The 57,671-nt window shown below is 43.2% G+C and carries 56 protein-coding genes (2 of these 56 running past the window's edge); 34 read left to right on the forward strand and 22 right to left on the reverse strand.

Going from position 1 to position 57,671, the window contains the following annotated elements:
• The 4 genes from G469_RS0103245 to G469_RS0103260 all read right to left on the reverse strand — a co-directional run.
• A protein-coding gene (locus G469_RS0103245; RefSeq protein ID WP_028263823.1) for an ABC transporter ATP-binding protein crosses the window boundary here: on the reverse strand, nt 1-408 show its start. Its footprint begins 1,146 nt before the window's first position; only the first 408 of its 1,554 coding nucleotides appear in the window; its start codon is at nt 406-408; its stop codon lies beyond the left edge, outside the window.
• Nucleotides 405-2,123 carry an ABC transporter ATP-binding protein gene (locus G469_RS0103250; RefSeq protein ID WP_028263824.1) on the reverse strand — a complete coding sequence of 573 codons (1,719 nt, stop codon included), beginning with the start codon at nt 2,121-2,123 and terminating at the stop codon, nt 405-407. The genes G469_RS0103245 and G469_RS0103250 overlap by 4 nt, the downstream gene beginning before the upstream one ends.
• Nucleotides 2,117-3,847, reverse strand: a complete 1,731-nt coding sequence (locus G469_RS0103255; RefSeq protein ID WP_035425471.1) for an ABC transporter ATP-binding protein — start codon at nt 3,845-3,847, stop codon at nt 2,117-2,119. The genes G469_RS0103250 and G469_RS0103255 overlap by 7 nt, the downstream gene beginning before the upstream one ends.
• A 206-nt stretch (nt 3,848-4,053) precedes the next feature.
• On the reverse strand, nt 4,054-4,623 hold the full coding sequence (locus G469_RS0103260; protein ID WP_028263826.1) for a TetR/AcrR family transcriptional regulator: 570 nt from the start codon (nt 4,621-4,623) through the stop codon (nt 4,054-4,056).
• A gap of 208 nt (nt 4,624-4,831) precedes the next feature.
• Between G469_RS0103260 and G469_RS0103265 the strand changes: the two genes are divergently transcribed.
• The 3 genes from G469_RS0103265 to G469_RS0103275 all read left to right on the forward strand — a co-directional run bounded on the left by G469_RS0103265 (nt 4,832) and on the right by G469_RS0103275 (nt 7,672).
• Nucleotides 4,832-5,434, forward strand: coding sequence for a class I SAM-dependent methyltransferase (locus G469_RS0103265; RefSeq protein ID WP_028263827.1), 603 nt, complete (start codon nt 4,832-4,834; stop codon nt 5,432-5,434).
• A gap of 170 nt (nt 5,435-5,604) precedes the next feature.
• Nucleotides 5,605-6,456, forward strand: a complete 852-nt coding sequence (locus tag G469_RS0103270; RefSeq protein WP_028263828.1) for an aldo/keto reductase — start codon at nt 5,605-5,607, stop codon at nt 6,454-6,456.
• A 40-nt stretch (nt 6,457-6,496) separates the two neighbouring features.
• The gene (locus G469_RS0103275) at nt 6,497-7,672 is read left to right on the forward strand and encodes an iron-containing alcohol dehydrogenase (protein ID WP_028263829.1); all 1,176 of its coding nucleotides are present in this window, start codon (nt 6,497-6,499) and stop codon (nt 7,670-7,672) included.
• A gap of 92 nt (nt 7,673-7,764) precedes the next feature.
• Here G469_RS0103275 and G469_RS0103280 read toward each other — a convergent pair whose 3' ends face one another.
• Nucleotides 7,765-9,513, reverse strand: coding sequence for an ABC transporter ATP-binding protein (locus G469_RS0103280; protein WP_245579116.1), 1,749 nt, complete (start codon nt 9,511-9,513; stop codon nt 7,765-7,767).
• 10 nt (nt 9,514-9,523) lie between these two features.
• On the reverse strand, nt 9,524-11,269 hold the full coding sequence (locus G469_RS0103285) for an ABC transporter ATP-binding protein (protein ID WP_028263831.1): 1,746 nt from the start codon (nt 11,267-11,269) through the stop codon (nt 9,524-9,526).
• Between the two features lie 220 nt (nt 11,270-11,489).
• Here G469_RS0103285 and G469_RS08210 point away from each other — a divergent pair, with 220 nt between their 5' ends.
• The gene (locus G469_RS08210) at nt 11,490-12,482 is read left to right on the forward strand and encodes a helix-turn-helix domain-containing protein (RefSeq protein ID WP_051353736.1); all 993 of its coding nucleotides are present in this window, start codon (nt 11,490-11,492) and stop codon (nt 12,480-12,482) included.
• A 7-nt stretch (nt 12,483-12,489) separates the two neighbouring features.
• On the opposite strand, the gene G469_RS0103295 is transcribed toward G469_RS08210, so the two are convergent.
• Nucleotides 12,490-13,878 (reverse strand): hypothetical protein, encoded by a 1,389-nt coding sequence (locus G469_RS0103295; RefSeq protein WP_028263832.1) that lies wholly within the window; start codon nt 13,876-13,878, stop codon nt 12,490-12,492.
• On the reverse strand, nt 13,875-14,267 hold the full coding sequence (locus tag G469_RS0103300) for a GntR family transcriptional regulator (RefSeq protein WP_028263833.1): 393 nt from the start codon (nt 14,265-14,267) through the stop codon (nt 13,875-13,877). The genes G469_RS0103295 and G469_RS0103300 overlap by 4 nt, the downstream gene beginning before the upstream one ends.
• A 217-nt stretch (nt 14,268-14,484) precedes the next feature.
• Here G469_RS0103300 and G469_RS0103305 point away from each other — a divergent pair, with 217 nt between their 5' ends.
• The 4 genes from G469_RS0103305 (at nt 14,485) to G469_RS0103325 (ending at nt 19,157) form a co-directional block, all read left to right on the forward strand.
• Entirely contained in the window at nt 14,485-15,330 is an 846-nt protein-coding gene (locus tag G469_RS0103305) for a hypothetical protein (RefSeq protein WP_028263834.1), read from the forward strand.
• 598 nt (nt 15,331-15,928) lie between these two features.
• Nucleotides 15,929-17,320 (forward strand): dihydrolipoyl dehydrogenase family protein, encoded by a 1,392-nt coding sequence (locus G469_RS0103315; protein ID WP_028263835.1) that lies wholly within the window; start codon nt 15,929-15,931, stop codon nt 17,318-17,320.
• Between the two features lie 194 nt (nt 17,321-17,514).
• The gene (locus G469_RS09165; protein ID WP_028263836.1) at nt 17,515-18,891 is read left to right on the forward strand and encodes a DUF6630 family protein; all 1,377 of its coding nucleotides are present in this window, start codon (nt 17,515-17,517) and stop codon (nt 18,889-18,891) included.
• 71 nt (nt 18,892-18,962) lie between these two features.
• Nucleotides 18,963-19,157: a hypothetical protein gene (locus G469_RS0103325; protein ID WP_028263837.1), complete on the forward strand. Its 195-nt coding sequence runs from the start codon at nt 18,963-18,965 to the stop codon at nt 19,155-19,157.
• 223 nt (nt 19,158-19,380) lie between these two features.
• Here the strand turns inward: G469_RS0103325 and G469_RS0103330 are convergent, their stop codons facing one another.
• Complete coding sequence (locus G469_RS0103330) at nt 19,381-20,448, reverse strand: endonuclease/exonuclease/phosphatase family protein (RefSeq protein ID WP_028263838.1); 1,068 nt, start codon at nt 20,446-20,448, stop codon at nt 19,381-19,383.
• Nucleotides 20,449-20,648: 200 nt separating this feature from the next.
• Here G469_RS0103330 and G469_RS0103335 point away from each other — a divergent pair, with 200 nt between their 5' ends.
• The 5 genes from G469_RS0103335 to G469_RS0103355 all read left to right on the forward strand — a co-directional run bounded on the left by G469_RS0103335 (nt 20,649) and on the right by G469_RS0103355 (nt 24,514).
• Nucleotides 20,649-21,851 (forward strand): iron-containing alcohol dehydrogenase, encoded by a 1,203-nt coding sequence (locus G469_RS0103335; protein WP_051353738.1) that lies wholly within the window; start codon nt 20,649-20,651, stop codon nt 21,849-21,851.
• Nucleotides 21,844-22,455 (forward strand): DNA-3-methyladenine glycosylase I, encoded by a 612-nt coding sequence (locus tag G469_RS0103340; RefSeq protein WP_245579117.1) that lies wholly within the window; start codon nt 21,844-21,846, stop codon nt 22,453-22,455. Before G469_RS0103335 ends, G469_RS0103340 begins: the two co-directional genes overlap by 8 nt.
• A 219-nt stretch (nt 22,456-22,674) precedes the next feature.
• Nucleotides 22,675-23,664 carry a helix-turn-helix transcriptional regulator gene (locus G469_RS0103345; RefSeq protein ID WP_028263841.1) on the forward strand — a complete coding sequence of 330 codons (990 nt, stop codon included), beginning with the start codon at nt 22,675-22,677 and terminating at the stop codon, nt 23,662-23,664.
• Between the two features lie 248 nt (nt 23,665-23,912).
• Entirely contained in the window at nt 23,913-24,113 is a 201-nt protein-coding gene (locus G469_RS0103350) for a helix-turn-helix transcriptional regulator (protein WP_028263842.1), read from the forward strand.
• Nucleotides 24,113-24,514, forward strand: coding sequence for a hypothetical protein (locus G469_RS0103355; RefSeq protein WP_028263843.1), 402 nt, complete (start codon nt 24,113-24,115; stop codon nt 24,512-24,514). The genes G469_RS0103350 and G469_RS0103355 overlap by 1 nt, the downstream gene beginning before the upstream one ends.
• 76 nt (nt 24,515-24,590) lie before the next feature.
• On the opposite strand, the gene G469_RS08225 is transcribed toward G469_RS0103355, so the two are convergent.
• Together G469_RS08225 and G469_RS0103365 are read right to left on the reverse strand one after the other, a co-directional pair.
• Nucleotides 24,591-24,974: a holo-ACP synthase gene (locus tag G469_RS08225; protein ID WP_051353739.1), complete on the reverse strand. Its 384-nt coding sequence runs from the start codon at nt 24,972-24,974 to the stop codon at nt 24,591-24,593.
• A gap of 3 nt (nt 24,975-24,977) precedes the next feature.
• Nucleotides 24,978-25,634 (reverse strand): TetR/AcrR family transcriptional regulator, encoded by a 657-nt coding sequence (locus G469_RS0103365; protein WP_028263844.1) that lies wholly within the window; start codon nt 25,632-25,634, stop codon nt 24,978-24,980.
• A 178-nt stretch (nt 25,635-25,812) separates the two neighbouring features.
• Between G469_RS0103365 and G469_RS08230 the strand changes: the two genes are divergently transcribed.
• The 7 genes from G469_RS08230 (at nt 25,813) to G469_RS0103400 (ending at nt 33,943) form a co-directional block, all read left to right on the forward strand.
• A complete protein-coding gene (locus tag G469_RS08230; protein ID WP_051353740.1) occupies nt 25,813-27,099 on the forward strand; it encodes an MFS transporter in 1,287 nt (428 codons plus the stop codon).
• A gap of 126 nt (nt 27,100-27,225) precedes the next feature.
• A complete protein-coding gene (locus G469_RS0103375) occupies nt 27,226-28,416 on the forward strand; it encodes an MFS transporter (RefSeq protein ID WP_028263845.1) in 1,191 nt (396 codons plus the stop codon).
• A gap of 47 nt (nt 28,417-28,463) precedes the next feature.
• A complete protein-coding gene (locus G469_RS0103380) occupies nt 28,464-30,203 on the forward strand; it encodes a CocE/NonD family hydrolase (RefSeq protein WP_028263846.1) in 1,740 nt (579 codons plus the stop codon).
• A 46-nt stretch (nt 30,204-30,249) separates the two neighbouring features.
• On the forward strand, nt 30,250-30,489 hold the full coding sequence (locus tag G469_RS0103385; protein WP_028263847.1) for an acyl carrier protein: 240 nt from the start codon (nt 30,250-30,252) through the stop codon (nt 30,487-30,489).
• A gap of 14 nt (nt 30,490-30,503) precedes the next feature.
• Nucleotides 30,504-31,502 (forward strand): phosphate acyltransferase, encoded by a 999-nt coding sequence (locus G469_RS0103390; protein WP_028263848.1) that lies wholly within the window; start codon nt 30,504-30,506, stop codon nt 31,500-31,502.
• Nucleotides 31,503-31,504: 2 nt separating this feature from the next.
• Nucleotides 31,505-32,626, forward strand: a complete 1,122-nt coding sequence (gene buk / locus G469_RS0103395) for a butyrate kinase (protein ID WP_035425368.1) — start codon at nt 31,505-31,507, stop codon at nt 32,624-32,626.
• 48 nt (nt 32,627-32,674) lie between these two features.
• Nucleotides 32,675-33,943 carry an L-lactate MFS transporter gene (locus G469_RS0103400; RefSeq protein WP_028263850.1) on the forward strand — a complete coding sequence of 423 codons (1,269 nt, stop codon included), beginning with the start codon at nt 32,675-32,677 and terminating at the stop codon, nt 33,941-33,943.
• Nucleotides 33,944-34,057: 114 nt separating this feature from the next.
• On the opposite strand, the gene G469_RS0103405 is transcribed toward G469_RS0103400, so the two are convergent.
• On the reverse strand, nt 34,058-35,740 hold the full coding sequence (locus tag G469_RS0103405; RefSeq protein WP_028263851.1) for an FAD-dependent oxidoreductase: 1,683 nt from the start codon (nt 35,738-35,740) through the stop codon (nt 34,058-34,060).
• Nucleotides 35,741-35,909: 169 nt separating this feature from the next.
• Nucleotides 35,910-36,473, reverse strand: a complete 564-nt coding sequence (gene ahpC, locus G469_RS0103410) for an alkyl hydroperoxide reductase subunit C (RefSeq protein WP_028263852.1) — start codon at nt 36,471-36,473, stop codon at nt 35,910-35,912.
• A gap of 279 nt (nt 36,474-36,752) precedes the next feature.
• Between ahpC and G469_RS08235 the strand changes: the two genes are divergently transcribed.
• The 6 genes from G469_RS08235 to G469_RS0103440 all read left to right on the forward strand — a co-directional run bounded on the left by G469_RS08235 (nt 36,753) and on the right by G469_RS0103440 (nt 41,440).
• Nucleotides 36,753-38,252, forward strand: coding sequence for a xylulokinase (locus G469_RS08235; protein ID WP_051353741.1), 1,500 nt, complete (start codon nt 36,753-36,755; stop codon nt 38,250-38,252).
• A gap of 146 nt (nt 38,253-38,398) precedes the next feature.
• On the forward strand, nt 38,399-38,947 hold the full coding sequence (srlA, locus tag G469_RS0103420; RefSeq protein WP_028263853.1) for a PTS glucitol/sorbitol transporter subunit IIC: 549 nt from the start codon (nt 38,399-38,401) through the stop codon (nt 38,945-38,947).
• Between the two features lie 18 nt (nt 38,948-38,965).
• On the forward strand, nt 38,966-39,982 hold the full coding sequence (gene srlE, locus G469_RS0103425) for a PTS glucitol/sorbitol transporter subunit IIB (protein WP_028263854.1): 1,017 nt from the start codon (nt 38,966-38,968) through the stop codon (nt 39,980-39,982).
• 15 nt (nt 39,983-39,997) lie between these two features.
• Nucleotides 39,998-40,378 (forward strand): hypothetical protein, encoded by a 381-nt coding sequence (locus G469_RS0103430; RefSeq protein ID WP_028263855.1) that lies wholly within the window; start codon nt 39,998-40,000, stop codon nt 40,376-40,378.
• A 15-nt stretch (nt 40,379-40,393) separates the two neighbouring features.
• Nucleotides 40,394-40,744, forward strand: a complete 351-nt coding sequence (locus G469_RS0103435) for a PTS glucitol/sorbitol transporter subunit IIA (protein WP_028263856.1) — start codon at nt 40,394-40,396, stop codon at nt 40,742-40,744.
• A 21-nt stretch (nt 40,745-40,765) separates the two neighbouring features.
• Entirely contained in the window at nt 40,766-41,440 is a 675-nt protein-coding gene (locus tag G469_RS0103440; RefSeq protein ID WP_156908398.1) for a triose-phosphate isomerase, read from the forward strand.
• A 134-nt stretch (nt 41,441-41,574) separates the two neighbouring features.
• On the opposite strand, the gene G469_RS0103445 is transcribed toward G469_RS0103440, so the two are convergent.
• The 6 genes from G469_RS0103445 to G469_RS0103470 all read right to left on the reverse strand — a co-directional run bounded on the left by G469_RS0103445 (nt 41,575) and on the right by G469_RS0103470 (nt 47,448).
• Nucleotides 41,575-42,336, reverse strand: coding sequence for a GntR family transcriptional regulator (locus G469_RS0103445; RefSeq protein WP_035425369.1), 762 nt, complete (start codon nt 42,334-42,336; stop codon nt 41,575-41,577).
• A 111-nt stretch (nt 42,337-42,447) separates the two neighbouring features.
• On the reverse strand, nt 42,448-43,944 hold the full coding sequence (locus G469_RS0103450) for an FGGY-family carbohydrate kinase (protein ID WP_156908399.1): 1,497 nt from the start codon (nt 43,942-43,944) through the stop codon (nt 42,448-42,450).
• A 92-nt stretch (nt 43,945-44,036) separates the two neighbouring features.
• Complete coding sequence (locus G469_RS0103455; protein ID WP_028263860.1) at nt 44,037-45,416, reverse strand: PTS galactitol transporter subunit IIC; 1,380 nt, start codon at nt 45,414-45,416, stop codon at nt 44,037-44,039.
• An 82-nt stretch (nt 45,417-45,498) separates the two neighbouring features.
• Nucleotides 45,499-45,780 carry a PTS sugar transporter subunit IIB gene (locus G469_RS0103460; protein ID WP_028263861.1) on the reverse strand — a complete coding sequence of 94 codons (282 nt, stop codon included), beginning with the start codon at nt 45,778-45,780 and terminating at the stop codon, nt 45,499-45,501.
• A 76-nt stretch (nt 45,781-45,856) separates the two neighbouring features.
• Nucleotides 45,857-46,690: a class II aldolase gene (locus G469_RS0103465; protein WP_028263862.1), complete on the reverse strand. Its 834-nt coding sequence runs from the start codon at nt 46,688-46,690 to the stop codon at nt 45,857-45,859.
• 20 nt (nt 46,691-46,710) lie between these two features.
• Nucleotides 46,711-47,448, reverse strand: a complete 738-nt coding sequence (locus G469_RS0103470) for a GntR family transcriptional regulator (protein ID WP_035425370.1) — start codon at nt 47,446-47,448, stop codon at nt 46,711-46,713.
• 878 nt (nt 47,449-48,326) lie between these two features.
• Between G469_RS0103470 and G469_RS08240 the strand changes: the two genes are divergently transcribed.
• The 6 genes from G469_RS08240 to G469_RS0103505 all read left to right on the forward strand — a co-directional run bounded on the left by G469_RS08240 (nt 48,327) and on the right by G469_RS0103505 (nt 52,698).
• Nucleotides 48,327-49,079 carry a Fic family protein gene (locus G469_RS08240; RefSeq protein ID WP_084522290.1) on the forward strand — a complete coding sequence of 251 codons (753 nt, stop codon included), beginning with the start codon at nt 48,327-48,329 and terminating at the stop codon, nt 49,077-49,079.
• 221 nt (nt 49,080-49,300) lie between these two features.
• Entirely contained in the window at nt 49,301-49,762 is a 462-nt protein-coding gene (locus tag G469_RS08245; RefSeq protein ID WP_051353742.1) for a DUF3021 family protein, read from the forward strand.
• Nucleotides 49,763-49,828: 66 nt separating this feature from the next.
• Nucleotides 49,829-50,356 (forward strand): nitroreductase, encoded by a 528-nt coding sequence (locus G469_RS0103490; RefSeq protein ID WP_028263864.1) that lies wholly within the window; start codon nt 49,829-49,831, stop codon nt 50,354-50,356.
• Between the two features lie 57 nt (nt 50,357-50,413).
• The gene (locus G469_RS0103495; protein ID WP_028263865.1) at nt 50,414-50,779 is read left to right on the forward strand and encodes a hypothetical protein; all 366 of its coding nucleotides are present in this window, start codon (nt 50,414-50,416) and stop codon (nt 50,777-50,779) included.
• Nucleotides 50,780-50,943: 164 nt separating this feature from the next.
• Nucleotides 50,944-51,699 (forward strand): SDR family NAD(P)-dependent oxidoreductase, encoded by a 756-nt coding sequence (locus G469_RS0103500; RefSeq protein WP_028263866.1) that lies wholly within the window; start codon nt 50,944-50,946, stop codon nt 51,697-51,699.
• Between the two features lie 12 nt (nt 51,700-51,711).
• The gene (locus tag G469_RS0103505; protein ID WP_028263867.1) at nt 51,712-52,698 is read left to right on the forward strand and encodes a 2-keto-3-deoxygluconate permease; all 987 of its coding nucleotides are present in this window, start codon (nt 51,712-51,714) and stop codon (nt 52,696-52,698) included.
• Between the two features lie 208 nt (nt 52,699-52,906).
• Here G469_RS0103505 and G469_RS0103510 read toward each other — a convergent pair whose 3' ends face one another.
• Both G469_RS0103510 and G469_RS0103515 read right to left on the reverse strand, forming a co-directional pair.
• The gene (locus G469_RS0103510; protein ID WP_028263868.1) at nt 52,907-55,579 is read right to left on the reverse strand and encodes a DUF2339 domain-containing protein; all 2,673 of its coding nucleotides are present in this window, start codon (nt 55,577-55,579) and stop codon (nt 52,907-52,909) included.
• Nucleotides 55,580-55,792: 213 nt separating this feature from the next.
• Nucleotides 55,793-55,975, reverse strand: coding sequence for a hypothetical protein (locus tag G469_RS0103515; RefSeq protein WP_028263869.1), 183 nt, complete (start codon nt 55,973-55,975; stop codon nt 55,793-55,795).
• A gap of 209 nt (nt 55,976-56,184) precedes the next feature.
• Here G469_RS0103515 and G469_RS08250 point away from each other — a divergent pair, with 209 nt between their 5' ends.
• Nucleotides 56,185-56,625, forward strand: coding sequence for a hypothetical protein (locus G469_RS08250; RefSeq protein ID WP_051353743.1), 441 nt, complete (start codon nt 56,185-56,187; stop codon nt 56,623-56,625).
• 2 nt (nt 56,626-56,627) lie between these two features.
• Nucleotides 56,628-57,176 (forward strand): hypothetical protein, encoded by a 549-nt coding sequence (locus G469_RS0103525; RefSeq protein ID WP_028263870.1) that lies wholly within the window; start codon nt 56,628-56,630, stop codon nt 57,174-57,176.
• Nucleotides 57,177-57,481: 305 nt separating this feature from the next.
• On the opposite strand, the gene G469_RS08255 is transcribed toward G469_RS0103525, so the two are convergent.
• Nucleotides 57,482-57,671 carry the 3' end of a flotillin family protein gene (locus tag G469_RS08255; RefSeq protein ID WP_084522291.1) on the reverse strand. 1,406 nt of this gene lie beyond the right edge of the window, so 190 of the gene's 1,596 nt are visible here — the last part of the coding sequence; its start codon lies off the right edge, out of view — the gene reads right to left on this strand; the stop codon is at nt 57,482-57,484.

The following is a 57,671-nucleotide window of genomic DNA, read 5'->3' on the forward strand; positions in this document are numbered from 1 at the left end:
AATTTTCATACGACAAAATGCATCATCCATACGCGCCATGATGTCAGTACGTGCCAACCCTGCATTTACGCAGCCAAATGCTACCTCACTTGTGGTGTCCGTCATAAAAAACTGGCTGCGGGGATCTTGAAAAACCGAACCAACCAGCTTTCCGATTTTTCCAATATCAAGCTTGCGTGTATCGTTCTCACCAATCTTGGTAGTTCCTTCTAGGTTTCCTTCGTAAAAATGGGGGATAAGCCCGTTAATAAGACGAGCAATGGTGGTTTTTCCACAGCCACTTTTTCCTGTCAGGAGTAAAAAATCACCTTCGTGGATATCCAAATTAATGCTTTGGATTGCAGTATTGTCTTTTCCTGTATATTGAAACGTCACCTGGTCAAGAGTGATGTGCGCAGATGCATTCATGTGTGATCTTCCGTTTTGTTTCCCTGTCCCCAGAGGGCTCGATAATAGCCATCGCTCTTCTCGAGCAACTGTTCGTGAGTGCCTTTCTGCACAATGTTTCCTTGCTGCATCACGATTATCTGGTCGGCCGAACGAATAGTACTCAGATGGTGTGCCACCACTAGTACTGTTCGGTTTTGTGCAAGTGCAGAAACAGCCTTTTGCAGGAGTACTTCGTTGATGGGGTCTACACTACTGGTCATCTCGTCCAGCACGAGGATAGGAGCATTTTTCAAAAAAGCACGGGCCACGGACAGCCGCTGTTTCTGACCGCCCGAAAGACCAATGCCATTTTCTCCAATGGGTGTCTCGTAGCCCTGTGGAAGTGACATTACAAATTCATGGATACACGCTTTTTTGGCTGCTTCTACTACTTCCTCGTGTGTTGCGTCTGCCTTGCCAATGCGGATGTTTTCCTCAATGGTGTCCGCAAACAAGCGAACGTCCTGCATAACAATGCTAATGGAGGCAAGAAGGTCGTCGTAGGGAATATCTCTTACATCCACGCCACCAATGCTCACACTTCCTGTATCAACGTCCCAAAATCTTAAGAGAAGGTTGGTCAGCGTGCTTTTTCCTGATCCAGACTCACCTACGAGTGCTGTCATGGTGCGCTCAGGAACCGTAAATGTTGTTCCAGACAACTCAAACGAATCTCTACCATAGGAGAAGTGCACTTGATTAAACTCGATTGAGTGAGACGAGGGCATATGCGCCTTCTTTGGTTCAGGAACAGAAGTCGCGCAAATGATTTTCTCTATCCTGTGGAAACTGTCCTTTACTTTGAGGTAGTTCATCCAGTGTGACTCCATTGCAAAGAACGGCTTATAAAATTCTACGCTTGCCACAATGAATCCTATGTAGACAAATAAAGGCAGTGAGTGAGTTTGCACAAGCAAGGCGCCACCTGTTGCCATAACCACAAAGGCAAGGTCTGCTACAAAGTTGTAGACGGACAAAACAAATGCTTTGTTTTGTGATGCTGTTTTACTGCTCTTATCAAAGTTTGTTACCGTCATTTCGAGTCTGCGGTCGAGTTTTTCACTTTTTGCAAAGGCCTTGAGCAGCGGGATTCCCTTTACGTATTCAACAAACAAACTTGTCATGTCTGCTGCATCGTCACCACATACACCTTCGAGGACCTGTGCCTTTCTGAGTCCCATTACAAGAAGAGTAAGGGCAATGGGTAGGGTTGAGATCATGAGTAGTGCCATGCGCCAATCAACGATACTTGCAGCTATGAGTAGGATTGTTGCAACGATGAAGTCGGCTGTCATTCTCGTCCAGATATGTCCCACGACCATTTCCATGTTGTCGATGTCTTTGTGGACAATATCACTAATTTCTCCGAGACGTTCTGCTGTGTAAAAACCAAGGGAGAGTGTTTTTAGGTGCCTGACAACAGCGATTTTGATTTCCAACACAAGGTCAAATCCCGCGCAGTGCTTTTGTTTATCGGCAACAATGCTGCTGATTCCTTTGATAAGAAGAAGACAGATAAGTGCTATCCAGTAGGGTATAAGGTCGTTCGTTTTGTTTAAAACCGAATGAATAGCTACAAGAACGATAAAGGCCATCGCCACGCTGGAGAGTGCGTAGATTGAAAAAGCTACAATGCTGGTAATCATCATGCGCCGCCCAGCGGGAGTCATCTTCTCCAGAATCTGCCTTACCATGACGACACCTCTTTGATATCCCAGTTGTCTGCCTGTTCTTGCTTGGCAATCATCTCCTGATAAAGGGGGCATGTGCGCATGAGTTGCTCATGTGTTCCAGAGCCGACCACGCAACCCGTATCCATCACTACAATCTGGTTGGCTTCTCGAATGGCATGCAAGTGGTGAGCTATAGTCACAATGGTTTTGTCGCAAGACAAATCGTCTATGGCTTCTTGGATAAGTGCCTCATTTTTTGCGTCAACTGCAGCCGTTGCTTCGTCAAGGATGATAATAGGAGCATCTTTTAGCATCACACGCGCAATCGAGATACGCTGACGCTCGCCGCCTGATAACTGAACGCCGGCTTCTCCAGCAACTGTTGCATAACCCTGTGGGAGTGCAGAAATAAAATCGTGAATGCGTGCTCTTTGAGCAGCTTCGACAACCTCCTCATGTGTTGCGTCTGGTCGGCCAATAAGAATGTTCTCCTCAATACTCTGGTTGAAGAGAAAAACGTCCTGTTGGACTATGGAGAAGAGGCTTGACACCTGACTCTCGGAAAGACAAGACAAATCTTGCCCACCCACGGTGATACGGCCGCTATCAGGCTTCCAAAACCCCATGAGCAGGCTTGCAAGTGTGCTTTTTCCACATCCTGAAGAGCCTACAAGTGCGTTAGTGCTACCTTGCTTAAATACCAGATTGATTGAGCTGAGTGCCTGCTTTCTTTTGTTGCTATTCTCGTTAATCTGTGGATAGGAGAAGGAAACTTCACTTAGCTGTATATCACCCATTTGAGGTTTTTTGGCACTTGTAGTGAGGTATGTCGCCTCGACACCCAGTACAGATTCAATGCCCGTCATTGCCTGGTCAAACATGAAGCGATAATGCTGTAAGGTAGCTATTTTAGCCACTGAAGACGTGAAGGCTGCGGAGAACACCATAGCTAAAATGAGGCGTTCGATAGATATGTCGCCCATGGAAAGAAGCCATGTTCCCACGATCAATACAAGTACGGTTCCGGACTCCATAAACAGGGCGATAAGTGCCATGGGAATCGAAACATCATTCATGGAGCTAGTTGCCCAACTTACGTAGTCGCGTGCTGCCTTGATGGTCTGCTCTGTCTTGCGTTCTTCCTTCCCAAATGCTTTAACAACCGTTATGTTGGCAACGTATTCCATAAGACTGTTCTGCATGCAGGAAGCGTATTGAGCTACCACCTCGAAGCCTTTTGTCCAGGCAGGGGCTGCAGCTTTTTGCACGAGCCACATAAAAGGTAGACCTGCCATCATGCACAGCGCAAGTCGCCAGTCAACTACAAGCATGAGGACTAATGCGGCAACGGGAAACAGAGCTGCCGATGCTGATTCGGGAAGCCCATGGGCAAGGTATATTTCCACCTGTTCCACATCATTGCGGATGATATTTGCAAGGTCTCCTGGCCTTCTAATCTGAAAGAAGCCCAGAGGAAGTTTTTTTAGATGACGCACCATGCGCAACCGAATATCCGTCAGACATGAATATGCTGCTTGGTGTGCCTTCCACGTTGCGACGTATATGCACCCTGCCTTTATTGCTAGGCATACCACCATGACTGCTGCTGCACAAACAATCGCCTTTGATGAAAGAGTGCCTTGCATAACTAAATGAACGAGGTAAATCACTATGATCGTAGGAGCAAGTCCAAGAACTGTTCTGATTAGAAACATGGCGTTTGAGAGGCGACTTTTTGCTGTCATCTCTCTTACTAGTTCCTTCTTTCTTTTCACAAGAGTTGCTCCCTTCAAGACTAAATTTAAATTCGATATTAAATGTATATAAAACCTAGCATTGGTTTACCTTGACTAACTATATCATTATAGAATTAATATTCAATATTGAATGTCAATAGCAAGCGCTAGGAATGAGTGGCGAGAAAACCCTGCAGGATACTAGGATGTTTTTGTCACAGGGAGTTAACCCCTTCGTAATAACATTGAGCGATGAGTGCCAACATATCACGTGCCTCGTTTTTGCTGCGGTAATGACGAGCTACTTCCATCAGACTCTCTACAAAATTGTTTGCGAGCACGTGAGCAAGCAAGTCTGGGTAGTGTAGGGAGGCATGCCTGTTTACCATGAAGCGGATATGCCTCTCAATGCTTTTAACAAAATCATCCTTTGTATGCTCGTAGGCGGTACCCTGGCTTTTGTCGACAAGAATGACGAGTAGCTTGTGATGAACCAACATATCGAGTAAAGGTCCCTTAGCTGCAATCTGAAATCTCTCCGAAGGCGTATCTGCGAGGATTGACTCTTCCTCATGTGCAATACGGTCAAAATCAAGAGGAACAGACGACACAACGGCCTCGAAAAGCTTCTCTTTGTTCTTAAAATATGAGTACAAAAGGCTTGCCGACACATCAGCAAGCTTTGCAATGTCCTGCATCTTAGCGCTGCGAAAATCTTTCTCGTAGAACACTTGGATAGCTGCGGCAAGTATGCGTTCGCGCACCTCTTCCTTGAGAACCTGCATGCTCTACCTCTCAGCTCCTCTTACTGTTTTTTGCATGGTTCATTATTGATTTATTTTAAGCGATGTCTTTTAAGCTTCAAATTAATTTTGAATTATTACAAAATGGTTGTATATCGAATATCTTATGAGATCTGTAAATTAAAAGGTGTTCAGTCCGGACTTTCCAGCAGTTTTTGCAATAAAGCTGCCCCCTAGAAAGGAGACGAGCTTGTTTTGGAATAACGTTTCTCCCATATACGACCTGTTTGAGAATCTATATAACAAAAAAGTTTACGTGGATACCGGTAAAAGGGTTGCAGAACTTATCACTAATACTGATGACGTGCTTGAATGTGCCTGCGGAACTGGTGCAATTACAGTATACGTTGCCCCTAGGTGCAAGAGTTTGATTGCAACGGATTACGCAGAGGGCATGCTCAAACGTGCGTCACAAAAATGTGCTCACTTTAATAATGTGACATTCCAAAAAGCCGATATTACACATACAGGTTTTAAAGATGCGTCCTTTGATAAGGTAATCGCAGGCAACATAATTCATCTTCTGCCTGAGCCCGAGAAAGTTCTTGCGGAACTCGAGCGTGTCGTGCGACCTGGAGGCAAACTCATCATTCCGACTTATATCAACAAGTCTAAGAAGTCTAGTAGTGTTGCTGCACACTTCATTAAGCGACTGGGGGCAAACTTTCAAAACCAATTTGACTTGAACTCATACAAACAGTTCTTTAGCAAACTGGGATATGAGGATGTTGAATATATAGTCGTAGATGGCAGAATGTCCTGTGCAATCGCAGTGATAAGTGTCTCTCTTTAATATCAGAAATGTGTCACCTCTTATAAAACATCAATATAATATCCAAGTTTTAGCCCAAAAGCAGAAACACTATGTTCTAGCTGGGTATACCTAATACAGTTGTGGAGGGATTCCTCAAAAACTAGGAAGAAATTCTCCATGCATCCCCATCCAAAGGAGAGAAGGTAGCTATGAACAAACCGACCGATTGTTTTGTGCTTTCAAACGGAGTAGAGATTCCGTGTGTTGGCTTTGGAACTTGGAAGGCGGAAAACGGAGCACAAGCCAAACAGGCCGTTCTCGATGCACTCAATGCAGGCTATGTGCATATTGATACGGCAGAAGACTATGGTAACGAGCAGAGTGTGGGTGACGCCATTAAGGAGTCGGGTATTGCGCGTGATAAGCTCTTTGTTACCTCTAAGCTGCAAAATCGTTTCCATAACTACCATCTTGCGTTAGGTGCCTTTGAGGAAACCATGTACAAACTGCAGCTCGATTACCTTGATCTTTTTCTCATCCACTGGCCCAATCCTATTTTCTTCCGCGATCACTGGCAGCAGGCCAATGCAGGTGCTTGGAAGGCTATGGAAGAACTTTACAAAGCAGGAAAGATACGAGCTATTGGTATCAGCAATTTCCTACCTCGTCACATCGAAGAGCTTATGAAGACAGCAGAGATTGCGCCTATGGTCAACCAGATTCGTTTGTGTCCTGGTGAGACGCAAGATGAGCTTGTAGACTACTGCCGTGAGCGCGACATTGTGCTTGAAGCATATAGTCCTTTTGGCCATGGTGATGTATTTGGTGATAATACCCTACAATCCATTGCGGATACGTATGGCAAGAGTGTTGCGCAAGTATGTGTGCGTTGGAGTTTGCAGCGTGGTTATTTACCCCTGCCAAAGTCGGTTACTGTCAACCGTATTAACGAGAATATCGACGTGTTTGATTTTGAGCTGACAGCAAAAGATATGGATACAATCTCTCATTTACCTGGATATGGTGGCTTCCATACCAATCCTGACCTTACTAATTTCTAGTTTTACAAAACCACGTGACCTTTTTTGAAAGGAACGTTCCGTGAACAATTTTAGCTACTACTCACCAACTTACTTTGATTTTGGTAATGATGCCGAGTCTCATACGGGTCAATTGGTAAAACGTTTTGGCGGCAACAAGGTCCTCATTCATTATGGCGGCGGCAGTGTTGTTCGTTCAGGTCTTCTCGATAGAGTAAAAGATTCTCTCAAAGAAGAGGGGATTGCATATGTTGAGTTGGGTGGCGTGCGACCTAATCCGCGTAGTGGTCTGGTATATGAGGGTATCGAGCTTGTCCGTTCCAAAAACGTTGACTTTATTTTGGCGGTTGGCGGAGGCTCTGTTATTGACTCAGCAAAGGCAATTGCGGCTGGTGCTACCTATGACGGAGACTTCTGGGACTTCTTTAGTGGCATGCACCCTGAGGTAGCTTTGCCTATTGGTACCGTACTTACTATTGCTGCTGCAGGTAGCGAAGGTAGTCCTGATTCTGTAGTTACTCATGAGGATGGCATGCTTAAGCGTGCTATGTCGAGTGATGTGTTACGTCCTAAGTTCAGCGTTTTAAATCCTGCACTTACCCAAACTCTACCTGCTTATCAAACAGCTTGTGGTGTTACCGACATTATGGCGCACTTATACGAGCGCTATCTTACAAACACAGAAGATGTTGAAGTTACCGACCGCATGATTGAGGGCTTATTGCTTACGATGGTGCACGAAGGTCCGCGCGTAATTGCTGATCCTCATGATTATGGTGCGCGTGCAAATATCATGTGGGCAGGAACCCAGGCGCATAACAATTCTTGCGGCGTTGGGCGTAGCCAAGATTGGAGTAGCCATACAATCGAACACGAACTTTCCGCATTGTACGACTGTGCTCATGGTGCCGGACTTGCTGTTACCATGCCGGCAGTTTTTCGGTATGTAATGAAACATGATGTGAAGCGCTTTGCACAAGTTGCTGTTCGTGTATGGGGATGTCAGATGGATTTTGCTCATCCCGAGCGCACCGCCAAAGCTGGAATTGATGCACTGCAGCATTTCTTGGTTTCTATTGGAATGCCATCAACTCTGGAGGAACTTGGTGGTAAGGAAGAGGACATTTCCAAACTGGTTGAAGTTTTGTTCCATGGCGTGGAACAAGGAGGCACCATTGGAGGTTTCACTCCTTTGGACACCAAAGACTGTGCTGCTATTTATCGTATGATGCTGTAATTGCGTCTCTACTATAGATGTATATACAAAAAGCGGATGGTAGGTGCAGCCATCCGCTTTAATGTATTTCTGTAACTCAACCAAGACTTTCTCTAACCTAATTTCCACCCTGTAGTTGCTTGGCGCAACGTAATAAAACGTCGATAGATCCCTTCTTCATCCATAAGCTTTTCATGGGTACCGCGCTGCACTATACGGCCCTTATCTAAAACCAGAATTTGGTCTGCAGACTGTACAGTATTGAGCCTATGGGCTATAGAAATTAAGGTTTTACCCTGAGTTAGTTCTTGAATTGCTGCCATTAGCTCATGCTCATTTTCGGGATCTACATTAGATGTCGCTTCGTCTAGGATTACGATGGGAGCATCCTTCATAATGGCTCGTGCAATGGAAATACGTTGCTTTTCTCCGCCGCTAAAGTTGCCACCACCTTCTTCCACCAAAGTATCGTAGCCTTTTGGTAATTCCATAATGAAGTCGTGGCATCGTGCTCGTTTGGCTGCTTCAATTACTTGGGTACGAGTAGCATTGGGTACGCCAAATCGAATATTGTTTTCTATGGTGTCATTAAACAAGTATACGTTCTGGAATACCATGGATATGTGTTCCATGAGGCTTTCCGCTGTTCCTTCTCGTACATTGTGTCCACCTATATACACTGTGCCGGCATCCACATCCCATAAGCGTGATATAAGGTTGGCAAGTGTGGTTTTACCTGAACCTGATGGTCCTACAAAAGCGCAGCTTGTGCCCTCAGGTATGCTTAAACTTACATCGTGAATCACATCATTATTGCCGTAGCTAAAAGACACATGATTTAGGTCAATATTGTAATTATCTAGTACAAGAGGCTTTTTAGTAGTGTCTTGCTGAGGAATAGAGCATACCTCGTCAATTCGATTAAGCTCATTTCCAATCTTTTTAGTGAGAAAAGCACTGTTGTTTGCAATGATGAGTTCGCCATAAATCATAAATGCAGCAGCTAGTAAGGTTAGCGTCCAGCTCAGAGATAGTGTCTTGTTAAGATAGAGTACACAAGCTGCAAAAAGTACTCCACAGCTTGCTAGATTAAACACGAGGACATACAGCTTAAGCAGTCCATGCGCAGATGCTTCTTGATGCTCATCGGCAGCACGCTTCATCTCGAAGGCATCCTTCGCTTTAGCAAGGGATTTATCGGGAGATGTGTACATACGTAATACAGCCATACCCTGAGCATATTCAAAAATTGCATCGCTCATAACTTCCTGAGCTGCAAGGACCTCTTGGGTAGCTTTGCCAGAGCGCTTGAGCAATACATTGAGTACTAATAAACCAGCAGCAATACCTAAAAAGGTAATACCGGCAATGGGTGGCGCTACAAATAAGAAAGACACGCCTAAGATGATTGCCATAGCTACGCCACCAGATAATCCAGTCATACAGATAGTCATAAACTCCTCAAGTTGGTGCACAGTAGTGGTAAGTGTGGTGGTAATGGCAGCTAACTTTTGTTCCGAGAAAAAACCCATAGGAGCGCTTTTTAGCTGGTCTCCAATACTGAGCCGTAGATCTCGAAAAATATGAAAGCCTTCAGCGTCCATTTTAATGTCTACCATATATTGGCAGGCGTACTGTCCTGCAATACTAACCAGTAGCATACCAAGGCATTGTAGAGCTACCAGTCCGTTTAAGGCATGGAGGTGTTCTGTGGCCCACCAGATGGACCCTAGCATACCGGCCATAAAGAAGCCCTTAAGAACATTGAAGACCATGCCTTGAAGCAGATTTGTATGGGATTGGGCGGAAAAACGAGCAGCTAAATCCAAAATACGTTTAATAACTGCATACATACTGTTCATACGCTCCTTTTCATAGTCCTAGTGCTTGCATATGACTTTCCCACATGCGGGCATAGGTAGGACAGCTTGCGAGCAATTTGGTGTGTACTCCACGACCCACAACACGTCCGTCTTTTACTACGACGATACAATCGGCGTTTTGAATAGTGGATAGTCGATGGGCAATTACGATAAGAGTTTTATCGGCTACCAGCTTGCTTAAGGCCTCTTCAACGTAAGATTCATTCTCGGGGTCCGCATAGGCAGTGGCTTCATCCAGGATGATGACAGGAGCATTTTTGAGAATAGCACGGGCGATAGCAATGCGCTGGCGTTCTCCGCCCGAAAGACGCCCACCCGCTTCACCTGCCAGCGTATGGTAACCCTGAGGAAGTGCACGGATAAACTCATCGCAACAAGCCATGGATGCCGCTTTGCGCACTTCATCATCAGTAGCATGTGGTCGTCCGAGTCTAATGTTATCGGCAATACTTGTGTCAAAGAGGAAGGTGTCTTGGGATACATAAGAGATGTGCTCTGCCAGCTGTGATGATGGTATGCTTTGCACGTCTTGTCCGCCAAAACGTACGCATCCGCTTGTAGCGTCCCAAAAACCAGCCATGAGTTTTGCAATAGTTGATTTGCCAGATCCACTTGGTCCTACAATGGCGGTTACCTGTCTAGGTTTAGTCTCTAAGCACACATCGTGCAGTACTTCTACACCGTTATGGTAGGCAAAGGACACATGGTCTAAGACAAAACTTTCTGCGTTAAGCTCCACTCGTTTGGCAGGGCGCATAAGTTCAGGAGTGTTTAAAAAGTCCCAGATAACGTTAAGGCATGTATCCATAACAGCAATTTGACTTGCAGCCTGAGCAAACTTCATGACAGGTCCTATACAACTCAAAGGAATGCTAATGCAAGCAAGAAATGCAGGTAGACTTAACGTTTCTTGGGACATAAACAGTACGCCTAGAGGTAAAGCTATCAGTAGTGTGCAAGGCATAACAGAGCGAATAGCTGCCATCCATACCCAGCTTTGCTTGAACCAGCTTATGGTACTGTCGTGATAGTCGTTTACTGCATCTGAAAATGCTGCATATGATGATGCAGTACGTCCAAATGCCTTAATAACCTGGATACCGTTTACATATTCCACGAGCGAAGCATTGAGATGCTGTTCGCTGGTCACATATTTTTTCATTTTTATCTGGTAGTCCCGCATCATACCTGCATAGAACAAGAAACCTAGTGGAATAGTGGCAAGACTCGCCAGCCCCATACGCCAATCAATAACAAACACGATAATAAAACCCAACAGTGGGCCAAATATGTTAGAGGGTAGCTCAGGCATAAAGTGCGCAATAGAATCCTCAAGTACATTTACGTTATCAACAAAGCGATTCTTTACGGTTCCTATGGGTGTATCAATAATTTCGCCCATAGGCACACGGGCCATCTTCTCTGCCATGAGTTCTCGCATGGTACGCAGTGCTCTAAAGGCAATTCGATGGGATGTCATAGAAGAATGCCAGGTAAGAAAGAATTTTGCCACGTGAGCAAAAGCCGCACCTGCAGCAAGCAATGCTGCAGTTTGCAGCACAAGCGTGCCTTCGATAAGTTTTGCTGCTAATAGTGCAATAACAAGGTAGGGAATCATTCCTAGGGCTTCGCCCAGACATGCAAGGACTAGTGATAGTACCATGCGGGGTTTATCTTCTTCCATAAAATAAAACAGCTTTGTTAGCGCACTTGGATTTTTTTCAGAGGCTTCCATACAAAAAGCTCCTTTCAAAAAAGAAAAAGCTGAGGTCACATGCTCAATGTGGAGGGCATAGCTCTGCACCGCTGCACAAAGGTTATATAATAAAGTTAACTTTCACTTACAATTGGATTGTTACAGATTATGAGACATGTGAGGCATAAAAACTCAAAGCTACGACGTTTTGCGGTATCAAAACGTCTATTTGGGGACAGACAAGACAGGTAAGGTGCGTATGAAAGGCCTCAAAGAGAATATTTACCAGGATGCATTTTGTCTGTGGGATTTTGAGCCGACAGTTCCTAGCAATAAATACGGTCCATCGGGAAGTCTGTATTTGTGTAGCAACAAGATGGGTCATGGTGAATACTGGGTGCATTTTCATGAAAACTTGTTTGCAATAAATGTTTATGAAATGTTCTTTGAAGAGCCTGGTGTCATGCGCTATCAACATGCAGAACATCTATCAATCTGTTTGTATGAGGATGTAACCAATATATGGGCGAGCAATTACCATATAGAGCCAGGTGCTGTTTCGGTATATGTGGCGCAGGACAAGCAAGAATATCGGGTACAGTTTGGTGCAAAAAGTCATATTAAGGCCACTTCTATTACCATCTCTCCTGATTATTATCGTGAATATCTACAGCGTCGTTTTGGAACTATTCCCGATGTGCGAGAGGCTTTCATAAAAATAGATGGTCGCAAAGATTTTCCTGAGCTAGTTTCTGTGTTCCGCCGTATGCGTGATTACCGCGGTGACGGTATGGCTGCAGATTTGTTTTATGAAGGCATCGTAGCCGAGGTTGTAGGACTGGTTGTTAAGCGGGCAGCAGATATTGAAGCTGCCGAGAAGTGCATGACGTTCACTCAAGAAGATGCGCTGGCTCTCGACGGGCTGGAAAGCTATGTGCAGCAGCATTTGGATCAACGCCTCACTGTTGAACAGATGGCACGGCAGTGCTGCATGGGCTTAACAAAGTTCAAGCGGTCATTCAAAAATTATTACGGATGTACGCCGGCGGTGTTTGTGCGAAGAGTACGTATGACGCGGGCTCAGGAGCTTCTAGAGCAGACTGATGATTGTGTTGCCTTGGTAGCTTCTGCCGTGGGATACCGTAAAGTAGATGCTTTTAGTAGTGTGTTCAAACGTTTTATAGGTGTACTTCCCGGGGCTTATCGCGAGCGGTTGCGTTGCGAAGCAGGCGAGAAGGCGGATAAAGAATAACCACTCGTTATTTTTGAGTAAACTCATCCTGCAATTTAATACTGATCTTCTCAAAAATAGTTTTGGTCTGTGCTGTATCGTTTGCTCCTAGAAGGTAGCTTGTATTATCTTTTGTGTGGATGAGAAGCCACGGGCCAGCTTCGGGATTCAAACATACCTTAAGGGATTCGTGTTGACTGGTCAAAAAGTTGCCTTCAAGGAAGGTGTCTGCTGCGCCACCAGAGGTGCGGGTCATCTGAGGAAGCTGATTTACTAATTCGATAGTTAGCACATCGTTCATATCAATCTCGTAGTTTATTAGGGAGTGATATGCCTTAATCGTTTGACCAGAAAGCTCAAGTGAGACAGGCGTACCAAATTCATCTGCCATAAATACTCCTGCTACAGGTAGACATAACAGTATAAATGTGATTGCTATCGCGATTGCTTTGCCTGCTGGTCGAGCTAAGTTAAATGATGTGTTGATGCCAATGCGGTCATTCACAATAAGTTTGGTATCGTCAGGATTGTAGTAAAAGATGCCAAAAATCCAATGGTCGTCTTCGTCCACATAAAGATCCTTACCACTGGCTTTTGTAAGGCGTTCTTGTAGCCCTCGTACGCGCATTTCGGTTGCAAATGCAACAATGATAAGAAAAAGACCAAGCAATATCATACTAACAAGGTACAAATTTGATGAAGCTTGAAAAATAAAATATGACCAGCTCATGAGTGCAAAAATTGTCGCAGCAGTAAGATTCACACATGCCCAAGCACGCCGTCTAATGCGTGTAAGTGTTTGCGTAAGATCGGTGTTGCCATCTACTATCTCGCTGCGGTTGCGGTAAAACCATTGGAAGGTTACCCACATCAAGAGTGTACATGCGGCAGATGGCAGATATATTACTAGGTTGTTATAGTCGAGCAAAATGGGGACTAGGCTTGCTATGCAGATGACGAAAAACCACATCTCCGAGATGCGTGGATATTGTTGAGCTGCCGCGCTGATGTCAGCAATTGTTACACGTTTATTCTCACCTGCTTTTCCGTAGTGCCATCCGCGCTCGGATTTTAGAATAGCAAGTTTGTGATTTGTGAGTGCGAAGATACTTTCTGGGATGATGCAGCTGGCAAGTATCCATAGGCTCCAGCACATCATAAGTGGTCCTGCCCATGTGCGAAGTGCACCTGCCACTGTTCCTATGAGCGCGATAATTGTAAGTATGATTGAACATACCATTTGCTGGCGTCGATACCTGGTAAGGATGGTTGTAACTTGAGTGTCATCACGTGCTGCTTGCGGAAGCGTTACTCCAACAACAATGTTCTTCTTGAACCGTGCATTGTTTCTAAGAATTAGCCACATAAGAAGAGGAAGCCAGCAGATAGATAGCCACATTATGGAAACGGTACTCATAGTAAACTCCCATTTTTTTGAGATGAAACATCGTCCAGTAAATGTTTGCAAAGTGTGAGTACATCCTCGTTTGACATGCCACCAACAATAAGTTCTGCCAGATGCAGGCGTAATGCTTCAATGATGCTGGAATCAGGACTCAAGTCACCTTCCGGTTTGCACACAAAGGTGCCACCTCTTCGATCGCCGCGCGTGTGTCCTTCTTGCTTGAGGAGCTGATAGGCCTTGCTTGCAGTCATAATATTGATGCCACACTCCGATGCAAGGGTACGGACAGTTGGTAGACGCTCTCCAGGTTTAAGCTCACCTTTGGCGATACCTTGTACAATCTGGTCACGAATCTGCTGATAGATGGGAGTTGTGGTTGAGAAGTCTAATTGCAAGAGCATGTCGCAAGCCTCCGATAGCTCTCTTGTACTATTTGTATTAGTAATACTAATACAAATAGTACAAACTTGCAATAAGTAATACGCTTTCAAGGGATTCTCGATATAAGACGTGTCAGTTGTGTGCAACATTTTCCGAAGAAGGCAATTTTTATGTCTTAAGATCTTTATAATATCCTGAGATTATCTAAGCTGTATGTAGTCTAGAGAGGATTCTTTTATGGGATTTGATATTAGCTATCATCCGATTTCTAAAGACCAGATGAATCAGTGGTTTTTTGAGCCTCTGCAGGCGTTAAAAAATGGTGATGACTCTCTTGTGCAGAAGACGGCGGTTGAGTATAGCACCCAAAATGAGTCCTTTTTTGCAGAGAAATACATCGATGTCATGAAGGTTATTGCGTCGAAGGACTCAAAAATACCTAATGAAAAAACAATACTTTATGGGATGGCAGTCATTAGCGGTTTCTTTACCACGTATCAGTATGTTAGAGGGTCTGCCTATTCATTTCTTATAGAAGAACATCCGGAAATGAGAAGATACTGTAGTCCCTGGAAAACATTTTTACCGGATTGGGTTGCTGCTCCCGAGCATGAACAAATTGCAGAAAACTACTCCTCTGGTATCTATATGAATCCCAGTCAAGTTAAAGATTTGCTGACTGATTATGAGACTAATACGGCTATTCATCAGACGTTGGAGGACTTTTTTGGCTCTAACCTTGAAGTCTTTCTTGCGGCACTACGACAAGCTGCAGAATCGTCTTCTGGCATGATGGAAGCATCGGAAGTTATTGAAGTTAATCCCTTTGATCTCAATAACTCAACTTGCTACTCAGATATTATGCTCTGTGACCCTCAAGGAGCCTTTATCTATCAAAAAGTGGCTGAGGAGCAGGTTAAGGCCGCAACGGGGATGGACGCGAGTGAGATTGTTCAAAAAGTAACATACAGTAAGAGTCATGTTGATATATCTGGAGTAAATGAGTCAGAAGCTTCTTCTGCTGATAACACCCAGGATGGCAAGAAAAAGGGACTTCTTGCAAGGCTCTTTGGAAAGAAGTAGTGAGCTTAAGGACTCCAGTGTAATTCAGGACTTTCTATTCTCGTTGTTTGCTTTTCTCAGCATTATATACAGTACAATAGCGGCAATAACGTCGGCAATAAATAGAGCATGCAATATGAGTAGTATAGTCGCCGAGGTATTTGTGATGAGATTTTGCTTACGAGAGTGTACTGTAGCGACAAAACCGTACGAGGATGTGAATAGGAGCGGTACATAGTCAATTACGGCTAATAAGCCTATTACGATGGGTGCCGCAAGGAAAAATCCGGGTATTACTATCATTGCGGTGGATATGGCAAATCCACCGATAAATACCAGTAGGTAAAAAGGAACCATACAAAGCTTGAGCATTATGTATTCCATGTATTTAAAAAATGATTATTACTCTGTGACAATTATACAGAATATTTTAAATCACGTTTAAATATAAATTGAGGCTTTACTCATCTGTCTAAGTTTTTTGTAAAAGAGTTGAGTTTGTTTCCTCTTTAAGGGGCAATAGTGGGTATCTAACAACCTAACAGTGTCCATAAACATCTAAATTAGGTTAATTAAAGCTGGATTATTTTAAACCACAGATAACAGAGGAGATCAGACGATGGAGCAAGACGATAGAGCCGAGCAAAACGTTGAGGTTTTTGACTTGCTGGTTATTGGATTTGGCAAGGCAGGAAAGACCATTGCTATGAAGCGAGCCAAAGCAGGAGATCGCGTAGCTTTGGTTGAGCGCGATGCAGCTATGTATGGTGGTACCTGTATTAATATTGGTTGTGTACCTACAAAGACTCTGTTAACAGATGCCGCTCGTTATGCATTTGTACAAGGCGACGGAGCATCTGCATTTTCTCAAGCACAAGTTCGGCGTAACGAGCTTATCGCAAAGCTTAATGCAGCTAACCTTAACATGGTTAAAAATGCCGGAGTTGAGGTGGTGGACGGTATAGCTTCGTTTACGGGTCCACATACCGTACAGGTTAAGGGCGTTACAACTCGCATTCTTGAGGCAAAAAAGATCATTATTAACACTGGATCAACTACACGCATGCCAAGTATTCCTGGCATTGAGTCTGCACGTGTGTATACCTCCACAACTATTCAGCATATAGATACGTTGCCTGGTAGATTGGTGATTGTGGGCGGCGGCCCTATTGGTCTTGAGTTTGCTACGCTATTCTCTGGTTTTGGTAGTCAGGTTACCGTACTTGACATGCATCCATCTGCGCTTGGTATCTTTGATGAGGATGTGGCTGCCTGTGCGCTTGAGGTATTTGCCCAGCGTGGTGTGACTTTTCGTACGAGCGCAGAGCCAACTTCATTTGAAGATGGTCCAGATACCATTACAATTAAGCTAAAAGATGGATCAAAGTTGCAAGCCGATGCAGTGCTTATAGCAGCAGGTCGTATTCCTGCGACGTCTGAGCTTAATCTTGCGCAAGCTGGTATCGAGATTACCCAGCGAGGAGCCATTAAAGTTGATGAGCACCTACGTACCAATGTTGATGGCATATGGGCTGCAGGAGATGTGAATGGTGGTCCACAGTTCACCTATATTTCCTTTGATGATCACCGTATCATTATGGCAGATGCTTGGCTACAGGCAACACAATCATCTGTTACAGCGCGCACCGCAACAGGACGTCTTTTCCCAACAACAACCTTTATAGAGCCTCCACTTGCTACCGTAGGCATTTCCGAAAAACAGGCTCAAGCAAAGCAAATGGATTATGTGGTCAAAAAGGGTCTTGTTGCCAATATGCCTATTGTTCCTCGTCCAAAAATTTTGGGACAGGCAGATGGCATGGTTAAGTTTATTCTCGATCCAAAAACGGACCGTATCTTGGGAGCAACTCTGTTTTGTACCGATGCACAAGAGCTCATAAATACGGTTGCTGTTGCTATGCAATCTGGTATGACAGCAACTGAATTGGGAGCGGGTATCTATACGCATCCCAGCTCATCTGAGGTCTTTAATGCTGTTTTAGGATTGTAATTGCAGGCGCGTTCTTTTGGTTGAGCCATAATACTTCTGAGCTAGGGGAGTGGTTTATCCAGACGAACGCGCTTTTACATTTTACGAGCTTATCTGAGTCCACAGGAAATACCTTCTCTTTCTCTATATAAGAGGTGACGTATTCTATAATAGGTGGCATTTATTGTAGATAGATGCCTTGAGGGGAATGGCTGATGACAAAAGAAGAGCGCGCTAATAAATGGTTTCATAACGTAGCTGAGGCAGAAGCTATTTCTCTACAGACAAAAATGGATATATGTAATCGTGCGGCAACACGTATAGTGATTATCTTTCTTGCACTATTTTTTGCGGAGTTTATAGTGCTTTTTATGATGGATGACGGCGAGACTCTTAATCGCGTAGCAGATTTTATCAACAACATGGCAGAAGGTAGCCATACTAAGGCACGGTATAAGGGGATAGCTCTTGCAGGAGTACTCATGTGTGCACCGTTGCTTATAGTGCCAGCAGTCGCCGCTATTACATATAAGAATATGTATATTAAGGCAGAAGCTGCTAAGGTTCTTGCTGCAACAAATAACATCAGCCAGACAGCCCAACACAATTTAGTGGAGGCTAAACAGGGACAATCTGCACAAGCGCAGCTATCACAAGAGAAGCTATCATCTGACTTCCTAAAGAATGAATATTCAGATTGGACAATGGATATTGATGGGAAGGCGCAAAAGAGCCTCTCTATAGCAGAGCTAAAACACCAGCTTGCATCAATACTTAACGGCGCTACTGATTTTATGGTTCTCGATTCAACAGAGCCTATACAAATTAAGCAAAGTGGACGTGTTTGTAACTTTGCCCAAATTTGCCAAGATGAAGACCCAGATTATTATCACTTTGAGCTGGGTACGTCTTTTGCAGAACAAAAAAATCAGAACAACAAGAGCAATCAGGACAATGGAATTGTGGTCTATGGAAGAAACGGTCTGAACAAAGTCGAGGTATATACTCTGCTTCAAAAGCTCTTAGACCATCGTATAGTTCCCAATCTTCAAGAATGGGAAATTGTAGTAGACATGCAAATCGAGCATTATACAGAGGTTGAAGCATATGCAGCTATTGTCCAGCTCATGACAAAGGACGCAACAGCAATCTCTAATCTGCAAGCATGTTTTGAGTCACCACAACAGTATTTTAATGCGCATGAAGAGCAGTTTGATGATCGAGGGATTTCCTCTTCGGATGAACCTAGCACAATCAAATGGCTTGCGATTGTAGATGAACTCATGGCTCAAGATGAAGTTGTGGAACTGGACTGGAAAACAGAGCAAGAGGAGTTTTTTGAGCAAGTCAAACCGTTGGCAAGCAAGCAAGGTCTTGAGTTGCAGTTGGACTGGCTCAAAGAAGATGGAGATATTCCCATATGGTGTGCCGTTCTCGATAAAAAGTGGAGTGAGAAAAAGAGCTGTGTTGGAGCGATGGATATATATAGTGACAGCTATGTCTTGTTTATTTGCCAGCGAGAAGTTCTACAGCAGTTGGTTGCATTAGGCAACAAAGTTGGCCATCGTTTTGATCTTGCTACAAATATGTAGTGAGTTGTTGGAAGAAAAATCACGTTAGGCAGGCATTACAGCAAATAGAAAACGCTGAAGTAAGGAAGCTGATGTTTGATAAGTTCAAGAAGGCTCTCTTTGGTAACCCTACAGAACAGCGTTGCGAGCATGCTCGATTTGTGCTGATAGCTGAGCAAATTGCTGCTACAGATGGGAATGAATTTTACGTTGAAGGACGGCTTTTTGGGAAAGCAAAGAGTCCAGTCATACCTTGTTATTATCGATATTCCCGAAAAGGACTGTAAGGAGTATTTCCTTGCTGTATACAATGCTTGCCGTGATGTAATGCATAAGGTGCCTTATATGGATTTTGTAACTCTACAAAGGGCAGGCTTTGCTCAATCAGTAAGGGTCAATCCACCTCTTTATTGCAGGTTGTAAAGGAGATATATTCCTATGGAGTTTCCCTTCCAAGATCCACCGAATATCATCTAAGCACGAGCTGGGAATAGAATTGCGTGTGCAGCTTTACGTTAGAGTAACTGTTAGCTGCACGGGGTTGTGGTCGGTATACTCAAAGTCCGTATCGACAGTCTTTACAGTATCAACCTGGACATTGTCCGAGACAATGAAGCCGTCAATCATATAAAACTGGAAGTTTTTATCAACGGAATCATAAGCACGATCAAGAGAGCGACAGGTTGGCGTGGACGAATCCATGACAGCGTTAAAGCCTTCTCCGAACTGCTTGGTGTCCAATAGGCCCGCTTGCCAAAGCTTGCCACCTTGGGTGGGATACGCGCTGGTATCTACATTGCTAAAAGACTGGTTAAAGTCACCGCCTGCAATAACGTAGTTGCCTTTTGCGCGTTCCTGTTGCATAAGTTTTGCAAGTTGTATGGTTTGTGCAATCTTGCCTTCACCCTCGTCGTAGGCCTCAAGATGCAGGTTAATCATGACAAGCTCAGCAGTGCTGCCTTCAATAGGAAAACGCTCTACTAAGAGGCAACGCTTGATATTACTCATGCTTACAGGCCACTTAAAAGGAATGGGCAGCTGAATGCGCTCTGCCTTGCTGGGTTGGGCACTTGCGAGTGTTTGGATGCCGCTTTCTACATGGCCAATAGGGGGCAGAGGATAAGGCACAAAACCCACTTGGAAATTACGAGCAAATGCATAGGTCCAATTATTGGGGAATGCAGACTGAAGGTCTTTTTGCTCATTAATGCCATAGGAACGAGTGGAATTAGCATCTACTTCCTGGAGAAAAATAAAATCTGGATTGAGGGTTTGCAGGGTGCACTTAATGTTGCTGATGTTGCTTTGTACACCATCGCGGGAGACAGAGGTTACGTTTTTACCGCCATCCATAAAGAAGTCAGCCTCTTTGGATAGCCCACCGTAACCAATATTCCAAGTTACAATACTTAATTTTTTGTCCTTACTAATGGTTGTAGGAGCATTGCCTTCTACCGTAACTGCTTCGGTTGGTGCTGGCTTGAACTCGGTGAGTGATAACCAGCCGATAAAAGCAATGGCAGACAACACTATTATCAAAACAAAAATGCCCAGTGCTTTAAGAACTTTACGTACCATATGTAGAGGCTCCTCAAGAGTCAGATATTTTATGCAAAGCGTTTTGTAACACATTTTTGTATGCGTCTGCAAGATGCTTGTTGCACGCATTGGTATTGTGAAAAAACTTCTACAGACAATACCGTAAAGGCTGTGCTAGTCACATAATTAACGTGAGATATTTAACATAAAAGTGTTTAAGCAAGGAGGCTGGCAGTTTTATGCAATCAAATATAGGTCTACGAGCTCGTCAGCTGTTCTTTAGTGTGGTTATGGGACTGTTACCGAATACTCAGCAAAAGATTTTTGGATTTGGCAAATTACTTGCTGTTGGGAATCTATTTGAGCATCAAGATTTTAGTAAGGTACTGCTTGTTACTACGCCTGGTATGGTAAAACGTGGTGTGTTGGATAGACTTCTGAGCGACTTGACACAAAGAAAGATAGAAGCTCATATCTTTGATGAAGTAATGCCCGACCCAACAGATGAGTGCGCTATGGCATGTGCTCAACGTTACAACAAGGGTGGATGCCAAGCAATTGTAGCTATTGGTGGCGGCTCAGTTATTGACTGTGCAAAGATTGCTGGTGCGTTGGTGGTAAACCCTGGCAAATCTGTAACAGACATTTCTGGCTCTATGCGTGTAGCTAAGCACTTACCGTATTTTATTGCTGTTCCAACAACAGCAGGTACAGGATCTGAAGTGACGGCAGGTGCGGTCATTACAAACGCACAGGAGCATTTTAAACATCCAGTAAATGATCCTCACCTTGTGCCTGACGTTGCAATTTTAGACCCCCAGCTTACTTTGGGCATGCCAGCAAAACTCACGGCATATACAGGTATTGATGCGTTGTCGCATGCGGTGGAAGCATACACTAATCGGTTTTCTCAACAAAAGACTAGGCATGCCGCACGTCAAGCAATCCAGACTATTTTTGCAAACTTGCCACAAGCGTATGAGAATGGGTTGGATATACAGGCTCGAGCAGCGTTACTTGAGGCATCATATGACGCGGGTTATGCCATTACGCACAACTATGTAGGCTATATTCATGCAATTTCTCATGCGATAGGAGCATTGTATGAGCTACCCCATGGATATATCAATGCAATCCTTATGCCTCATGTGCTACGTGCTTATGGATCTGCGGTAGACATATCTTTGGCAGAGTTGGCTCAGTGTGCTGGTGTGTCAAAGACTGGGGCAAGTGATAAGGACAATGCTACGGCATTTATTACGGCGCTTGAAAAGCTTACTGTGCAGTTTGGAATCCCTCATGTTTTGGAAGAGCTTTCCAAGAAGGATTTTGAACTCATAGCTCAACGTGCACTTGCAGAAGGAAATCCCACGTATCCCGTACCAGTAATTTGGAACAAACAGGACGTTATTGGAGTGTTGGAGGCGGTTGCGTGTGGATAAGATAGATGGCGTAGCCACAGGTAATACGGACGAGCTTGATACATGTGCCGAGAAAATACATCGTTGTTCTTGGGGTGATCATGACGAGTTTTCTCGTGCATATCACGACGAGCGTTGGTGCAAGCCGGTACATGATGATGACGAGCTATTTGCCATGCTTGTGCTTGAGGGGATGCAGGCAGGATTGTCTTGGAGTCTGATTCTTAAGCGTGAAGCTGGTATTCGTGCGGCGTGTGATGGGCTACAGCCAGCAAAAGTAGCGTTATACGATGAAGGTAAGGTGCAGGAACTCCTTGAAAACCCTGCGATGATTCGGAGCGTGCGTAAAATCCAGGCAATGGTAGAAAACGCTTGGGCATTTTTGAGGGTGCAAGAAGAGTTTGGCAGTTTTGATTCGTATATTTGGGGCTTTACGAACGGTAGACAGATTGACCATGCACTGGTTTTTGAGAATCAAATGCCAGCAAAAAGCCCGCTTTCGGAGGCGATTAGCAAGGACCTCAAAAAGCGTGGCTTTAAGTTTGCGGGGCCGGTGATTGTGTACTCGTACATTCAGGGCATAGGCCTGATTAATGATCACATCTTGGGATGCTCATTTCGTTGATGCCTATTACATGGGTGTTAGTGGGCAGTGCGTATACCAAACTTTGTATGACTACATCCTAAAATTTTTTATAAGTCTAGGTGGAGTGTTTTTGGGACAGCTATGACGAGTAGCAGACCAGATGCTACCGCTGACGGAATGGGTCTCTTGGCAGCTAAAAGTTACAAGCTGGCTGGGCTAGTATTGGGACAGCGAGACGCCCTGCGTAGGAGGCTTGTAATGCCAGCAAAGAATCATCAGAAACTCAAGTTGCTGCATGTAATGGACATTTTAACAGCCGAGACAGATCCAGACCACGGCCTGACTACTCCAGAGATTATTGAGCGTTTGCAGGAGCGTGGAATTTCTCCCGAGCGCAAGAGTATTTATGCAGACATTGATGCATTGATAGAGTTTGGACTGGATATTCGCAAACTTCCAACACAGCCTGTTTCGTATGCATTGGCAGAGCGTAATTTTGAGATTAGTCAGCTTACATTACTTATTGATGCCGTGCAGTCTAGTAGGTTTTTGTCGGATGGAAGTTCTCGCGCGCTTGTTAAATCTATTAAGCAAATGGCGTCTAAATATGAACAAAAGCTTCTTAACAAACAGGTTCACGTGCATGGACGTCCCAAGACACAGACGCAGTCGGATTTTGTGACGGTCGATAAGCTCCAGGAGGCCATTGCTCGTAAGCGCAAGGTGTCGTTCCATTATTTTAAGTACAACGCATCTAAAAAGCGTGTTGCTCGTAAGGGTGGGGCAACGCATGTAGTAACGCCTATTAACCTTACGTATTCTGATGGCAATTATTATTTGGTTGCATACAGCGATGCGGATGAACAGATTCGCAATTATCGCGTTGATCGTATGGACCGCATTTCTCTATGTGAAGAAGCGGCAGAGCGCAACGAAGCTATTCACTCATATAACCCCGATGAAGTGGGAAAATGTGCTTTTAGTATGTATGATGGCAAGCGAGTAATAGCAACGTTGTGTGTAGAAGCGGATGTGATGAATGTAGTGGTTGACCGCTTTGGCGCAGATGTTTTGTCTGTTCCCATCAACAATGGTGCGGCGGCTCGCGTGACGGTAGCCGTTAAGGAAAGCCCTGTTTTTTATGGCTGGCTGGCTACGCTGGGCACTAAGGTAACTATCGAGAATCCCGTGTCATTGCGTGCGTCATATGCTGAATGGCTCAAAGGGATTGTCGAGCTCTATAGCTAGGCATAGCTAAAAACACAGTTAAAAGCACAACTGAAGATTCAGCTAAAAATTCATCTAAAGCTAGGTTTTCTCAATAGATGTAAAGTCTGCTTGACATTTAAGATGAGTAAGATAATACTATACCTAAGAAGAGTGTAAAGGACGCTTTACACTTAGCGATATCGCATGGAAGAGACAAATAAGAAGTTGTAGTAAAGCCAAGACATGTTTGCGGTACTTCTTGGCAAGGTCAGTACAGAGGAGGCGTAGTGGAAAATAGAATCGTTTCTCTGAGACAAGAACATGGATTAACACAGCAGGGTCTGGCACAAAAAGTTCAAGTAACCCGTCAGACAATTATCTCATTGGAAAAAGGTAAATATGATCCATCTATTGGGCTGGCACACAAGATTGCACAAGTGTTTAACCTGCGCATAGAAGATGTTTTTATCTTTGAGGAGGACAACTAATGGATGCCAAAAAGAGGACTTTGAGTGCTGTCTTTTTAATAGTTACAGGCGTGGCATTAGTGCTTATTGCTAATTTTTTGATTCAAAATAGCTCATTGTTTGGTGCAGGATGTGCATTCATTTGTATTGGTTGCATCCGAACATATCAGTTGTTTCGCTATAAGACAGATGCCAATTATGCTGCTGAGCGTGACATCAATAATCATGACGAGCGTAATCTTGCCCTATATAGGCAAGCGCAAGCAACAACGTTTGTCATTACGGCAGTTGGATTAGCCATTGCGGCTATTGTTACAAATTTGCTTGGTCAAGAGCTTATTGCGCAGGTAGTTTCTGTTGTTGTTTCGTTAATGCTTACTATCTTTATAGCGACCTACTGGGTTATTCGTACAAAGAGCTAAAGCATAGTTGGTTAAAGGTTTTGGTGGCTTGGACATATTTGTGTACTAAGCCACCAGAGGTATATTCGTACGTACTCTATAGACGCTCAAGAACTACTACGGTGTTTACGTATTTATCTTCAAAAGAAGCAGAAACATACAGGCTATAGCTATCATTTGTAATTGCCTGTGCAACTTCATGCATAGAACCCAATAAAGCAACAGAAGGACGGCCTAACTCATCGGTTGCATATTCAATTTCGTTGAATTTAGCATCATTGGGCGATATGCGCAGGGCTTTAAAGACAGACTCTTTCATGCTAAAACGTATAGCAAAACTAACCAAAGGGGAGTCACTTGTAAGAGAGTCTGTTATTTCTCGTTCAGTAAAGCTGCGTTTAAAAAAGGGATCAGACCATGCACCATTTAAATGTGCGAGCCGATTGAGAGCCAAAATATCTGTTCCTATACCAACAATCACAAGTTAATCCTTTTTTGAGTTTTGGCTTGAGTCTCGATTAGTTATGACGCCACTTACAAAATCAGCACCAAAATATCCGAGGGCATTACCGCCTACTCGCATAGAATTTATGATGACACTTAAAGCATCTCTTGTAAGTGTAGTTTTCTTATTAAGAAGATAGTCCTTAATAAGCAGTAAATGTGTCATAGTCATGGCCTCATTAAACCCATCACGTAAGTCGTCGTTGGGCATATGATCCATATCCATAAGCATATTTACATGACGCTTAATAGATCTGTAAAACTTTTCCTCAAAATAAGGATCTCCATGAGGTCCTAACATAGCCTGTAGAGAAGCGCGGTGAGCATCGCAACAATCAAACCACTCATTAAATCCTATTGGAGGCTGCAACTTAAATTTATCTGGATGGTAATCGTGCACCAATCCGGCATCAATTTTACTTATTGCAGTAATGTCTACCTGGCTAAATGAAGATAAAATTGCATCTTCAATAGCTTGGATAACTTCAAAAATGTCATCAAAGTAATTATAAAAGGAACTGCGAGAGATGCCGGCTGCTTGGCATAGCTGCATAACAGTAATCTTGTCAAACCTATTCTCTTTTAGTAAATCAATAAAGGTAAACACTATAGTGTCACGTATTTTTTGCTTGGCCATAGGTTTCCTTCGTCATCTCTTATACCAAGTCTATTATATGAATTTATAGTCATATTTTGGACACTCTTATTCAACTATGTCCAATTTGGACACTTTGTTGCCTTTGTGTGCAGGACTTACGCATAAGCCGCTACTAGAGTTGATGTTGCAAAAGCTATTGGCTTGAAAGGCGGCAATAATGAGTGATACTTTGCAAAGTTCTAAGCTGCATGTATTGCGCGCTTGGCCTTTATTGGCTTTCTCGGTGTTGTGTTACTTCATCACGTCTTCGGTGGCAAGTTCTATGAACATTGCTTCCACTATTATTGGCGACGCCCGTGGCTGGGATCCTGTAGTTCTTACTTCTATGATTTCTGTAGCCAGCATTGGAAATGTAATTTTAGGATTTGTTGCTGGCCGTATATGCGTTAAGCATTCTCCCAAAACCCTTTGTTTCATTTGGGGAGCTTTGTATGTTTTAGGGCTTGCTGCTATGGGAACCAGCAAAGCATTTTCTCTCTTTTTGATTGCCATGATTGTGGCCAATGCGACTGCTTCTGCATGGGGCTACAACACGGTGCCCGTATTGCTTACAAATTGGTTCCCCATGCGCAAGGGTACTGTGCAAGGCTTGGTTTCCATGGGTATTCCTTTGGGTGCTGGCTTTGCAGCAATGGTCTACAACTTTGGTTTTAAAACCTGGGGTGTAGACGGTGCATTTATTCCCTTTGTTATTATCGCTGCTGTAACATTAGTGCTTCTTGCTTTTGGTATCTCGGATACTCCAGAACAGCGTGGTCTTACGCCAGATACGATGGAGTATTGTAAGACCTCTAGCGCACACGAAGCACAAGCAGCGGGTCAGGGTTTTGAGCCTTCAAGTCAAAAGGCAATAGAGCTAATTAAGAATCCTCGTTTTATGGTTCTTTCTATTATCTTAGGCTTTCAACTTTTATATGCTGGTGGTCTTATGGTGCAGATTGTGCCGCGCCTATTTGAGCTGGGCTACTCCATGGATGAAGCTGTGGCAGATATGCTTATTTCTGCAGGATTTGCTTGTGTGGGTAGTGTAGTGTGCGGTGTGATTGGCGATAAGTTTGGTTCTCGTACAGGCGTTATTCTCACATTTATTCTGGGCATCGTTGGTGTTCTCTGTAACTTGTTGGGCAATCACGTGGCTGTAATTGCAAGCCTTGCAATTATTGGCATTGTTACTGGTAGTGCAGATAACTGGCCAGTAAATATTTGTGCAGAGTATTACGGTCGCGATGGCTTTGCAAATACTTTTGGCATCATGCTCCCCGTTATTCAAATTGTTGGTGCATTTGGTCCTATGTTTTTTGCTCAAATTGCTGGGATTTCTGGCACCTATGCACTTTCTTACATAGGTGGTGCCGTGCTTATGGGCATTGGTCTTGCTGTTTTTATTCTTCTCACCAAAGATGGCATGTTGGACAAATCAAACAGCGCTTTAAAGGATGAATGACTCAAAAGAATATGGCAGATAAATGCTTCAGACAAAACAGGTAAATGTCTGTAGTTTACAGCAAGTATTACAAGGGGATTTGATCGCAAAAGCGGTCTGAATATCGTTAGAAAGAAGAGGCAAAACATGATTAAGAACAACCTCAAAACCTTGGTTGGCGTGTATAGTTGCGCGCTTTCCTTAATGGCTTTGATTGTCCCAGTTCCTGTTTTGGCAGGTATTGCCCAGGCGTTTCCTGGAACACCCATTACCTCCATTCAGTTAGTTGTTACCCTTCCAAGCTTGATTGCTATTCCAGTTGGTATTTTGGTTTCCAAACTGGCCTCAAGAGTATATAAAAAATATACTGCCTTGTTCTTTACTGCGTTCTATATTTTTGCAGGCACCATGCCTATTTATCTGCACGGTAGCATTACCGAACTGTTGGTATCTGCTGCTTTAGTAGGTGTTGCACTGGGTGGTCTACAAAATGCAATGACTACTATTATCCCTGATTATTTTGAAGGGGAGTCTCGTGGTGCAGTTTTGGGCTTGCTTTCCACGTTTGTTTGCTTAGGTGGCTTCATTTATACCGCCGCTGCAACTACCTTTGGTGCTCAGGATTGGACTCACGCTTTTTATGCATATTTCATCGTAGGTATTTTCTTTATTCTTGAGCTTATCTGTCTTCCTAAAGGTAAACTGGAGCCCAAGGCCACCAAGAATGAACATGTTACAGTTCCTTCTCAGGTAATTGTTCTATGCATCTTTATGTTTTTGCTGTACACCTTCTGCCAGCTCTTTAACTCTAATGAGGCATTGCTGGTAGCAGAGCGTGGCTTAGGTGCTACTGCGGAGGCAGGAATGGCGTCTTCTGCTTACACCATTTCTGGTATTGTTGCTGGTCTTATTGTTGCTCCTCTCATTAAGGCATTTAAGAAGCATTCTCCAACAGCCACTTTTGTTTGTGCCTTTGCTGGTTTGGCCTGCTATGCACTTGCCCAGAATATTATGATGCTCTGTATTGCTGGCTTCTTTATTGGCCTTGCCTATCAGACCTTTACTCCCTTTGGTGGCATGGGTGCTGCAAACTTCTCTGGTGCTATGGGTATGGCATTTAATATGGCACTTTGCAACGCAGCAGGTTCTTTGGGACAGGCTCTTTCTCCTTTTACCACATCTTTCTTGGGCGGACTTGTAGGCGGTTCTATTACCAACATGATTTGGATTGGTGTTGTTGCAATGGGAATTTTAAGCATTGCCGCCTATGTGTACTTTGGCAAAAACGATATTACCAAGTCTCCTACTGCAGAGTCCGCGTCTGTAGTCGAGGCATAAGTTGACCAAATAGTTATTCAGGCATCGTTTAGATAAGAGGTTCTAATATGGCACGTGAACTTGTTACAAAGACTGTTGAATGCAATGGCCATCCTACGGATATTTTAATGCGCCAAATGCTCATTCCCTGTTCAAAAGAGGAGTTTGATGCAATGACGCCAGAAGAGCGCGAAGAGCACAAGGTTTTGACTCCTCTTAATAATCGTGTGTATGAGCCAGAACCAGGCATTATTTGCATGCAAGATGTGGCTGTAGAGATGCGCGACGGTGTAAAGATTTACGTTGACATTTATAAGCCTAAGGATATTCCTGTAGTACCTCTGATTGTCTCTTGGTCTTTCTATGGTAAGCGTCCTTTTGATGGACAGTCTGACTGGCAGATTATGGGTGTTCCACCCCAAACTGTCTCTAATATGTCTAAGTTTGAAAGCCCTGATCCTGGTTACTGGTGCCGTCACGGCTATGCAGTAGCAAATGTTGATCCTCGTGGTGTAGGACACTCTGAGGGAGACTTTGTACAGTTTGGCACCCAGGAGGGTAAGGACGGCTACGACTTTATTGAGTGGGCAGCCCAGCAAGCATGGTGTAATGGTCATGTTGGTTTGTCTGGCAACTCTTGTGTGGCAATGACTCAGTGGCGTATTGCTTCTCAGCAACCACCACATCTTTCTTGTATTGCCCCTTGGGAGGGAACAAGCGATATGTATCGTGAGTCTCTCTATGAAGGTGGTATTCCTGCTCACACCTTTGTTGGTATGGTGGTAAAGGAGGCTGTTGGTCCCAACTATATTGATGATACGGCTGCAAATGCCGAGAAGTACCCCTTCATTGATTGTGATTACTGGAAAGATAAAGATCCCATCTGGAAGAACATCACTTGTCCGGTATACACCACTGTGTGTTGGAATCACTTCCACTTACGCGGCTCCATGCAGGCATTTCGCAAGATTAAATCTCGCAAGAAGTGGATTCGCTGCCATCGTAACTTTGAATGGCCTGATGCTTACTCCAACAAAAACTTACAGGATCTTGAACTCTTCTTTGCTCGCTATCTGAAAGACGAGCGCAATGGTTGGGAGCTTACTCCTACAGTACGTCTTGAGGTACAAGATGCCTATGAATATAACTATCAGGAGGATCGACCCGAGACGAGTTTTCCGCTCAAGCGTACACAGTATCAAAAGCTCTATTTGGATGCTTCTGATCTGTCTATGAAGAATGCGCCTGTAGATAATCAGGCTATGGCTGCATATCAAAGTGAGGATGGTGAAGTATGTTTTGACTACACCTTCTCAGAGGATACTGAGCTTACAGGCTATATGAAGCTCCATTTGTGGGTAGCAGCAGAAGAATATAATGATGCAGACTTATTTGTAAACATTCAAAAACTCTCTACTACGGGTGAGTGGCTGCCCATTACGTTGTTTGGCGAGAATCATCCTGGAGCATGGGGCAAACTTCGTGTTTCTCGCCGTAAGCTTGACGAAAAACTCTCGACTGATTTTCAGCCTGTTCAGGCACATACAGTTTCTGAGAAGCTCGAGCCTGGTCAGATAGTTCCTGTGGATATTGAAATTTGGCCTACCAGTCGTTTTTGGCACAAGGGTCAGCAGATTCGTGTACAGATTTCTGGCCGCTATATCCGTGAGGATTGGTTTGAGCCTCTAATGTGGGATACGGATAATAAGGGACGCCATCTTATTTATACCGGCGGCGAGCACGATTCCTTCCTGCAAATTCCTGTTATTCCTCCTCGCTATCAGGATGGCGACTACATCTATCGTTAGGTTTATTTAATGCAGCAGTATGAGCTGCAATATTAAGGAGTTCATCATGAATGAAGAGATTTTTACCAAGCTTGCTAACCGTTGTGCCTATATCTGGGGTGTAGATGTTTCCGAGATTACTCCCGATACTACATTTGCGGAGCACAATACCAAGAGTGCCCAGATTTCTCAGATGACTACCTATTTAGAGGATGAGTTTGACTGTGAGGTTCCTTACATGCAGTTTAAGCGTAACGTCACGGTGGGAGAGGCAGCAGACTTTGTTGCTGACCTTCTGGATGAGTAAATACTGGGTGGAATATGAACGAGTTTTTGCAATCCATGGTGGAGCGCGCAGCACAAGCTCCTAAACGCGTATGCTTTCCCGAGTCTTATAACGTAGATATTATTACATGTGCTGCAGCGGTAGTTGAATGTGGTATGGGTACTCCTGTAATGATTGGCTCTAAAGAACAAATCGAGCAGCTTGCACAGGAGTCTGGCGTAAGTACAGTAGGCTTTGATTATTTTGACAACACAAGTGATGACCAGCGTGAATCTCTTGCTGTTATGTATGAAGAGTCAGGAAAGACGGATTACAGCCATAAGGCAGTTGTGCGCAAATCCAAAGATCCCGTTAATTGCGGTATGTTCCTATTGTCTTTAGGTAAAGTAGACTGTGTTGCTGCGGGTAAGGATTACTCTACAGGTGATGTGGTTTTCTCGGCTATGAGCTTTGTGGGTCTTGCAGATGGCATTGAGTCTCCTTCCAGCCTAGGAATCGCAGATATACCTGGTTTTGAGGGACCACAGAGCTCCATGTTGGCGCTTGCAGATTGTGCCATTACTGCACAACCTGATGCCAGTGATTTGGCTGGCATTGCCATTGCTTCTGCAGACACAGTTCGCAATCTTATGGGTTGGGAGCCTCGTGTAGCCTTACTGGCTTTTTCGACTAAAGGTTCTGCAGAGCATGAGACCATTGATGTGATTCGTCAGGCTAAAGAGCGAGTGCATGAACTACGTCCCGATATTGCCTGCGATGGTGAGCTACAGTTCGATGCTGCAATTATCCCCGCTGTTGCTGCTCATAAGGTTAAGCATGATAGTCCTGTTGCGGGCAAAGCTAACGTTTTGGTTTTTCCTAACCTGCATGCAGGTAATATTGGCGTAAAAATGGTTCAGATTTTTGGTCACGCCAATGCATATGGCCCTGTATTGCAGGGTTTTAAATTGCCTGTTTGTGACTTCTCCCGAAGCGCTCCTGTGGAAGAGATGCTGGGTAATGTTGCCATGCTTATTGTGCGAGCAGGGGAGTAATTATGACAGATTCTAAGAAGTGGCGCGTGCTGGTAATTAATCCTGGATCGACATCAACCAAGCTTGGTTTGTTTGAGGGTGGTGCAGCAATATTTACCAAGTCCATTGATCATAATGCTTCCAAGTTGGCTGAATTTGAGACCATTAGTGATCAAATGCCCTATAGACGTGACATGATTTTGTCTGCACTTGTCGAGAATAACCAAAAGCTTGAAGACATTGATGCTTTTGTTGGGCGTGGAGGTGGCTTACTTCCTTTGGAAGGTGGCACCTATGTGGTTGATGACACTATTTTAGACCATGCGTATCGTGGGGCTAATGGTGTCCAGCATCCTGCTCAGCTAGGCAGTCAGCTTGCTCATGCTTTTGCACAACAGGCAGGTAATAAGCCTTGCTATGTAGTTAATCCTCCTGATACGGACGAGTTGTGTGATAGTGCGCGCATGACGGGTATTCGTGGTGTGTATCGCCATGTGCACTTACACGCACTTAATCTTAAAGAGACGGCTATTCGTCACGCAGTAAGTATGGATAAACAATATGAGGACTGTAATTTTATAGTGTGCCATATAGGCGGAGGCATTAGCATTTCTGCTCATCAGCATGGTCGCATGATTGACGGCAATGATATTGTGGGCGGCGAAGGTCCTATGACTCCAACTCGTTGTGGTTCGATGCCTGTGAGTGAGGTGTTGTCTCTTATTGATAGTGGATTGTCTACGGCAGACGTACGCAAGTTAACTCTTAAATCCGGTGGCTTTGTAAATCTGCTTGGCACAAGTGATGCGCGTGAGGTTACTGCACGTGCCGAGAAGGGCGATAAGGTCGCAGCTCGTGTATGGGCAGCTATGACATACCAAATTTGTAAGTGGATTGGTGCTATGGCTGTTGTTTTAAACGGTCAGGTTGATGGTATTTTGCTGGGCGGCGGTATGGTTCATGATAAAGGACTGGTGCAGGACATTACTCAAACCTGCTCGTGGATTGCCCCAGTAACTGCCTATCCTGGTGAATTTGAGCTTGAGGCTATGGCCGCTGGTGCCAATCGTGTTCTTAATAAAGAAGAAAAACCTAAGGTATATACCGGTGTCCCCGTATTTACGAGTTTTGCAGATGAGCAGTAATTTCCAAAATATCCGGTAGCACCATCAAAATCGTGGAGAGGGTTAGCATTGCAAGTAAGTAGTAATCAGTACAACCGATGGTTTGTTTTAGCGGCATCGTGTGCTATAAACCTTTGTATTGGTTCGATTTATGCATGGAGTGTGTTTGCTCTTCCTATGCAAGAACATCTATCTCATATTGCAGGAACTAACATTGGAAGTCTTGCAATTGTCTTTACGCTTGCAAATGCTGTTGGTCCTATCACAATGATTTCTGGTGGTGCTATAACCAAAAAAATTGGCGTACGTAATGTGGTGCGCATTGGTGGGTTGCTGTTTTGCGTGGGTATGATTTTGTCGGGCTTTACTAAGAGTCTGCCTGAACTGCTACTAACATATGGCTTAGGTGTAGGTCTGGGCGTAGGTATGGTGTATGGCGCTACCGTAAGCAACACTGTAAAGTTTTTTCCAGATAAGCGTGGCTTAGCAGGTGGTATTACTACAGCATTTTATGGTTTGAGCTCGGTACTAATTCCTGTGATTGCTAATGCACTTATTAATAACTTTAGTATTGTTGAGGCTTTTTGGATGCTGGGTATAGCTATGCTGCTGCTCATTATGGGCGCTTCATTTGCAGTAGCGAGCTGTCCAGATGGGTATGCACCTACTGGGTGGACGAAAAAGGAGATCCAGGTACGGGACATTGCCACACAAAATGCTGTTCAGGTTAGTGTAGATAAAACTTGGCGAGAAATGCTGTCTGATCCAATTTTTTATATCATGATTGCAATGCTTTTGTGCGGGGCATTTTCTGGATTGATGATTACTTCTCAGGCTTCAGCAATTGCACAGCGTATGGTGCAAATGGATACTGTGCTCGCAGCTTTGATTGTTTCTGTCTTAGCTTTGTTTAATACGGCTGGACGCATTGTTTCTGGTGTGCTTTCTGATCGCCTTGGCATTATCCGAACGTTGCGTTTGATGTTTGTGTTACTTATTGTGGGTATGGCGTTGCTACTGTTGTCTGCACGGATGGGTGCCATAGTATTTATCATTGCCGTTTGTGTGGTTGGATTTGTGTTTGGCTCTGTTATGGGTATTTATCCGGGGTTTACTGCTGCACAATTTGGCAATACGAATAACTCTGTTAATTACGGGATTATGTTTATTGGATTTGCGACCGCCGGATTTTTTGGTCCTACCGCTATGAATATCCTGTTCAATAATACAGGTTCGTATATTCCCGCCTTTGCGGTTGCTGCAACTTTAGGTGTGCTGGGTGTTGTACTTTCATTTTTGTATGAAAGGGCAACGAAAGTGCAACATGTGAGTGAATAGAAGTTCTGAAGTTTATACCTTGTTGCATAGTTAACATTAAAATCAAGGATCCTATAACCATTTGGGTTGTAGGATCCTTTTTGTATATAGGCCTGCTTTAGATTAAGCAATTATCTAAATGAGTGCGAGCATCTCATCTATAGTTTTACGACCAAACTCGACCTTCTCACCGTTGTTAATGATGATGCATGGCACACTCATAACGTTATAACGGTCCTTCAATTTGGGGAAGTGGCCTGCGTCGTATATATGTGCTGTGACGTTGGGATTGAGTGATGCAATGCGTTGAGCTGCACTAACTGTGTCTGGACACATGGTACAGGTAAGCGAGGTAAGTACCTGAATGGTGGTGGGTACGGTGAGTGCCTTAATTGCCAAGCGTGTGGTATCGGGGAGAGGTTGACCGGGTCCGCTTACGTTATAGATTCCCAGTATAAATGGGGTGAACTCATGCCCACCTGGCACACCATGGAATGCAAGACCAGATTCTGTGCCGTCAGCAGTGCAAATATGAACACAAGGTGTGTTAGCGGTGGCGTCAGCCGTGCTTTGAGTGCCTGTACGCATAACGCTGATTTTATCGCTCAATGACGCTAGTTCGGAGCAGTAGGCATCCAACTCTGTGGAGATTGGTCGGTCATCCAAATCTAGCTTAAGCACTATGGGTTTTTCCATGCGGGCAAATACTGCATTGAGTTGGGCTACCATGTCTGCCGAGAAAAGCTCTGAGTTTGCGGTATTGGCCGTTGTGGTAAAAGATGCTGCCTCGCCGGGTTTCTCGATAGGTAAAGCTTGCGATTGACTTGGATTTTGTTCAGGACGTTGGGGGACAATGCCCGTCTTGTTTTGCATAGCGGCAAGATGGTGCTCCATTTGCGTGGCAGCACTCGCAGCTTCACCCACGGCAGTTGCTACTTGGCGCAGATCCTTTACACATACATCGCCTGCGGCAAAAACACCTGGTGCAGAAGTCTGGCACTGCTTATTGGTAATAATGTTTCCGCGTGAATCAAGCTCCACAATGTCTTTGATAAGGCCAGTTGCAGGGGTGTATCCAGCCAAAACAAAGACACCAAAGGTATCGCCTTCGGGGGCTTGATAGCAAGTGAGCTCATCGGTTTTCATGTTGCGATAGATGAGCGTGCGGGGCATGGAATCGCCAGTAAGTTCTACAACTTCGGTGTTGGTATGGATAGTGATTTTATCGTTGGTACGCGCTGCTTCTGTGGAGGCTTCTGCGCAGGTAAAGTCGTCGGTAATCATGAGGATATGGACATGTTTAGCGTATTTGGTTAAGAAAACACTTTCTTCGGCAGCCGCAAATCCACCGCCTATTACAAAGACATCTTTACCGGTGAAAAATTCGCCATCGCAGGTAGCGCAATAGGCAACGCCATGGCCCTTAAATTGTGATTCTCCGTTAAAGCCAAGTTCGCGTGGCTTGCTGCCAAGAGCAAGTAGAATGCCAAAGCAGGAAAAATCACCAGCGGTTGTATGGACGGTTTTAATATCGCCTTCTACGTTAAAGCTGGTTGCTTCTGCTAATTTGAGTTCTGCGCCAAAAGCCTCTGCTTGTTCGCGCATGGTTTTGGTGAGAGCACGTCCTGAGGTGCGGGCAATGCCCGGATAGTTTACGACCTCTTCTGTGATGTTAATCTGGCCGCCAAATTCGTCCTTCTCGATAACTAAAACACGGTAGCGAGCGCGGGCGAGGTAGATGGCAGCGGTAAGGCCTGCAACACCGCCTCCTACAATAACGGCGTCGTACATGGTGTTTGGATTAGGCTTCTGCGACATGGAGCCTCCTTTTCAAAATGTCAAAATATAGTTTTAAGTGGGGGGATGTAAGGGGTTTTAAATTGGGATTTCAAATTGAGGTACTGACGTGATGTTATAAAAAAGCCCGGCGCACAGAGCACCGGGCTTAGTGAGCAATGTTCCCGGGAAGGGATGTGCAGTTGGTAACTTACAGCATGCCTACCAGGTCAAGACTTGGTTTGAGGGTTTCGCCACCGGGCTGCCACTTAGCGGGGCATACCTGATCGCCGTGCTCGGCAACAAACTTTGCAGCCTGAACAAGGCGCAGCAGCTCCTTGGCGTTACGACCAATGCCACCAGCGGTTACCTCGTATACCTGGATGTGGCCCTCGGGGTCAACAATAAAGGCGCCGCGCTCTGCTAGACCGTCATTCTCGATAAGAACCTCAAAGTCCTGGGCCAATATGTGAGCAGGGTCTGCCAGCATGGGGTAGTTGACCTTAGCAATACGCTCGGACTCCTCGTGCCATGCCTTATGTACAAAGTGAGTATCGCAGGATACGGAGTAGACCTCGCAGCCCTCGGCCTGGAAGTCTGCGTAAATCTCAGCCAACTCCTCAAGCTCGGTGGGGCATACAAAAGTGAAGTCAGCGGGATAGAAGAAGAACAAAGACCACTTGCCCAGTACGTCTGCCTTAGTTACGGTTTTAAAATCATTGTTTACGAATGCCTGAACAGAAAAATCGCCAATTTCCTTACCAATGAGAGACATTCTTACCTCCTTGCGTGCGCTTGCAACGCGTTAGGGAATAGATGATATTTTAAAGTTACCCCATTCTTACTATTATTGATACTCACAAAGTAACATTTTTGGTTAAATTACACTAACTTTTGAGAAATGCTAGAAAGTAACTTGTTTTTAAATCTATTGTTGGTTGTAAAAGAGAATTAATAATTGTCAAAAAAGTTATATAGTCATGTATATAAAGTTGCACGTCTATTCCCATTTTCTTTGTAACAGCTCTGAAGAGCGCTTTTTGTAAGGAGTGTCATGTCCTTAGCACTTGGAATTGACGTCGGAACGTCATCTGTAAAAGTTTCTGCAGTAGATATATCGGGCGTAATCGCAGCAGAAGTTTCCGTTTCATATCACATTGAGGAACCTCGTTCGGGTTGGAAGCAAATCAACCCAGAAGTTTGGTGGGATGCAACATGCAGTGCTTTGAAACAGCTTTCTAAAAAATGCAACCTGTCCTTGGTTTCCTGTATAGGAGTAACGGGGCAAATGCACACACCTGTTTTACTGGATAAAACAGGGCATCCCTCATATGATTCAATTATGTGGAATGATTTGCGTACTAAGGATTTGGTCTGTGATGCAAAACAAGCAATGCATGATGCTGGAGAATACAACATTGCTAAAATTCTTTCGACGGGATCACCTGCATTAGCTCTGTTTTGGTTAAAACAGCATAATCTTGAGATTTACAAAAACACTGCCCTAGTCTTTTCTGTTCCTGATTGGATTGTCTATAAATTAACCGGCGTAAAGGGAACTGATATTAGTTTTGCATCGACATCTTCATTATATAGTATCGAGAAAAATAGCTGGTCACAGGCTGCATTAGATTATTTTGGTATATCGCAAAAGATGCTTCCAGTCGTTGAGGGATCTGCAAGCATTACGGGTACATTAAACAACGTGACTGTTGTCTCTTTAGGCTTAGCAAAAGGAATTCCTGTCATTCGTGGCACAGGAGATAATCCTGCATCTGCTATTTCTGCTGGATGCTTAGATAATTATAGCGGCATAAATAAAAGCAAGATTTCAATTCCCGTTATTTCATTGGGGACTTCGGGTGTGTTGATGTATTCGCATTCAGGAATATATGCACCTAAGGTTGGCAAAACGGTATTGTTTTCTGCAGATGGCATACAATTGGAAAGTCTTATTCAGCTCTCTATACAGTCATGTGGTAATGATATTGATTGGATTGTCACACAAATTCTTGAGCAAGATAGTTTTTCATTTGAAGATGCATCTGTTGAGGATATTAACTATGACATGCGCGATTTGCTGTTTTTCCCGCATCTTAATGGTGAAAAAACCCTTTTTGTTGCACCTAATTTGCGTGGCAGTTTTTTGGGTCTTGATCTTTCAACAACACGCTCTGAACTTTACCGGGCTGTTATGGAAGGAATTTCCTTTGGATTTAGGCAGATGATGGATGCAGTTAATGGTTCAGATGAATGGCATGAGTTGGCTGTTGTAGGAGGAGGTTCTAAAAGCAAACTTTGGCTAGAGATTTTATCAAATGTATTGGATAAGTCCATTTATTGTTTGAGCAACGTGAGTGCTGGGCAGGGAAGTGCTCTGTTAGCATTAGATTCTATACAAGAGACAAATCGCTTATCGTCAAGCAGTCAAAACGAATCATTCATCTTAAGAAGAATTGATCCACAACGTCCTATATGTGACGCATATCATAAGAAATATTGTCAATATCTACGCATAAAGTCAGCAATAGATACCGTTTACAGCAATAATTAAGCCGTTCACCCTGAGCTTTTTCTTGGATTGCATATAGGTGATACTCTATTCATAGGGATATAGACGACTATAGACAACTAAAGATGTTTAGGGGGAAGTTAAACTGTACTGAATGGTAAGTTACGTCTAGTTCATAGGAGAATGTAATGGAAGCGGTAAACAACTTTTTAATCTTCCTTGCAGAAGGCTTTACAGGGCTTTTTAATGCAGCGGGTGCTCAGTTTACATCCTTTGTAACAGGCATGATTCCCATGCTTATCTGCTTAATTCTTACGGTTAAGGCCATTATTCAGCTTATAGGTGAAGATCGCGTATATGGCTTTATGAAGAAATGTACTAAATATGCAGTTCTTCGCTACACCATCATTCCTTTTTTGTGTTGTTTCTTTCTTACAAACCCAATGGCGTATACCTTCGGCGTATTTGTAGACGAGGAATATAAGCCAGCTTTTTATGATGCGGTTGTATCTATGATGCATCCTATTACGGGTCTTTTCCCTCATGCTAACTCCTCCGAGCTGTTTGTATGGCTGGGTATTACTGCTGGTTATGAGGCTCTAGGTAAGAGTTCTGCGCCCTTGGCACTCCGCTTTCTCTTTGTTGGTCTTGCTGTGTGTCTCTTCAAAGGTATTGTTACCGAGAAGCTCTACAAGTATATGGTTGCCCGCAAAGAAGCTAAGCTTCAGAACAACTAGTGGGAAAGGATATTTATTATGAGCGAGTTTAAAAGTGTTAAGGTTTCCCACGGCACCAATGGTTGGGGTGGACCTCTAATTATCACTCCCACAGACGAGAAACCCTACGTAATGAGTGTTACCCTTGGCGGTATCCATCCCGTAGCACAAAAGATTGCTGAACTTTCTGGTGCTCAGGTCTGCGATCAGTTTAAAAATCCTATCGATACCAGCATGGCAGCCATTGCAGTTATTGATTGTGCTGGTGTGGCTCGGTGTGGTACCTATCCCAAAATGGGTATTCCAACTGCCAATGTAAAGCCTGGTTCTCCCTCTGGTCCTCTTGCAACGTTTATTACTGAGGATATTTTTACTTCCGATGTACATGTAGAAAACATTGCATTAGCCGATGGTTCAGAGGTTGTTGTTGAGACTGTCCCTGTTCAGACAGAAGAGAGTGTCAACAAGGAAAATGTGCATGCAAAGATTGCAGATGCACGTGCGGAGAATGCTGCTAAGCGTGGTACGAGCTTCATGGACATTGTTTCTAAGATTGGTACCGGTGTTGGTCGCTTTATTAGCATTATTTATCAGGCTGCACGTGATACCGTAAATGACGTAATCAAAAACATTCTTCCTTTTATGGCGTTCGTTTCTGTTTTGATTGGCATCATTAATTATACTGGTTTTGCAAATGTTCTTGCTAATGTACTCACTCCTCTTGCAGGTAGTTTGCCTGGCATGATTGCCATTGGTCTATTCTGTTCTGTTCCATTTCTTTCTCCACTTATTTGTCCTGGTGCCATTATTGCTTCTGTGCTTTCCGTACTTATTGGAAATCAGATTGCTGCTGGTACCATTCCTGCAAACTTCGCGCTCCCTGGTTTTTTTGCAGTAAACTGCCAAGTGGGTTCTGACTTTGCTCCTGTAGGTATGACTCTTATGGAAGCAAAGCCCGAGACAATTGAGATTGGTTACCCAGCATTTCTCTTTGGTAAGCTTATTACGAGTCCAGTTCAGATTGTCTTTGCATATCTCATGTCATTCGGTCTCTAAAAAATGTGGTTCGCTATGGATTTTGGTAAGGGTATTGCAACGTTAATCTTTATTCTTCTCGTATGGTTAGCAGGAACTATAAGCCAATACCTGTACTGGAAGAAAGTACGTGTTCTCATTCATGAATATGCTAAAAATCATGAAGGCTATCTGGGAACAGGCATGTGTAAGATTAGCTTTAGTAGAAAAGTGTTTGTGCTTGTCCTTACCGATTTTGATTTTAAGATTACCGGTTGTTATGAGCTTGCAAGTTTGTCTCTCAATCCGTCCTTTTCACCCATTAGAGAGGTGATAGGGTTTACTGTAGACAGCGCAATAGAAAAACTTCCGAACCCTAAGTATGCAGATGCATTCAAGCAGGCATTTCATGCAATCAAGTCATCTAAGAAAAGTTAATTTTTGGAGTTTAAGGTGTATTTAGTCACAATTACTGAGCTCGGTGAGACCGTGGAGCCTTTGCTAGACGAGAAAATGCTTGTTTTATTTGGACCAACCGTCCCCGAGGAACTTAAGGAAATTTGTGCAGTTCATAATGGAGAACCAACCGAACAGACCCTTTTAGCCATTGGAGGAACTATTGCTATTGGTGACGCTTCGTACAAAATTTCTGAAGTTGGCGATGCCGCTAATATTAATTTTACGGGGCTTGGGCACCTGACCATTCTATTTGGTAGTACTGCCGAGCTGCTTCCTGGTTCTGTACGTGTAACTTCAGACAGTACACCAGCTCTTTCTGTAGGAACTACGATTGTGTTTTCATAATTTATAAAGGGAGGTGTATTGGTGAAACGCAAGGATTTAAAACTCCCTCTTTTTACCGTTAGTCCAAAGACCTATCTTTTGGGAGACGACTCTATATCCGCCGCACTGCTTACCGATGAAGTGGCTGCCAATCGGGAACATTCGATTTTTTGGACTGCTCCTGTACCAGAGCTTTGTGCAGTTGCCCAACAATTAAAGCATGTGATTCCAACCGCTCAACATGCAGATCTTGTTGGTGATGGAAAAGGAATGGGGTTAATCCCCCTTGAGTCTCTCAAGTTTGCTGGGGTTCAGGCGGTTTTTTTGAACCACACAGCTCATCCCATGAATGTTGATCAACTTTCTGTAACTATCGATAAGGCTCGTGAGCTTGAAATCCTTACCATTGTTGCAGCAGATAGCGTAACTGAATCACTTGCAATTGCTGCTATGAACCCAGATGTTATTTTATGCGAACCAAGTTTTTTAGTTGGTACGGGTCAAACAAGTGATGATAGCTATATTGAGCAGACTATTACTGCGGTGCGTAAGGTCAATTCTGATATTGTCATTATGGAGGGTGCAGGCATTAGATGTGGAGATGATGTACGTCGTCTGATTGGTAAAGGCGCACAAGGAACTGGTATTTCAAGTGCATTAGCCATTACTCATGATCGTCGTGCTCTTTTAACTGAGCTATTTGACGCTCTTGATTAAGTCCCCCTTTTTTGTCAACCACTGTTGACAAAAAGAGACCGAGCATACTTCATGTGCCCGGTCTCTTTCTATTTAAGAAAGCTTCTTCTGCATTAAGCTAAGTACACTTACTTATAAACTAATGCTTGAGTTGGTTAGTGTCTACGTTGAAACACTGTGCCTAGTGTAAAGCGATTAGAGCGTAGCCAAACCCTCGCATATTCAATAATGGTGTCATTATCCAAAAATACAGTTTGAACTTGCTGTAAAACAGGAGATCCTGTCTCCATTTCTAAATATCTTGCATGGTGTTGATCCATGGATTTTGCCAAAAAACTTGTATTTGAGTATTTAACCTCATGTCCAGAATATTTTTTGATAATAGAAAAGAAGCTCTCATTAACATAGTCTGCATCTGCAATGCCCGGAGCAATTGCACAGTTAATATTATTTTCGATGTACATAATGGGCTCGCCTTTAACTTTGCGTACACGTTCGAGCCTAAAATATGGATCGTTAGAGTCAATATTAAGATGTTTTGCAATACTTTCATTTGCAACAAGCTGCTCAGCGGAGACAATTTCCGTGGTGAATTCGATATGCTGTTCTTTAAGTGTTTCAGAAAATGAAATAAGACCTTCGGTGAGAGGGAATGAAATGTCATGTGCCTTTACATAGGTACCTTTTCCTTGTATCTGTTCGAGCAAGCCTTCCTTTACAAGGTAAGAGATGGCCTTTTTGATACTGCCGCGGCTGACTTGAAGTGTTTCGGTAAGTTCAATCTCTGAGGGGATACGCTCGGATTCTTTCCATAGCCCAGAATTAATGCTGTCTTTAAGATAGTCGATAACCTGGCTGTAAATAGGTTTTGGACAATCCTTTTGAATAATGCTATCAACCTTGTTTTTTACCGACATGCAATCCTCATCAAAGTAAATGAGCGTACATTTACAAAAATATAGGTAACAACTTGTTACCTATATTTTATTACACAGTATGGTATTTATAACGTGTTTTAGCAATGCGCTTTAGGCTTGTGCACCAAACAAGCTGTTTTCAAAGCTATGAATGGCCTCGGCAAGAGGTTTATAGGTAGTCATATAGAACATCTTAAGCTTTTTAGACCTCTCCTTATTGGGTATATATTCAACGGTTTGAAGATTGTTGTAGACTTCAATGCCATTACGTTGTGCAGTGGTCATAATAGATCCACATGCTACCGCTTCGCTAAGACTGCAGCCTACAATTTTCTTATCTAGAAGATCAGCTTTTAGTTGCATCCATAAAGGATTTTGAAGAGCAGGTCCAATAACTTTAATAACTTCATAGTTGGAAAGTGCCATATGTGAATACAAGCCATAAAGCTCACATGCAACGCCAAGATGTACGGCAAAAAGCATATTGATACTCTGAGTGTTCTCGGTAAGGCCATAAAATACACCTCTTGCTTCACGTGAGCGCTGGGGAGGACCGCTACCACGTAGGTGTGGGATAAAAATTTCATTAGGGAGTATGAAGTTTTTATCTATGTATGTGTCAAAAAGCTGGGATAGTATGTTCTGGTTAAATGTCTCTAAAGAGATATTAAGCACTTCAAGAGCCCATTCAAATGAAAAGCCAGCAGTAGGCAATGATGCATACAGGGAGTAGGTGTTATCTTGAACGTACATCCCATTAGTAATTTGGCACTCATATTGATGCATGCCAATTTTTGGGTTATTTACTACGGCCAAAATGCCTTCTGAAGTGCCTGTGGAATTGAGTAACTCTTTGTTTGTTTGAAGCTGACAAGCAACCGAACCAGACATGTGATCATGTCCTGTTACTGCGACTTGACACTTTTCAGAGATGCCTGTGGTTTGCGCTACTGAACTCTTAATAAAGCCTCTAAAAGTTCCACTTTTAACAAGAGGAGGAAAAAGTGTATGAGGTAGCTCAAAATAATCTAGAATTTCGCTGGATATCTTAAGGGTATTGATATCAAGAACGGCAGTACGCGACGCTAAAGTAACATCCTGACCGACAGTATCGCATAGAACCCAGGCGATAAAATCAGCCATAGGAAGCCAGGTTTTATTGGTAAGTGAAATGCCGTATTTACGAAGCCAAAGAATTTTAAAAAGTGCTGAGTTTGCGTGTACAGGAATTCCTGTAATGCGATAGAGCCATTGCTCTTTGTTGGATTGTATAAGCTCGTTTACAAACTCACTGCCACGCTTATCAAACCAGCAAATTGAGGTATCTGAATAGGTGTTATTACCATCAATAAGAACACCAGACTCACCAATACTTGCAACCGAGATAAAAGCAATGGTTTCTTGGTTTTGAAGGGCATACTTTGCGCAATTAGCAAGCTGTATAAACAGCAGATTGAGCAGTTGAGGGATGTCGTAATCAACATTGGTGCCAGCAACAAGTTTAGGGCTTGCAAATTTGCCAATATATACAGGCTCACAATTGGGCAAGCTGCAAAGCACAACCTTGCTGTTGGTTGTACCAATATCTATACCAATGGCATACGACACAACCAAATCATCCCTTTCTTTTTCTAAAAGGGGGCGCTGGGTTTTTGTTATACACCAGCGCCCGAATCATTACCTACCTAGTGTAGTGCACATTAGTTTGCTGCTACTGTCTCGTCCTCGAGGTACGCATGTTTGTGGGTTACCTTCCAGGTAAAAGCAACAAGAACAATGGTTACAATAGCAAGAATGATGGCGATAAAGTTACCAGAGAACACCTGGTAAATGAGGTAACGGAATGGGTTACCACCATCAAGAAATGCAGTTACCAAACTGCCGCTAGTAGCGGTATCGTACCCAACATTGTTAGCAAGTTGTGTGATAAGGGGGGCAGCTGCAGAGCAGATGAGTAAATCACCAATGAGGCAGGGGATAGCAATAATAACAGCACGAATAATGTTTTGATCGCAAGCAACAACAATCATAGAACAGAATACAGCCATGTTAGACAGGTCTGCTACTGGTAAGGTTTGGTTGCCTGGGATGATGAATGCCAACATAATAGCAATGGGGGTCAATAGCAGGCCAGTGGAGATAATAGCAGGATTACCAATTGCAACTGCAATATCAAGACCGATATAAAAATCTGCGCGGTCTGGGAAGCGCTTTGCCATAAACTCCTTAACACCATCTGAGATAGGAATGAGACCATCCATAAGAATACGAACCATTCTGGGTAGGATGTACATAACTGCGCCAAGGTTAATAGCAAGACCAAGGAGATTTTTTACATCGTAGCCAGCAAGAAGGCCAAGCAAAATACCAAGCATAAAACCAATCATCATGGGCTCACCAAAGATACCAAGACGTTTTTGAATGGTTTCAGGGTCAGCATGAAGCCTATTAATACCAGGAATTTTATCCAATACCCAGTTGCCCAAAAGGCCAATGGGGAAGAAAACGGCACTAGAAAGTGTTGGTAGAGAAATGCCAGGAAGGTTGCAATACTTTTGAGCAAGAGGTGCACACCAATCACCAATTTTAAGGATAACTACTGCAGCAATAGCAGCACCAACAAGACCGAGAAAGAAGTTACCCGTTGCAACATATACTAACGATCCAGCAAATGCAAAGTGCCAGTAGTTCCAGATATCAACATCAATAGTTTTAGTCCATTTAAAGGCAAGCATAACAAGATTGATAATTAGCGTAAGCACAATTGCAAATGGTGCGATAGGGGAGCCCCATGTGATGGCTGATAAAGGAGCCCATCCAAGATCTACGGCTGGAAGATTGAGACCAGTACGAACAACGATTGCTTGTGCAGCAGGACCTACCTGAGCGCCCATAAGACTAAAGATGGTAAAAACACCAACAAAACCAACGCCCACTACCAAAGCAGATCTGAAAGCTTTAGCAGGCTTAATACGAAAAACTAACGCTAGAACAAAAATAACAATTGGCAGCATTACGGTTGCACCAAAACCAAGAACGTACTGCACTGCATTAAGCAGTGGAGTAACCATGCCTTCCATTTTTCCTCCCTTAATATGAGCTATTTTCAGCGCATGTCAGGCTTATGTTCATGTGGCCTGCGATGCGATTTACTTCTGGTGTTTATCGCAGATAGTCTGCAATCTTTTTGAGAGTCTCATCCATGCCAAAACCAGTGAGTAAGTTAATTGCGTTTACGACGGGGATTTGCACGTCATATGGAATATTAGTTGTAGCAACAATAAGGTCAAAATCCTCTGCAATCTGAGGCACGCTTGCAACATTACGCTGATCAAAGTCAAAATCAATACCTTGTTCCTTGCAATACTCAATGACTTTCTCTTCGGCGATAGTTGAGGTCGCAATACCAGTTGCACAAACAAATAGAACTTTTTTCTTAGCCATTGTGACTCCTCTTTCTATGAGCTTTGCTTGATTCTTGTTAGTGCTGATCGTCTACTAGCTTCTTTGTGAAGCATATTTATGCATTAATTGCCATTGTTTTGTTATAAGCAACTTCGGTAACTGCCGCACGTGCATCAAGAAGCACAGAAGCAAGATTTGCTTCGTTGGGGTTTTCTTGGTGTCGCTTTGCAACAGCACGAATAAATGCTTGACGTAAGTCACTTGCAATATTGATCTTAATCATGTTGTAATCGCGCATGGCACGCAGAGTCTCATCGGGAATGCCAGAACCGCCATGTAGTACGAGAGGCACTGGACTTACTGCCACAATCTCTTTAAGGCAATCAAGGTCAATCTTTGGTTTTTCTTCGAGACCGTGTACATTACCAATAGAGACAGCCAAAAGGTCACAACCAGTACGCTCACAAAACTCAGCTACTTGATTGGGGTTGGTATGGCTATCGGCTTCAGACACATGATCATCTTCCTTGCCTTTAATAGCACCAAGTTCGGCTTCTACTGGTACACCATAGCAATGAGCAAAGTCGACTGCCTGACGAGAAAAGCGGATATTTTCTTCAAAGGGAAGCGCAGCACCATCAATCATGACAGATGTAAAGCCTGCCATGACGGCCTGACGAACGTCTTCCAGAGTTTTGCCATGGTCGAGATGAAGTGCAAAGGGGGTGATGTACTTCTCTGCGGCCATGGCAGTAGTCTGCGCAATGTAGTCATAGCCGGTAAGCTTAACGTTAGTTGGAGCAATCTGTACAATGCCAGGCATGCCCGCTTTCTCAAATGCATCCATGATTGCAAGTGTCATTTCCACATTTGTCGTATTATATGCAGGAAGTATGACATTGTTTTTCTTGGCGATTGTCACCAATTCATTCATATTTACTAGTGGCATAGTGTAGTGTCCTCTCCGTATTACTGCGCCCTTAATAAAACAGTTCCAACGACATATCTGTTGGCGCGTAGCCAAACATTTCCCCACTCAGTAGGAGTGTTGTCGCTATAAAAGATGTGCTGCTCGAGATGAAGAACGGGGGCAGATTCATCAATTTGAAGTATGTTGCCGCGTTGCTCGCCAGCTACTTTTGCAGCATATTTAGCACGAGAAAAACCAATCTTTTTTCCGGAGCATTTCTCGATACTTTGAAAGAGAGCTTCGTCTTCAAAGTTGACCTTATCTAGACCAGGGCAGTGGGCAAGGCTTACTCGATTTTCTATATACATAATGGGCTCATCTTCAACACAGCGAACGCGCTTAAGTAGCAATACTGGGTCTCCGACTGAGATGAAGAGTTTTTCACTGATAAAAAAATCTGCTGAGATGATTTCTTTACTTAGTACACGAGTTTTAAAATCAATATTTTGAGCTTTTAGAGATTCTGCAAAAGACAAAAGCGTATTACCTGATGGGTGAGAGATGGTATTGCGATTTACTACAAATGTGCCACGACCACGGTGTTGAATAAGAATGCCTTCTTTAACGAGGATGGAAATACCTCTTTTGATAGATCCACGACTCATACCAAGTGCTTCACATAGCTCAAACTCGGTTGGGATTTTTTCTCCAACTTCCCACTCGCGATTGTATATTTTTTCGCGAATATAATTTGCAACTTGCGTATGTAATGGAATGGAGCTAACGGGTTTTAACATGTTAATCCTCTCTCTACAATGAGAATAAATATTTATATACAAATGAGACAAGTTCAAAATTATTGTACATTTATTGAAGTGCTTAAAAATATATTTAAGCAGGTATATAGCTAAATATTTTAGTTATAAACTATGTAATATACGAAATAGACATTACTATACAAATAGTTTGTATAGTAATGTTGTACAAATTGTCTGTTCTGCCGGAAAAATTTTTTAAAGTTATGTCTCCTATAACTATTTAGGGTTCCACAAACGGTAGAAAAATAGACATAAACGGTATAGTAGTTAAAAATTATGCAGCTAATGTAAGCTTCTAGGTTAGTTGTCCTGATGTAGGGACATCCATTACAGATGCGTGTTATATCCTTTTCTTGCAAGATGAAAGAAAGTATTTGAAAAATCTCACTCTTATCGTAGGAGGTTGTCAGTTTAATGGTGCAAGAGAGTTTCTTGTTGCTGAAAAAGATTTACTTGATAATAATGCTTTGATCCTTGATGTTTTACAACAACTAAGTTGGGTTTCTAGGTCAAAGTAATACACTCAATCAATAAGACCAACCGTTGGTCGATTTGAAAAATAGCTTAAATAGGGTGATTACTTCTGAAACTTACGCTCATGACTTTCTCCCTTCTGCGTTTTCTGGGAAAAGCGTTTATTGCCTTTCGTCTTGTTTCCCGTACATAGGGATGATCCCGATGCCCGTAAATAACGTTAATTTAAGCAAAATACCTAGATACTCTGGATATAATACAAACAATGAAGTCCGTTAGTTTTTGAGCTTGGTATGGGCAACGTGTGTAGAGTAAAAAGAATTAGCTCGAACTAGTCCTTTTTGTTTAACTCTTTACCAACCATCCTATTGGTAGACGGTTATATGGACATATTTTCTTATATGCGCAGTAATTCTCAGTGGTTTGAGGATTTTATTACACGCTCTACCTATCACTCAAATGCCATTGAGGGTTCAACGCTTTCCTTTGCAGATACCTATGCGATTTTATGGAATGACAGTTCCATGAAAGTAAGCGCTACTGCCCGAGAGCTTTATGATGTCATTAACCATAAATATGCTCTTCAAATAGCACTTCAAACGCCTCATGAGCAGCTTACTGAGCGACTTATTAAAGATATTGCTATCCAAATTAATAAGAATATCAATGATATTGATGGTTATAGAAAAACCCAAGTTTATATCCGCTCAAGTGAGTATATCCCACCTAAGGCATCTGAGATAAACCAGCTTATGCAACAGTTGCTCTATAACCATACCCATACGATGTATGACAGTGTGTTTGAAAAAGAAGCTGCATTTCATATTACCTTTGAGCATATACATCCCTTTGTTGATGGGAATGGTCGTACAGGGCGTATTTTACTCAACCGAGCTCTTATTGCTGCAGGAGTTGCCCCTATTGTTATCCCTGTTGAATCAAAACGCATCTATCTTGAGTCCATAGAATCTTATGATACAAAAGGACTTGCAAAACTTATAGAAAGCCTATCTGCACAGGAAATGCTGCGAATGAAAGAGCAAGCACAAAGCCAAGAAGAATTTGAAGCTGGTATTCCAAGCGCTTCTAAAATTAACAAGAAAGTATCAGATATTTTTAATAATAAGCAAAACTGAAAAAAGAATACTCAAAGTTCATAACGTTTTCCAGCAATGAAGGTATATGTGTGTCTATAGTCAGAAATTTCTCTTTTCAAAGCTTCTACGTTACTAGAGGTTTGTTTGGCTCGGTTTTGTAAGAACTCTAAAATATGCTATGAGCTTAATCAGTGTGCTTCATGACAATCAGTTTTGGAGCGGCTCTGTTTTGATTAATAATTTAGCAAAGGTGAGTTTTAATGAACTTAAAAACGAAGGTTATAAAAAACGGATTTTTCCGAGGATTGATTACGTTAGGCATCATGGGATGTATAACTTATTTTTCAGAAGCTACACAACAACAATCTTTAATGAGTGCAACCATTATTTCAACTGCTATTGCTGCAGCAAGCATAATTTATGATTACGATGTTTGGTCAGTGAAAAAGAAAATTATAGTTCACACGATTATGATGCTGTTTACCGTATATCCGGCATTAGTAATCAGTGGGTGGTTCGATACCTCACACTGGACTGGCTACTTAATTATATTAGGCTCATTCGCTGCCTGTGGTTGCACGTTTGCTAGCATTGGCTATGTAATAAGTCGTTATATTTTGAAGAATGTCCCTGTAAAAATCAGGATGACTAGTTTTAATTTATTACTAATGCCTTTTCAAACTCCTGTTTTTATCAGCCATAAAACTCAATTACAGTCATAAAAGCGGCAATGCCTATCCAATAAGGACTAATATAGAGATGTCCGCCAACGTGGAAAGAGGAATGCTATGAATGACGTTATCAAGGCCTTAAAAGAGCGCAGGAGCATTCGTTCGTTTAAGTCGGAGATGCCTTCCAAAGAAGATATTAAGCAGATTATCGAAGCTGGCCTGTATGCGGCCAGTGGTAAGGGCCAGCAAGCAGCTATTATTCTGGCGGTCACCAATAAAGAGTTGCGCACTAAACTTTCCCAAATCAATTGCACAATTGGTGGCTTTAAGGAAGGTATGGATCCCTTTTATGGTGCACCCGTTATTTTGATTGTGCTTGCCAATAAAAACTGGCCCACGCATGTATATGACGGCAGTCTGGTTATGGACAACATGATGTTGGCAGCTCACTCACTTGGCTTGGGAAGCATCTGGATTCATCGTGCTAAAGAAACTTTCGAGAAGTCCGAGTATCAGCAACTCCTTAAGGACTTGGGTGTCGAGGGAGAATGGGAAGGCATTGGTAACTGCGCTATTGGCTATATCGATGGTGGAATTCCTAGGGCAGTTGCCCGTAAAGACAATCGAGTCTTTTGGGTTGAGTAGCTCATACGTCACAGATTTTATCAGCCTCTTCTAAAAAAAGATCCAAAAGGAGATCCAATGAGCGTGGATTTGAATTTTTGGAAGTACAAGGCAAACGTTGCACATGATCATGCAGCGGTGTATCGGGCGGCATGTTGCGATGGAGAGCTGTTGGTAGAATTGGAATTTCTTCCCGTCGATCAGATTTTGAAAAAAGTGAATAAGTGTTTTTCCAGTTGGATCACCCATGATGGGGACAAAGATTTTGAGAAAGACGGTCGGGGAGCTTTTCAAATTTTTACCACCCCTCAGATTGTTCGATTTGATTGCTATGGCATGCAAGGGGATGACATGAACGCGCTCATAGATATCTTGGCTGGTTTTGGGTGTCCTTTATATGATCCTCAAGTTTCAACAAGGTTTGATGCTTGGACGGACAGATAAGTTCTGAGCCAGCGCCAGGACAAGCATCAATTTGCCAGCCTATACAATAATTTTCTTATTGTATGCATAAATAGTGTATAAAAATACAAATTTAGGCAGTATTACCTTACAAAGGCTCTATTATAAAGTCGTTTTGTCAGCACTCAATTTTGGAGGAGAAGAGCATGGCATTCGATTTTACTGGCAAGTTGGCACTTGTTACTGGTGGTAATTCTGGCATTGGTGCAGAGATTTCTAAGGGTATTGTTGCAGGCGGAGGGCATGTTGTTGTGTGCTCATTTGACAAGGAAGAAGTCGGCCAACAGTTTGTTAAGAATCTTGGCGAGGGTAACTACTTCTACTTCATGGACATTTCTGACGCCGATGCTGTTAAGAAAACCGTTGTTCGCATTTTGGAAGAGTGCGGGGATGTTAATGTTCTTATCAACTGCGCTGGTCGTGTAAGCACCGTTCCCTTTTCCCAGGTAGATGATGAGGAATGGGCTAAAACGATTAACACTAACCTTACGGGTACCTACAATCTGACTCACGCTTTGTGGCAACATTTCATCGATCGTGGTGGCGCGCGCATTGTTAACGTTTCTTCTGTTGCAGGCAAAATTGGTGGCGGCCTGCTGGGCACAGTTGCCTATGCTTCCTCCAAGGCTGGTGTTAACGGTTTTACCAAGGCTATTGCTAAGGAGGGTGGCAAGTATGGTATTTCCTGCAACGCGGTTTGTCCCTCTTTTACCATTACGGGTATGACCACCGCTCTTTCCAATGATCCCGAGAAGTACCAGAAGGTTGTGAGCATTATCCCGTTGGGCCGTCCTGCTCAGCCTTCCGAGCCTGCTCAAATGATTTTGTTCTTTGCATCCGATGCTGCGAGCTTCGTCAATGGTGAAATTGGCGACTGCGATGGCGGCATTGTAATGGACTAGGTGGACCTCTTTATGACAGAAAAAGAACCACTTTCCATGCAGCATCCTTTTAAGGCTTTAGGTCTCATTCCAGATGCAAACATTTTGGTACCTTTACTCCTTGGTGTAACCATGAATACCTTTTTCCCAACGGTATTTCCTACATTGGGTAGCTTTACCTTAGCTATGACCAATAAGGGTACGGCTGCACTTGTTGGTGCTTTCATGCTCTGCGTTGGAGCTACTATTTCGTTTAAGAGTGCTCCTAAGGCTGCTCTTCGTGGTGCCATCATTATTATCTCTAAGGTAATCTTCTGCGTTGCCTTGGGTTTGACTGTGTTGTTTTTGCTTAACGATAACTTCCTTGGTTTATCCGCGATGGTTATTCTGGCGGCATGCTCTGGTGCCAACAATGCTATGTATTCTGGACTTATGGCAGATTACGGCAATGAATACGAGCAGGGTGCTGTTGCTATTACTACTTTGGTAGTTGGTCCTCCCGTAACTATGATTACTCTTGGGGCGGCTGGTCAAGCTCCTATCGGATGGTCTTTGCTTGGAGCTGTACTTCCAATTCTTATTGGTATTGTGCTTGGTAATTTTTTCCCAAGTATGAAAAAGATGCTTACTAGTGCTCTTCCCGCAATTATTGTTATGACCTTCTTCGCAATGGGATGTGGTATGAAGTTTGATGCCCTTATTGCTGCTGGTCCTTCTGGTATTTTGCTAGGTATCATCTGCTCTTGTCTTGGCGGCTTTATTAACTTCTTTATTGACCGCACCACAGGTGGTACAGGTGTTGCAGGTGTAGGTATTTCTAGCTGCGCTGGTGCAAATGCGCTTACTCCTGCCGCTATGGCCGAGGTAAGTCCTGCGGTATATGGCGGAGCAGTTCTTGCAACGGCAAATGCACAAGTTGCTGCTTGTGTTATCGTAACAGCAATTCTTACACCACTTATTACGGGCTTTGTTGCAGAACACTTTGCAACAAAGAAAGAAATTGCTCCAGAAGTTGCATAAGAGCGGGTAATCGAGAAGGTCGGGAACCTCTTTGTCCCATGTTTTATCCTATTACCGGAATCGTAAAAAGAGATGCCTACTTAGTAGGCGTCTCTTTTTTAACGCGCCGTCTTAGCGTCTTAGCTAAAGCGTAATTCTCAAATTGGCGTCCTCAATTTGATTGGTGCTACATGACCTTTAATTAATAGGGTTATCCTAGTTGGTAGGATTACTCTGATTGGTGGGGGATGAGCTTCTTTGTTGCATAGTTGTACAGAAGGCTGATGGTAAAGCACAAGATGCCGCCAATGATAAATGCAACAACACGTGAAAGCGTAGAGCTGTCGCCAAAATCAAAAAGAACCATCTTGAGTACGCAAAGCATGGATACAACCAAGCCATACAGACGCATGGGGCGAATATTAAACCTAAAGCCCACCACTATGCAGATAAGAGCACAGACCATATAAACTAAGCTGGCTGCATAGCCAAGCTCACCAAGAATGCCCAGACGATTTAAAATAGCCGGACACAAAAGCGTAAATATAATTGCCCAGACAACTTGGAGGACTGCCGATGTAGGTATGCCTTGTTGTGCATATTGAGCGTGTTCCCATACTCGAGCTACAATAATGGCAAGTATGAGCGCAGCACCCAGTAGATATATTGCAGACGCAAATACGTTTCTTTCTGGAGCGTCCAAACCTTGATTTCCTGATATGTAACTTACAAAATTGAGCAGAATTATTACTTCGTTAACTTGTGCAGCTCTAATCCAACCGCGAGAGCAAATGGATTTATCCTGTAGCTGTAAGAGAGAAAATCCCGTAAATGCTGTTTGTGGAAGACCTGGGAAAAATACAAATAGTCCCATGAGTTGAGCAAGCTTGAAGAGTGGCACGTGCTCAATAAAAAGACCTTCAATATGAGGGATTGTTGACATAGATAGCTCGAAGAAAAACAACGATGCAAGCAAAACGGGAACTCGTTTTGCTTCAAAATCAACGTTGTAGCCATGACGGCTCCACCATATAAGTGGAGTCAGAGTAGCCACTAAAGCAACAAGAGGCCCAAGCACGCCATATTGTAAAACCAGATGTGCGTAGCCACTGCCAAGAAGATACAGCGCTTCGATGGCCAAGATAACATGTCCTGTAACGGCGTAGACATTATCACGTTGTGTGCATGAGAGGGCATATAGCGCAAGAGCAACAAAGAGCAAACCAGATATTGCAGGAACAAATGGCACCCACCTAAAATGTGGAGCACCAAATAGCAAGAAGGCAGCAATAACACATGTCGTAGCAATAACCGATACTTTGCCCAAACTTGTACTGAAGTCTTTTTTCTTAACAGCCCGCAAGACAATTCCTGCATGAAGCACCAGTAAAAGAATGCATATACAAAGTGAGACATCAATCTCCCAGTTAGCAATTTCTTGCATAAAGGGATCAGCTAGGAACTTAGATGAGTTTTGTAAATCTGCATAGCTCCAAGACATAAAAAGATGTACAAGGACCTTGTATACATCCATGCAGAGTGCGCAGAACCAGAGGAATTCTCCTATTACATAAGATGTGGATGCCGCTGTATGCATAGAACGTTCTTGATCTTGCATCAAAGTGTTTCTGAGCAAATGGAGCATAAAAGATGCGCTTATAAACTGAATGAAAAATGCCGATGCAACAACAGCATTAGGAAGATCTGATTGGAATCCTGCAGTGTAAGCAGGAAAAATAATGCTTAAAAGACCGGGGAAGAAAACGTTTCTCGCATCAAAATGCTGCCACATATAAGAGCTTGCTACAAGGACAAGGAATAATGACGCAAGTAATCCAAGGCTATATATGCGTCGCATACTTAGTAAGCTTCCGCCTACAACAATGAGGCAAGCAAGGAGCTGATAGGCGATAACAATAAAAATACCGGTATCGCTAAAGCCAAAGCTGTAGGAAAAACATACCGAAATAATCATGCCCACATGAGCTACAACTGCAAGAACTATGGAATCAAAATACTTTACAAGATACATGCATGAGGCAGTCCATACCAAAAGTAATGCTAGAACACCTAGATCATCAAGGTATCCAAAGTAAAGACGCGTTATGAGAATTGAAATGAAGAATCCTCCTGCGCCTGTTCCTAACAGGATTGATGAGAGCAGTGGTATGTGCTCTGTTACATCAATTTTTCCTGCAGCAAAAGGACTTTTATCAGCAGTAATTTGATGTTTTGTGGCTACAAAACCAACAGCCAAGAACGCTGCGCTTAGAAGATACATGAGCGCACAACGGATAATGTCTCCCAAATAGGGAACAACAAGCATACCCAAAAGTATAAGGCCGATAAAAACGAGTCCGGCAGCTGCAAAACCAAAGATATTTTGTCCTACTAAGCTCTCGAAAGATGAGAAGTTCTCTTTTAAAGAAGAGCTTGAGTCAGAAGGTGATTTTGTTGTACCTGTTGATGCAGATGGACCAGTTGCCGTTGCCGTTGTTAAAACGGCTTTTTCATTGAATATTCCGGCTGGCATAGGCGGTGCTCCCACTGGGCGGGTTGCAGAAGTAGAAAGACACGGCTCAGTAGAGCGATACGATGCAGCAGGAATCGAAGTGGGTATGGTATTTGGTGTGGATGTAGTACTAGTTGCAGGACTAGCAGGTGTGACGGGCGTATATTTTGACGCTTGAGTCTGAGGTGTAACTGTGTGTGCAGTATTAGTTGCAGGCGCCGTATTAACGGCAGATTCAGGTTGTTTTTCTGACAAGTATGTTTGTAATGCGTTTTCTAAGCGAGTTACTCTGCTTTTGAGTTTGAAGATGGAAAAAGCAGCGTAAATTACAAGTCCTATCAACAGAAGGTCATAGGATGGAAAAAGCAAGTCAGACAGGTCAAACAGCATTGCCACACCACCTTTGTAAGCAAGCCTTAAGATGGCTACTCATACAGTAGAAGCGTCATACCCTTTTATTATTACGACACTATATTTTACTGCATTTTTGCCAAAGCAGATAATATTAGAGTAATAACTGCGGCATAGATATCCTTGAACCGCAGGCTAAGTAGGGTTGGTGGGCTACTGCTTCAATTTTTTGTAGCCTTAATAGATATGGCTTTAGTTTGAGGGGCTGTTTGTATCAGTTTGAGTAACAGGGGCAACTGTATCAAGTTGTTTAGCAGGTTTGTTGGCAATATACAGTGCAACAATAATGCCAAAAATAATAAGCGCAATAAGGCTTGCAGTTCCAGTCTTTTTATAGGTGCTAACCGGTACTGGCCTTTCTGAGCAACGAGACATGGTATACACCCTTTCTTTGTAAAAACGAGGTGCTGTAATCTACTAAAACTTTTACGATTCTCTTTTATATTCATACTGAGCTACTGGGGTATTAATACCCAAGCTACAGCGACCTATTCAAAAAAGTGATTGTTGTAGATACATATGATAACAAGTAGTATCTACTAACGTAGTACAGTACCTTACGGTGTGGTGTTAAAGGCTGGCTTATGAAGTCTGTAGATCTAAAAAGGGGTTTTGTTTATCGTTATGCGGTATACCGTATGAGCTGGTATGAAAAACGCAGTACCTTTTTACGAGACATGCCCAGCCAAGAAAAAGAAGAACTATATGAATGTGTGGGCAGGCAGACAGTAAAAGCCGTATTGCTATTTGCTCCACTATACCTTATGGGGAACTTTCTCCTTTTTCACTATTTGTGGCGTATTTCAGATAGCAATGCATTTGCAGCATGGGTATGTGAAACCCTTTTTGCAGCTATTGATATTATTCAAGGAGATTGGGGTTACGGCTGGCCAGGAAAGCGTCGCGTTGTTCTGTTGGTAGTTTGGCAGTTGTTACCAGTCGTTCCCATAATAGTTTTACCTCTAGCAGTATTTACTGCTCTTATGGTTGAGGTGCTTGTTAGACATGCCATAAAGAGGCGATAAATATGAAGTATTTATTTTGCTTGCTGACCCCAGCTGGGATGGTTGTTCTAGTTGCAAGCATCAAATACATCATCCGTTTTGCTAAGACAAAAAAGATTTACGAAATGCCCTATACAAAGGGTCAAGGCGTTTTTACGCTTGCCGAGAAAGGACGCTATGGCTTATGGTTTAGCGGAAAATTGTTTACAAGGACTCCTATTGGAAAATTTAGCCTCAATCTTATTAATCAACAAACAGGACAATCAATTCCTTTATCTACCAGCATTCTACGCACTACTATTAAAAGATTTAGTGCAGCAAGGATGGAACTGTATTCATTTACGGCTGAGGCAGGAACCTATGTTGTATCAGTTGTTAATAAGAAGAACTCTCAGGGTAGGCCAGACAAACTTATTACAGCTATCCCAAGTGATCAAATAGCTGATTACAGCTTGTTCTCCATTCAGGTTCGTTCTTATATTTCAGTATTGGTTTTATTTGTATGCGTCTTAGGATGTATCTTGGGCTGCTTTGGAATACTTTTTGGAATCGTTCTTCCTATTGTCTTGTAATGTTTCGCCTGCTGTTAGTTTGGTAATTCATTCATCCATTCAAGGCACTCTTTATAGATTTTCATGCCTATTGGGTTGGTAATATCTCGATCAAAATCATGTTCAAGACCATATCTACGTGAAGATATTGCTGACTTGGTATTGACCCTAGGAATACTGCTTAATTCAAATGGTGTTTCAATACATTTGGCAGTTACCGCACTAGTTAGACGGCCAGCTTCTTAAACTGCTCAAAAAAGAACCCACCAGCGTTGGCGGGTTCTTTTGTGTTTTAAGCAACATCCAAGCAGTTGCTTAACAAGCAATTACTTGATGTCTGCAGAGCCATCCGTTGCCCCATTGGACGTATCGCCAGACATTTCGGCGGTATCAGCATCGGTGGCTACAGTTTTGGCGGTTGAAGTACTACCTTCACCAACGACCTTCTCGATAGTTTGAGCAAGAGTTTCCTTGCTGGTGGCATCAGCGCCAATTGTAAAGTGCTTATTGACCTTA

It is taken from the genome of Atopobium fossor DSM 15642 (assembly GCF_000483125.1).
Classification (GTDB): Bacteria; Actinomycetota; Coriobacteriia; order Coriobacteriales; family Atopobiaceae; genus Atopobium; species Atopobium fossor.

Excerpts from the sequence above, each read along its gene's own strand:
- G469_RS0103470 (WP_035425370.1), bottom strand. The coding sequence starts at position 47,448 with ATGTTAAAACCCGTTAGCTCCATTCCATTACATACGCAAGTTGCAAAT.
- G469_RS0103390 (WP_028263848.1), top strand. The coding sequence starts at position 30,504 with ATGAACGAGTTTTTGCAATCCATGGTGGAGCGCGCAGCACAAGCTCCT.
- srlE (WP_028263854.1), top strand. The coding sequence starts at position 38,966 with ATGAGCGAGTTTAAAAGTGTTAAGGTTTCCCACGGCACCAATGGTTGG.
- G469_RS0103510 (WP_028263868.1), bottom strand. The coding sequence starts at position 55,579 with ATGCTGTTTGACCTGTCTGACTTGCTTTTTCCATCCTATGACCTTCTG.
- G469_RS0103295 (WP_028263832.1), bottom strand. The coding sequence starts at position 13,878 with ATGAGTACCGTTTCCATAATGTGGCTATCTATCTGCTGGCTTCCTCTT.
- G469_RS0103365 (WP_028263844.1), bottom strand. The coding sequence starts at position 25,634 with ATGGCCAAGCAAAAAATACGTGACACTATAGTGTTTACCTTTATTGAT.
- G469_RS0103490 (WP_028263864.1), top strand. The coding sequence starts at position 49,829 with ATGAATGACGTTATCAAGGCCTTAAAAGAGCGCAGGAGCATTCGTTCG.
- G469_RS0103280 (WP_245579116.1), bottom strand. The coding sequence starts at position 9,513 with ATGAACAGTATGTATGCAGTTATTAAACGTATTTTGGATTTAGCTGCT.
- G469_RS08245 (WP_051353742.1), top strand. The coding sequence starts at position 49,301 with ATGAACTTAAAAACGAAGGTTATAAAAAACGGATTTTTCCGAGGATTG.
- G469_RS0103495 (WP_028263865.1), top strand. The coding sequence starts at position 50,414 with ATGAGCGTGGATTTGAATTTTTGGAAGTACAAGGCAAACGTTGCACAT.
- G469_RS0103460 (WP_028263861.1), bottom strand. The coding sequence starts at position 45,780 with ATGGCTAAGAAAAAAGTTCTATTTGTTTGTGCAACTGGTATTGCGACC.
- G469_RS0103255 (WP_035425471.1), bottom strand. The coding sequence starts at position 3,847 with ATGACAGCAAAAAGTCGCCTCTCAAACGCCATGTTTCTAATCAGAACA.
- G469_RS0103325 (WP_028263837.1), top strand. The coding sequence starts at position 18,963 with ATGTTTGATAAGTTCAAGAAGGCTCTCTTTGGTAACCCTACAGAACAG.
- G469_RS0103385 (WP_028263847.1), top strand. The coding sequence starts at position 30,250 with ATGAATGAAGAGATTTTTACCAAGCTTGCTAACCGTTGTGCCTATATC.
- ahpC (WP_028263852.1), bottom strand. The coding sequence starts at position 36,473 with ATGTCTCTCATTGGTAAGGAAATTGGCGATTTTTCTGTTCAGGCATTC.
- G469_RS0103330 (WP_028263838.1), bottom strand. The coding sequence starts at position 20,448 with ATGGTACGTAAAGTTCTTAAAGCACTGGGCATTTTTGTTTTGATAATA.
- G469_RS0103380 (WP_028263846.1), top strand. The coding sequence starts at position 28,464 with ATGGCACGTGAACTTGTTACAAAGACTGTTGAATGCAATGGCCATCCT.
- G469_RS0103445 (WP_035425369.1), bottom strand. The coding sequence starts at position 42,336 with ATGTCGGTAAAAAACAAGGTTGATAGCATTATTCAAAAGGATTGTCCA.
- G469_RS0103335 (WP_051353738.1), top strand. The coding sequence starts at position 20,649 with ATGCAATCAAATATAGGTCTACGAGCTCGTCAGCTGTTCTTTAGTGTG.
- G469_RS0103505 (WP_028263867.1), top strand. The coding sequence starts at position 51,712 with ATGACAGAAAAAGAACCACTTTCCATGCAGCATCCTTTTAAGGCTTTA.
- G469_RS0103355 (WP_028263843.1), top strand. The coding sequence starts at position 24,113 with ATGGATGCCAAAAAGAGGACTTTGAGTGCTGTCTTTTTAATAGTTACA.
- G469_RS08240 (WP_084522290.1), top strand. The coding sequence starts at position 48,327 with ATGGACATATTTTCTTATATGCGCAGTAATTCTCAGTGGTTTGAGGAT.
- buk (WP_035425368.1), top strand. The coding sequence starts at position 31,505 with ATGACAGATTCTAAGAAGTGGCGCGTGCTGGTAATTAATCCTGGATCG.
- G469_RS08210 (WP_051353736.1), top strand. The coding sequence starts at position 11,490 with ATGAAAGGCCTCAAAGAGAATATTTACCAGGATGCATTTTGTCTGTGG.
- G469_RS0103285 (WP_028263831.1), bottom strand. The coding sequence starts at position 11,269 with ATGGAAGCCTCTGAAAAAAATCCAAGTGCGCTAACAAAGCTGTTTTAT.
- G469_RS08250 (WP_051353743.1), top strand. The coding sequence starts at position 56,185 with ATGAAGTCTGTAGATCTAAAAAGGGGTTTTGTTTATCGTTATGCGGTA.
- srlA (WP_028263853.1), top strand. The coding sequence starts at position 38,399 with ATGGAAGCGGTAAACAACTTTTTAATCTTCCTTGCAGAAGGCTTTACA.
- G469_RS08235 (WP_051353741.1), top strand. The coding sequence starts at position 36,753 with ATGTCCTTAGCACTTGGAATTGACGTCGGAACGTCATCTGTAAAAGTT.
- G469_RS0103250 (WP_028263824.1), bottom strand. The coding sequence starts at position 2,123 with ATGGTAAGGCAGATTCTGGAGAAGATGACTCCCGCTGGGCGGCGCATG.
- G469_RS0103430 (WP_028263855.1), top strand. The coding sequence starts at position 39,998 with ATGGATTTTGGTAAGGGTATTGCAACGTTAATCTTTATTCTTCTCGTA.
- G469_RS0103260 (WP_028263826.1), bottom strand. The coding sequence starts at position 4,623 with ATGCAGGTTCTCAAGGAAGAGGTGCGCGAACGCATACTTGCCGCAGCT.
- G469_RS0103525 (WP_028263870.1), top strand. The coding sequence starts at position 56,628 with ATGAAGTATTTATTTTGCTTGCTGACCCCAGCTGGGATGGTTGTTCTA.
- G469_RS0103465 (WP_028263862.1), bottom strand. The coding sequence starts at position 46,690 with ATGCCACTAGTAAATATGAATGAATTGGTGACAATCGCCAAGAAAAAC.
- G469_RS0103305 (WP_028263834.1), top strand. The coding sequence starts at position 14,485 with ATGGGATTTGATATTAGCTATCATCCGATTTCTAAAGACCAGATGAAT.
- G469_RS0103500 (WP_028263866.1), top strand. The coding sequence starts at position 50,944 with ATGGCATTCGATTTTACTGGCAAGTTGGCACTTGTTACTGGTGGTAAT.
- G469_RS0103375 (WP_028263845.1), top strand. The coding sequence starts at position 27,226 with ATGATTAAGAACAACCTCAAAACCTTGGTTGGCGTGTATAGTTGCGCG.
- G469_RS09165 (WP_028263836.1), top strand. The coding sequence starts at position 17,515 with ATGACAAAAGAAGAGCGCGCTAATAAATGGTTTCATAACGTAGCTGAG.
- G469_RS0103405 (WP_028263851.1), bottom strand. The coding sequence starts at position 35,740 with ATGTCGCAGAAGCCTAATCCAAACACCATGTACGACGCCGTTATTGTA.
- G469_RS0103515 (WP_028263869.1), bottom strand. The coding sequence starts at position 55,975 with ATGTCTCGTTGCTCAGAAAGGCCAGTACCGGTTAGCACCTATAAAAAG.
- G469_RS0103270 (WP_028263828.1), top strand. The coding sequence starts at position 5,605 with ATGAACAAACCGACCGATTGTTTTGTGCTTTCAAACGGAGTAGAGATT.
- G469_RS0103455 (WP_028263860.1), bottom strand. The coding sequence starts at position 45,416 with ATGGAAGGCATGGTTACTCCACTGCTTAATGCAGTGCAGTACGTTCTT.
- G469_RS0103345 (WP_028263841.1), top strand. The coding sequence starts at position 22,675 with ATGCCAGCAAAGAATCATCAGAAACTCAAGTTGCTGCATGTAATGGAC.
- G469_RS0103315 (WP_028263835.1), top strand. The coding sequence starts at position 15,929 with ATGGAGCAAGACGATAGAGCCGAGCAAAACGTTGAGGTTTTTGACTTG.
- G469_RS08230 (WP_051353740.1), top strand. The coding sequence starts at position 25,813 with ATGAGTGATACTTTGCAAAGTTCTAAGCTGCATGTATTGCGCGCTTGG.
- G469_RS0103300 (WP_028263833.1), bottom strand. The coding sequence starts at position 14,267 with ATGCTCTTGCAATTAGACTTCTCAACCACAACTCCCATCTATCAGCAG.